This window comes from Streptomyces sp. NPDC017448 (assembly GCF_044330565.1).
GTDB lineage: Bacteria > Actinomycetota > Actinomycetes > Streptomycetales > Streptomycetaceae > Streptomyces.
The window spans coordinates 57,672-115,342 of sequence record NZ_JBIRLM010000021.1 but is presented as its reverse complement, the minus strand read 5'-3'; the positions used below and the strand labels follow the sequence as shown (position 1 = coordinate 115,342).

Genomic DNA, 57,671 nt, shown 5'->3' with positions numbered 1-57,671 from the left:
TCTCCCGCGGCGGTTCACCCAGTTCGGCGAGATCGCGAGGATCGTCAACGAACTGGGGACGCTCAACGACCGTATCAACGTGGCGAATCGAACCGCGGGTGGCAAGGACGACGTGTACGCGAAGGAGTACCACAAGTTCGTCGACTCGACGGGCAAGGGGCTCACGTACGGCCTCGAAGGGCTCTCCGAGCTGCTCGACATGGTCGGCATCAACGGCAACACGGCCTCGATCATCCTGAACGACGCCGAAGAAGACGCCAACCACCTCGCCGCCGGCTGAGCCGGCCGTACACCGAAGGCACGGCACCACACCATGGCCATCGAGGTCCCCGAAGGCTGGGCGACATTCCTCAAGACCCTGACCGGGATGCCCTTCCCGCAGGCGAACGAGGACTCCTTGCGTCTGGTCAGCGACGACTACCGGCTGATGGCCGAGAAGTTCCAGGAGGTCGAGGAACTCCTGCGGCAGGTCGTCAGCCGTGTCGACGAGGACTTCGAGGGTCAGACCGCGACGGAGTTCGTGGCGTACGCGCGGCAGTTCGTCGAGAGGACGAACGGCAACCAGAGCATCCTCGACCGGGCGTACGAGGACGCCATGAAGCTGTCGAAGAACGCCCACAAGACGGCCGCCGACATCGAGTACACCAAGTGGATGATCTTCGGCCAACTGGCGCTGCTGGTCGTGCAGATAGCCCTGGCACAGGCGTTGTTGTCCGTCACGGGGGGCCTCTCGGAGATCTGGGCGGCCGCGGCGATCGGCGCGTTCAAGGCCATGGCGCTGCTGATCCTCAAGTTCCTGGTGGCCCAGATCATCATGCAGACCATCACCGGTCTCGTCGGTGGTCTGCTGCTCGACAGCATCCTCCAGCTCACCCAGATGGGCCGCGGTGACCGTACGGAGTGGAACACGGACTTCACCAAGGACGCGGCGAAGTTCGCGGTGATCGGGGGCGTGCTCGGCGGGCCGTTCGCCCTGCTGGGCGGCGCGTTCGGCAAGCTGCTCGGCAACCTGGGCGGCAAGGGGCTGGGCAAGATCCTCGGCAACGACGCGGGGAACGTGCTGGCCAAGGGCCTGGCCGGCGGCGGCAAGGGTGTGGGAGCCGGAACAGGCAAGGGCGGCGGCGCGCTCGGCAAGGGCGCGGGAGCCGGAGCGGGCCGGGGCGCAGGCGGCGCGGGAGCCGGAGCCGGTAAAGGCGCGGGCAGCGCCGGAGCCGGAGCCGGCAAAGGCGCGGGCAGCGCCGGAGCCGGAGCCGGCAAAGGCGCAGGCGGCGCCGGAGCCGGAGCCGGCAAAGGCGCAGGCGGCGCCGGAGCCGGAGCCGGCAAAGGCGCAGGCGGCGCCGGAGCCGGAGCCGGCAAAGGCGCGGGCAGCGCCGGAGCCGGAGCCGGCAAAGGCGCGGGCGGCCTGGGCGAAGGAGTCGGTAAGGGCGTCAGCGGTGTCGGGGACGGTCTCGGCAAGGGCGTCAGCGGTGCGGGCGAAGGGGCTGCCGGAGCCGGTGGGCGGACCGGGGCGGGCGCCGCGGGCAACACGATCTCGGAGACGTCCGCCCGTGAGCTCGGCGAGCGGCTGGGCAACATCATGGGCCGCACCAACGAGTCCCTGAACCAGTTGGGCGCGGACGGCGTACGGGGCGCGGCCGCCGGAGCGGTCGGCCGGGAGGTCGTCAAGGACTTCGCGAACGCCTTCGAGAAGCATCTCGGGGGCGCGCTCGGCAACGAGACCGCCAAGAACCTGGGCCGTGAGTACGGTGAGGCGCTGGTCAAGAACTGGGCGGGCAAGGCCGACTGGCAGGGCCTCACCCACTCGCTGGACGATGCGCTCAAACCGTTCGTGAAGGACCTGGGCGAAACCGGCGTACGGGCGCTCTCCCACGACCTGCCCGGCTCGTTCGTCCGGACCGTCGGCGGGAACCTGGGCTTCCACGTCGGCAACTTCGTCGGCGAGATCGCCGGTGAATCGGCCCACGCGGTGGTCACCGAGGGCATGTACAACCTGATCTTCGGCCCGGAGAAAACATTCACGGTCAGCGGCTGGACGGCCGCCGCCGGCGCCTCCGGCGGCATCCTGGGCCGTGGCGTGGCCCGCGGCTTCCAGTCGATGCACCACCTGGTCCAGGGCCCTCCGGCCGCTCCGCCGCCGCGCCCCCCGACGTTCTCGTCCGACGCCCCCGCCCCGCCGGCCGTCACGCCCCGGCCCAGCACCGAGACCGGGCCGACGCCGCGTGACGGTTCCACCCCGACGGCCGACGCGGACAACCGCACGCTCACGGACTCCGGGTCGGAGACCGACAGCCTCTACTACCTGGACGTGGACGACCTCTCGGACAGCGGGACGCTGTACGGGGGCGACGACGACGGGACCGGGAGCACCGCCCCGTACGACGCGCCCCCGGCCTCCGCCCCCTCCTTCGCCACCAGCTCCGACGGCGCGGATCTCACCCGCACCGGCGACGTCACGCCCACCCCGGACCGGAGCGACACGCCGAACGGGAGCGACGGCCCGGACGGGAACGACGGCCCCCGCGGGAACGAATCCTCGAACCGGAGCGAGAGCCCGGACGCGGGCGGCCGGCCGAACACCACCGACAGTTCCGGCGCCGGCTCCGACGATCCGGCCACCGCCCCCGGGCCCCTGTCGCCCGAGCCTCCCGTCCCGCCGGACACGGTGTCCGAGCTGGACCTCCTCCTGAACAGCCTGCCGGACGTACCCGACGCCCCGCCGAGTCCGCAGCCGGACCCGGAGCTGGTACCGGACCAGGCCCCGGAGAACGTGGCGCAGGACCTCACGGACCTGGACTCGCTCCTGGCGGACCTCCCCCGCGTACCCGACACCCCGGCCGGGTCGGCGCCGGACCCGGACCACCTGCTCGCAGACCTCCCCGACGTACCCGACACCCCGCTGGGCCCGGTGCTGACGCCGGAGGAGCAGCGGTTGCTGGCGGACCTTCCCCCCGTACCGCAGAACAACCCCGCGCAGCCGTCCGGCGACGGGTCGGGCCCGTCCTCGTCCGGCAACCGGACCGATGGCTCCGCGTCGGGGAACCGGACCCCGAACGACCCCGACCAGCTCCTCCGGGAGCGCCTGGACCGGCTCAAGAACCAGCAGGACGCGGACCCGGACCCCACGGGCTCGGATCTGGCGGCCCGGCTGGCGAAGCTCCGCGAGGGCGGGCCCGACGACCTCGGCAGGCCCGCGCGGCTCGACGAGCTCCGCGAGCAGTACCGCGCGGCCCTGGACGAGGAGGGCACGGACGGACCGGACCGCGACGGGGCCGCGCTCCCGTACCACGCCACGGGGGGCGCCGCGACACCGCCGCGCCCCGTCCCGACCGTCTCGACGGCATCCAACTCCGGCAACGGGCCCGGCGGTTCACGTCCCCAGACCCCTGGGGAGACGAACCCGGGCGGGCTCGACACGCCGTTTCCCGAGGTCCCCCAGGGCCCCCCGGGCTCCCGGCCGGCCCCCGCGGACGGGATGGACCTCGTCCTCCCCGAGGTACCCCGGCAGGAACCCGGCGCGCGGCCCGGGACGGGGCGGACCGAGAGCGACGGGTCCGGCACGGTCACGGACGACCCGGCGGGCCCTCCCCGTACGGAGACGGCGGACGAGCTGCCCTTCCCCGACGGCTTCGACGACGGCGGCGATCTGGACGCGCTGCTGGCACGGCTGGACGACATCGACGTCCTCACGGACGACACGGTCGGCCGACTGGACCAACTGCCCACGGTGCCCGAAGGACTGACCTCCGCCGAGCAGCACAAGCTGGCCGCGGACGCGACGCGGGAGACCGATGCCCTGCTCGCCGACGCCCGGCGGGTGGGCGTCGACCAGGAGACACGGCAGCGGCTCCGCGAGCGCATCCAGGGCGACATCCGGGCGGGCAGGCACGGCGACGCGGCCGAGGGGCTGCGCGAGCTGAGCGACCTCGTCGCCCTGCACGGCCTCGGTGAGCGGCTCCAGCAGTTCCGCCGCCACATGGACGGCGGGTACGAGGGGCGCGCCGCCCAGTTGGGCATGCGCCGTACGGAGTGGCTGCGCCATGCCCTCGACATCGAGGAGGCGGCCCTCAACGGCGATCCGCGCCGTACGACCCGGCTGCTGGACGACTTCGAGCAGCGGCTCGGCGCCCTGGGGGCCGAGCTGAAGGACCGCGCCAACCACTCTCCCGAGGCGTTGGAGAAGCGGATCGCCGAGAGTCGGCGGGCCGACGCCGAGGACGCGGGCATGGACCGCAAGCGCATCCGTGCGTGGGAGGACCGTCTGGAACAGGCGGCGACGCCCGAGGAGCACCACCGGCTGCAGGTCGACTACGCCGCCGAGGTGGAGACGACGCGCCGGCTCACGACCCTGCGGGAGCTCGGCGCGTCCGAGGCGGAACTCGCTTCCTGGAAAAGCCGGTTGGAGGGTCCGGGACGCGGCAGCGATCTCGACGCCCAGTACGAACGCCGTACGGCCGCCCTCGGCGGCGAGGCCGCTCTGGCGGCGCTCCAGGGGAAGTTGGACGCCTTGCGTGAGGGCGGACCGCAGCAGCAGCCCTCGCAGCCGCCGCCCCCGCCGCAGGACGGGACCGGTGACGGCGCCCCCACCGTCAGCCGGACGGACGGTTCCGACCCCGGCTCCGACCCCGACCCGGCGCGCGAACTGGCCGACCTGGAGGCCCGGCTCGACCGGCTGGCCGAGGGCGGGGACCGTACAAGGATGTCCCGCGAGGAGCAGCGGGAGTGGGCGGACCGGCACGCGCAGGCCGAGGACGACGCCGCGCGGCAGGCGGTCGAGCGGGAACACGCGGACCGTCTGGCGCAGTTGGAGCGCGAGCGGCGGCTGAGCGTCGTCGCGGACGGCGGCCCCGAGGGGGCGCGGCGCGGTCCCGAACGCCAGGAGGCGTGGCAGAGCCGCCTCGACGAGGCGGCGGACGACCCGCGGGCCGTCGACCGGGTGCTCGACGACTACGACGCGGAGACGGAACAGCTGCGGCGCGAGGGCAAGGAGCGCCTGGAACAGGAGCTGCGCGCCCCGGACCGGCTGCGGGACCTCGACCGGCGCATCGACCGCTCGCTCGACCGGCTGCCCGAGGAGGTGCGCGCGAGGGCCGCGCGGGACGCCCGCACCCTGGTGGAACGGCTGCGGGACCTGACCGCTGCCCCCGAGGAGACCGCTGCCCCGAAGACGGACGACGCCGTACCGGAGAAGGACGCCGACACCCGGAACACCGGCCTGCCCCACCCGGCGCCCGCGCCGCCCCCGAAGAACGCCCCGGGCTCGTCCCCGTCCCCGTCCTCCCGCACGAACGTCGACGAGGGCGGCGACAGCAGCAGCACCGAGAAGACCCCGAACCCCGCCGGCTCCGAACGGAACCGGCGTACTCCGGCGTCCCCCGGCGAGCAGGTGATGGAGGCCCCCCGGCAGCGGAACGGCGCCGCGGCGGCGTCCGAGGACGGCGGCAGCACGCACACGCGGGACCGCGACGAGCTGCCCTCGCCGGACAGCCGCCGCATCCCCACGGAGACCGAGGAGGATGCGCTCACCTCCTCCGCGGCCGACCGGAACGACGACGCCCCTCACCTGTCCGACGACGCCGAGTCCGTCCTCTCCGCTCAGGAGGGCCCCCAGACCACCCAGAACACCCAGAGCTCCGAAGACGCAGGAATTCCCGACAGTTCCGAGGCGCCCGGGAACTCCGTGAAGGAGCGCGAGCAGGGCGGGGGTTCCCAGGACGGCGACGACTCGCGTGACGCGCCCTCCGGCGGCGGCCACCGGCCGGGTGGCTCGTCCGAGGAGCAGCTCCCGCCCTCGGCGCGGGACACGGCTCTCAACGCCCTCTCGGCGGACGAGTTCGAGCAGCGCATGTACCGCGCGCGGCGCGACCGGCCCGACCTGACGAGCGACGAGGCCCTGCGCGACGAGGTGTACCGCCGGATCAACGACCCCGGCGTGAAGGTGGAGAAGGTGGTGTCCCTCGCCGCCCCGCTGCTGACCGAGGGCGTGGAGCCGCCGTCGTCCGGGCGGGCCGGCACGTTCGTGACCTTCGACGACCACGCGATGCTGCCCGCCTCCCTGCGGGGCCACGGCCACGGCCACCTCACCGTGCGGGGCGTCGACCGGCTGCTCGACTCCCTCACGGTGCGCTGGCGTCTGCACCCCGAGGGGGCGGCCCAGCTGAGGCTGGTGCTCACCCAGAGCCCGCACACGCTGCTCGGCCCCCGGACGTTCGTCCTGCCGACCCTGGACGGCGGCCACCGGGAGGTCGCCCTCTCCCTGGACAGCTACGGGAACTGGCGCCGCTTCGCCGAGCCGACGCCGTTGGCCGTCCCGGACGACGAGACCCGGCCCGTGCCCGCGACGGACAAGGGCGGTTCCCCCACGGTCACGACCGCTCCGAAGACCGTCGCCGCCACCACGCCCAAGACCGACGCGCCCGAAACCACCGACGCGTCCCAGGCCGACGCGCCCAAGAACGACACCTCCACCACCACCGACGCGCCCAAGACCGACGCGTCCACGACCACCGACGCGCCCAAGACCGACGCCTCCAAGACCGCCGAGGCCGACACCACCGCCGACGCCCCCGTCAAGGTCGAGACCGAACTCCGCACCCGCCCCGGCACGACCGAGACCAAGACGCTCGGCACGTCCCGCGCCTTCGGGCTGGCCGTCCCGATCAGCGCCACCGGGACGCCCTTCGGCGCGCTCGGCTCCGTGACCCTCGGCGGACGGCGCATGGAGGCGTCCTACACCTACACGCAGGAGAACCGCGCCCAGACCAGCGTGACCACGGTCGGCAAGGACGGCAGCCACCTCCACGTGAGCGACCTGCACATCGTGGCCGCGTCCGTGCGCGTCTGGGACAAGAAGGGCCGTGAGCTGCCCGCGAACGGGCAGCAGCCCGGCACCGCCGGCCGGCAGCACTACCGCATCCAGGACGGGGTCGCCTGGCGCGTCCCCGACAGCGTCACCGACCCGGCGATCCCGGACCGGCTGCCCACCGCCTTCACCTTCGCTCCCGGCGCCCGGCCGCACCTGCTCGCGCCGCTGAGCGTCACCACCGGCACCCGGTTGCTGGACTGGGCGCTCAGGAACTTCCCCGAGGCGGTCCCCGGCAGCTTCCTCCGCCGCCAACTGGCCGACCTCTTCGGGGAGGAGAGCCTGCGCACCATGATCGCGCAGAGCTCCGGGGAGACCGTGGCCACGGCTCCGCTCTTCGCCGGTCCGGGCAGCCGGACGCTGGGCTCCGTCGAACTGCGGCTGGTCCCGGTCGACGCCACGCTGCTCCAGGCGTCCGACAAGACCGAGGTCAAGAAGGCCGACGCACAGCGCTCCACCGGCACCACGGAGAAGAAGAACACCCAGGGCGCCGGGGTCGGACTCACCGCCGGCCCCCAGTTCGGGCTGCTCCCGACCTCCAACGCCCTGAACCTCCAGATCGCGGGGGCCGCCGGCCTGACGACCCAGCGGGCCGAGAGCAGCTACAGCGGCAACACGGCCGAGTCCGTGCGCACCCTCAACAGCCGGGGCCACTCGGGGCTCTACGGTGTCCGCTTCCGGCTGGAGGTGCGCCGCCAGGGCGGTACGTGGGAGTCGCCCGCACCGGTCCGGCAGGGTGACCGGGCCGGGGGCGGCACCCCGGCCGAGGACGGCGCGTTCCTCACCGCCACCGTGCAGCTCCCCCGCGCCGACGCGCGCAGGCTGGCCGGCTGGGACGACGGCACCGCCCCCGTCCCGGACGCCGAGGCGCCGCCCGCGCCCGCGTACCTGACCCCGTCGAACCCGGCGACGTTCGGGCTGCACGCGGTCGTGGACCTCGCACCGGTCGGCGACGCGCAGGCGCCACCGCCCCACACGTCCCTCACGGACGCGCTGGTGGACCGCATCCAGGACGGCCTGCACCGGGCCTACCCCGACCTCGTGCTGCCGCCCGGGACCAACACCGCGACCAGCGGCTCCCGCACCGGGGGCGGCGACCGTACGTACAACAACGCGGTGCGCAACACCCACCTGCTGCGCCAGGCACTCGCCCGTACGGTGCTGGAGGGCTCCCTCGACCGCCTGACCAGCACCGGCCTGCGCATCCAGCTCGAACAGCTCGGCACCGTCAACAAGCGGTACGTCGTCGTCACCGTGCGGGCGCAGGCCACGGACCGCCGGTTCCTGGGCACCCACCACGATCTGGGGCTGGCCAACAACGTCCTCTCCACCCGCCGCGCGGACAGCGCGACCACCCGGACGCACGGCTGGTCGATCGGCTTCGACGCGGGGCTGACCGGGCTCGACCGCTTCGGCGGCTCCGGCAGCATCGGCTACCGGTACGGCAAGCAGACCGCGTACGGCATGACGTACGGGCCGACGCTGACCCCGGACGGCGGCATCACCAGCTCCGGATCGCAGCACCTGTGGTCGTACCACCTGGACTTCACCGCGGAGGCCACCAGCTTCACCCGCCCGCGCCAGACCGCCCGGACGATGTCCGGCGAGCTGCTCGGCACCCGGTGGTTCGTGAAGCAGGCCCCCGGCACCGTCGACCTGCTGCGTACCGAGGGGACCGGGCAGAGCGGGCAGACCGGCGCGACCGCCCGGCCCCCCGTCGCCGGGCGGGTCACCCTCGCCGTGCCCGCCTCGCTCTCCGTACCGTCCGCGCTGAGTGTCGACCGGCCGCGGACCGCCCCGACGAGCACGCCGATGACCCCGGCCACGGCCGAACTGCTCTCCTCCGGGAAGCCCGTCCCCACGACCGACTGGACGCCCCACCCGCTCCTCGACGGCCTGCACTCCGTGCAGAGCGTCACCTCGCCGGAGCTCGTGCAGCAGCACCTCAGGGAGCTGCTCGCCTCCGTCTCCGGCAACTCCTGGGTCTACGGGAACGACGGGACCCCCGCGTCCGGGGCGCTCGCCGAGGCGTTCGCGGTCGGCCGCAACGAAGCGGACTTCAGCGACGCGGCGCAGACCGGCAAACACGTCAGCGACCTGTTCGGGCGGACGGCCGTCACCGACATCACCGCCTCGGTCAGCGCCTGGCCCCAGCTGCGCCGGCCGCGCGTGGTCGCCGTCGTCGACTCCGGCGACCTGGCCCTGTCCGCCGTGGGGTCGGGGACCAGCGGGGCGGGGCACTCGGTCGCCAAGTCCAGCAGCCACACCGTCAGCCTTCTGGGCGCGTTCCGGGCCAAGCACACCGACACGTTCCAGACGGCGGGAACCTACGGGGCGACCTGGACGCCGTACCAGCGCACCAGCACCACGACCGAGGCCGCGACCTTCTCCGCGAACCCGGCCCACACGGTCCAGTACACCGGGCCGATGGCCCTGGTCAGCGCCGACGTGGCGTGGCACCTCGCGGCCCGTTCCCAGCCCTCCGGCCTGCTCCAGGGGCCGATGGAACTGGCCCGCGGACGGAAGCCCGAGGGGCGGATCGTGGAGGTCCCCGACGGCGTGCTCGTCTGGGTGCCGCTGGCGGAGGCCCGGAAGGCCGGGCTGTTCGACGACGGCCTCACCCCGCCGCCGTCCACGCAGCTGTACGCCCCCACCGGCGCGGCGGCGCACGGCATGCTCACGGTCGGCCGCATCGACATGGCCCCGGCGGTCAAGGCGTTCACCGACCAGCTGCTCACGACCCTGCCCCAGCACAAGAGCTGGCTCGGCCCGAAGAGTCTGCTCGCCGACCAACTCGGCGGACTGGCACGGCAGATGACCGCCCTGTCGCCGTCCGGTATGCGCGCTCTCCAGACGGGCATGGAGAACGGCGGCACCTCCCTGCGCCTGGCCCGGAACAAGATCGGCCCGTCCAAGGACGCCAGCCTCACGGTGACCCTGCGACGCACCGGCTTCACCCCCGGGCCGCTGCGCCACGACGTGAAGCCGACGATCACCCGGCCCACCTCCACGGCGGAGACCGTCACGGAGAAACTGGCACGCGGGTACGAGGCCGGGTACCGGCTCGCCGAAGTGCCCGGTGTCCAGAACGACCCGGTGGTCCGCAACGGCGGCTTCACCCTCGACGACAAGGCCGGGTCCTCCCGCTCGGCCTCCCTGGCGCACGCGGTCACCGACGCCGTCAGCGCCCAGGTGGCCTTCGAGGGGCCCGTGGTGACCGGCCGCACGGCGTTCGAGGCCACCTTCACCCTGGAGCTGCCCGACGGGACCGTGGTGACGCACACGCAGAGCGTCGGCGACGCCGAGGTGGTGCTGCCCCTGAGCCTCGCGCGACCGGGGACGACACCCGCGCCGACGGTCACCACCACGTCCGCCGGGGCGGGCGCGACCACCACGGCCCCCGGAACCACCGGAGCGAACGCGGCCGCCACGTCCGCCGGGGCGACGGTGTCGGCCGGGGCGCCCGCGCCGAACACCGCGCGACAGACCCCCCGCCCGATGCTGCTGCCGCCGGAACAGCCGGGGTCCACGGCGTTGCGCGACCTCGGCTCAGCGGCCAAGAAGCTGTTCGCCGCCGGTCCGGAGAGCGTCGTCGTGACCACGGTCGGCGGCATCACCGCCCTCCGGGACGCCGCCGCGTACGCCCTCGACACCGCGGTCAAGGGCCGCGGTACCAAGAGCGGCGACGCGACGCCCATGCCCACCGACGCCCGCGGCCGCTATGTGCGGAGGACGGCGTTGACCCGGCCGGGCACCGCGGCCGGGGAAGCGCTCAAGGGAGGCATCAGCACCGACGTGCTGAGCGCCTACCTCCCGCAGATGATCCGCGACCACCTGACCGTCACGCTGCACGACACCGCCTCCGCGGTCGGCGGGACGGACGCCGTCCTCACCCTCTCCGCCGCCATCGACCTGTCGCAGGCCGCACTGCTGGCGGTGGACGCGCAGGCCGGGCTCGGCGGCAGCCGGCGGACCTCGGAGAACGACACCTACACGGGCGACACCACCGACAGCCACGCGCCCGCCATGACCGTGGGCCCGGGCTACCAGTCGCAGCCCCTGGTCCAGTCCACGGCCACCATGCCGGGCTGGACGGACTCCGACGCGTCGGGCAGCGCCGCCGACCGCCGGACCTCCGCGCTGACCACGCTGAAGCCGTTCGCCGGCGGCGCGGTGCTCGTCCAGGCCCCCCTGCACGTGGTCCAGACGGCGAAGGCGTCGCACCGGATCGCGGACCTGCCGGTCGTCCCGGCGCCGCTCCGGCCGGGCTCCCGGCCGCCGGCCACCGTCGAGCACACGGTGCCGGGCGGGGTGACGATGTGGGTGTCGTTCGACGTCGCGAAGGAGCACGGGCTGCTGCCCCCCGAGGTCGAGGCGGCGGCGGGCGTCGTCAAGGAGCAGACCGAGAAGTACGTCGAAGCGGCCAAGGAGGCGGGGGCGGCCGAACGGCGCCTGCGCGCCCTCGGCAGCGAGGTCACCGCCCTCCGGTCCCACCTCCGCGACCTGCTCGGGACGCAGCCGCTCCCCGGAACGGAGGTGGCCGCCGCGCGGGAACGGCTCGCCACGGCCCGCACCCGGTACGCCGAGGCCCAGCGGGACCTGGCCAACCACCGCCGCGACCTCGCCACCGCCGAACAGCACCTCGCCGGGGCGTCCGAAGCCTCGTGGAAGGCCGTCGGGCACTACACGCCCACCGGCCCCCGGCCCACCGGCGCACCGCCGGTCCCCTGGACCGCACCGGAGACGACCGCGAGCACGGCGACAGCCCCGGGCGCCACCGCCGAGGAGCCCCCCGCCACGGTCCCCGGCTACCCGCCGCTCTCCGAGCTCCTCGCCGGCACCACGTCCCACGCGGGCCCCTCCAGCGCCCCCGCCACCTCGCAGGACGTCCACGCCCGTACGGAATTCTGGCTCGGCGAGACCGGCCCGCTGCCGGACGGGGAGGCCGTACGCCGGGAACAGGCCAAGGCCGCCGCCTGGGCGGAGCACCTGCGGGCGGCGGACGCGGCCCACCGGACGTCGCTGGAGGCCGTACGGGCCGCCCGGCAGGAGCTGGACGCCGCCCTGCTGCGGGAGGCCCGCAGCGGGAAGACGGCGGCTCGGGACGCCTTCCCCGGGCAGTTCGACGCGGTCGAGGCCGACGTGCGCACCGCCCGCGCCGCCTACGACAAGGCGGTGGCACGGCTGACCGCCCACTACCGCGAACTCGGTCTCGTCCGCGCCGCCTTCGACTCCGTGGACGCGGCCGTGCGCCCCCTCCTCGCGCCGCGGCCCGAGGGCAGCACCCCTCTCGTCGTCACCCCCTGGCACCCGGCCCCGGAACCCGAGGGGTACGTCCGACCGGCCGATACGTCCGCCCCCGACCCGTACACCTCCCAGGGCGAGGACGCCGAGGGCCGCCCGGTCACCCTGACGGACCCGGACGGCCGCGTCCTCCAGCTCCTGGAACCGCCCTCCACCGGCCCCGCGCACCTCGACCGCGGCACGAGCTTCCACCGCTCCCTCCTCGACGCGGTCCAGCGCGCCCATCCGGGGCTCCTCGCCGAGAAGGGGCTCCACGCGCCGGGCAGGGACCTCATCGCGGCCGACGTCCAGCACCTGAAGCAGCGCCTGGCCGACCGGCTGACCGCCGACCGCGACGAACTCGCGCCGTTCCTCGCCATCGACCCCCAGGAACGTTTCACCGCGCGGGAGTTGGCCGACGCGGGCATCGTGCTCACCCCGGCGGAGGCCGCCGAGCACGCCGCCTCGCGCCACCGCCTCCCGGACGCCGTGGCCTCGCGGTTGACCACCGACCAGCGTCTGGCGCTGGCCCGTACGACCCTGCTGCGCTCCGGGGACCAGGAGATCGGCGACCGCAAGGACGCGGGGTGGAACCACTCCGCGGGCGACCTGGCCGCCCTGCTCGCGGCCCGCGTGCTCGGCGTACCGGTCACCGTGGTCGCGTCGGACCTGAACCACCTGACGTTCCTCCCGCCCGACGCCGACACGGCCGGCGGCGCGGGGCCGGGCGTGGTGCTGCACCACGCGGACGACCGCTACCGGCTCGCCGTGCCCTCCGTGACGGACGACCTGCTGCTCAACTCCGACACGGAGGAGACCCGGCAGACGTCCTCCGAGATCACCGAGCACCCGGTCCAGCCGGTCCAGCCGGTCCCGACGCAGAGCACCTCGACCGCGCCGCTCCTCCAGCATCGCGGGGAAGGCGCGACCTACTACATCGGGACCGGCACCGGCCCGGCCACCGCGGTGCCCAAGTCGCTCAACTTCATCTGGCTGGGCGGCGAACTGACGCAGGCCGCCCGCGCCAACATCAGCGAATGGGCGGACAAGGCGCGGGGACCGCAGTGGAAGCTGAAGGTCTGGACGGACGACGACGGCCTGCGGAACAACGAGGCGTTCCTGCGGGAGATGGAGACCGCGGGCGCCCTGGAGCACGGCCACGTCGGCAGCCTGTTCCCCGGCGACAAGGGCAGCGGCCTGTTCAAGCGCAAGAAGGCGACGGACGGGGAGCTGTTCCCCCCCAAGGTGAAGAAGCTGTTCGACACCGCGCTGGAGGAGAGCAGCTACGCGATGGCCTCCGACGTCGCCCGCTACGCCCTCCTCTACCAGCACGGCGGGGTCTACCTCGACGTCGACCTGAGTCCGGGTGAGGTGGTGCTGCGTCCCGAGGGCGTGCGGATGCCGCAGGGCGAGGACACCCTGCCGATGTTCGGCCCTCTGCTCCAGAACATGGGCAGCGTGCGCAGGACTCTCAACCTCCCGGAGGGGGCACCCGCCCCTTCCCGGGAGCAGGTGCACCAGGCCGCCGAGACCGCTTACGCGCAGGGGGAGTTCGGGAACCACTTCATCGTCGCGCACCCCCGTAGCCGCTTCATGAAACAGGTTCTCGACAACCTGCCGGACGTCAACCACAGCGACAAGGCGACCAGGGGCTATCTCCTGGCGGCCATGCGGTCGAAGGACGCGGCCAGCAGAACCGGTCCGGCCTACCTGGAGCGGCAGTTCGAGGAACACGCCAAGAACTTCCCGCCCGCGATTCCGGGGACCACGGCCGAGCGGGCCTTGGTACGGCCGCGCAACAACTACCGGGTCCAGTTGGCGGACTGGGCGGACTGGACGCGACTGGATTGGGTGACCCCCGAGAGCGAGAACCAGGAACCCCCCCGAACGGCATCCGCCCCGGCCGGGCAGAAAACGCTGGCCAAGCGGATGGGCGACTCCGTCAAGTCGCTGAAGGGGTCGATCCGATGGGGCGGCGGCAGGTCCGGTTCGGGTTCGGCGCCGCTGTCGAACGACGGAACACTGCTGTCCGGCTTGGACCCGGTGGTCGAGGGGTTCGAGCAGACCGGCCGCGCGCCGAAGGACGAGTTCGTCGGCAAGGACGGCCGAACGGTCTCCTACGAGGAGATCCGCCGGAGCCTGCGGACCATCAGGGACGCCGAGGACAAGGTCATCGGGTACGCGTCGCACAGTGACCAGGACTGGGCCCCGCGGCAGGACTTCTACGCGAACTACCGGTCCGGCCAGACGTCCTACCGGGCCTACGAGGCGGTGGGCAAGAGCGGGTTCGCTCCCGTGGCCGAGGACAAGGCCGCCCCCCGCACCGTCCCCTGGCAGGCCGGCGACGCGAACGCCGGGCAGCGCCCGATCTTCTTCGACGCCCACGGCGCCGAAGACGGTGTCCTGCTCCACATCGACGGCGACCTCCCCCTGAAGGTGGACGGCGCCCAGTTCGCCCGGTTCATGGAGACGCTGACCGACCCCGACCGGCCGCCGGCCCCGGTGGTGCTCGTGGCCTGCGACACCGGCCTCGTCCGCCCCAAGGACGGCGGGAGCGTCATCATGGACGCCGCCCGGGCGGTCCCCGGACGCCGCTGGTACGCCCCCGACGTCGAGGTCGGCCATGTGAGCAAGCCGTCCGGAGCCGTGGGCGACGCCACCGGCGTACTGGCCCTGCTCCAGGACCGGGCGACCGGACGCCAGGGCCGGTGGGTGACCGCGAGCGAACCCGACGCACTGGACGCCCTGCTCAGCCAGGAGGGCGAGGACGGCGACGCGGTCACCGACGGCGGGACGAAGCCCGCGCACGGTGCCGACCCGGTGCGGAGTTCGGACGAGCTGCTGGTGAACGTCCCGGACACGGTCACGGACACGGCCACGCGGCAGGCCGCCGAATCCTCCAGGACGGCGGACGAAGAGGTCACGGCGAAAGCAAAAGACGCCTTCCACCGGCAGAGCACAGAGCTGTGGGACCGGATCGAGGGCGTCAAACCGCTGGCCGGTGACGAGGAATTCCGTCAGGGCGTGACCGCCTGGCTGAAAACCGTCGAATCGGACGTGGACCTGGCTCTGACCGGACGCCCGGACAGGAACGAAGTCAACAAATCCGCCGTCGCCGCGATCATGAAGGGCTTCCAGTCCGAAAAGGTCATGGGCCACCAAGTGAACTACCTGTGGTTCACCCGGCAGCAGGAGGCGGTGGGTTTCGAGGGCGCCCTGCCGGCGCGCGCCGCGGCATCGGCCGCACACGGCCAGATCTGGTCGAAGATGGGCGCGGCCGAAGCGATCAGCGCAGCCAGCGTCGCAACCGGCGTGGCCCTCGAATCGTCGGTGCAGGGCTACATCTTCGACGGTCTCGGATTCGGGCTTCCCCGCTGGGACGACTCCCCGACCATGGCCGAACTCTGGCGCGAGTTGTCCCGCACCTACGCCCAGGGCCTCACCAACCGGGTCACCGCCCATGTGCTCGACGGAATCCACCACAGCAGCGTCCTCACCACCACGGAGTGGCCCGAGGCCAAGAAGCGCATCGAGAGCGGCGAAATCGACGGCCTGGACGTCGTCATCTACACAGCCGCTCCCGGCAAGGAACTCAATGAACTGACATATGAGCAGACCGTCACGGTGCGGACTCAGGAAGACTTCGACCGGCTTCCCCGCGTGCCCGACACCGACGAATGGCGAGAACGGCAGCGGCAGGTCGACTCGGAGCAGAAGGACGTACTGAAGAAGTTCTACCAACGCGAGCTCCAGCTCAACCTCCTCAGCTCCTACGCGAAGAAGGCCTTCGGTGTGCAGGACGGTGAGGACCGAACCCTCCTCCGCCCCCCGCGCACACGGACAAACAGCACGACCGACGGCGAGGCGAAGGACGGCAACGGCTCCCACGTGTGGCAGAGCTCGGACGAGTTGTTGAGGAACACCGAGCCCACGCAGACCACGCCCGTCGATCCTCCCCGGCTGGCGGTGGGCGGCCACCAGGGCGAAGCGTCGTCGATCCCGAAGCATCTGAACTTCATCTGGCTGGGTGGCGCGATGACGGCCGACGCCCGTCAGAACCTGCGGAACTGGGCGGAGAAGGCCGAGAACTCCGCCTGGGACATGCGCATCTGGACGGACGACGAGGGACGCGCTGCGAACAACGACTTTCTTACGGAACTCGCCGCGCGGGGAGTGTCGAGCCCCCCGGTGGACACCGTGTTCGGCCCGAAGCGATTTTTCCGGTACACGGACCCGGTGCTGTCGCGGGCCGGGAATCTGTACGAAAGGGGCCAGGAGCTCCGGAGCTTCGCGCTGGCCTCGGACGCCGCCCGCTACGCCATCCTCTACCAGCAGGGGGGCGTCTACCTCGACGTGGACGTGGCGCCCGGAAACTTCGTGCTGCCGGCCGACGGCGTGCAGATGCCCTCGGGCGACAACCTCCCCATGTTCGGGCCCCGGCTGCGCGACGCGACCAGTGTGCTCGGCGTGAACCCGCCGCCGGATGCGGTGCTCACTCCCGAGGCCGTCCGCGACATGGCCGTGGCGATGTACGACAGGGGCGAGCTGGGCAACCAGTTGATCGCGGCCCATCCGAACAACCCCTTCCTCGGTTACCTGCTGACGGAGCTCGTCAAGCTGAGTTCCCTGTCGAAGCTTGAACGGGACCAGAAGCTGATCGAGATCGGCAAGCGGGACGTGGCGCACATCACGGGTCCGACGTTCATCGACACCCGGCTCAACGACTACAACCGTGCGTGGATGAGGAGGAACGAAACGGCCAGTTACGGGGAGACGAGAGGCGCCGCCCGGTTCAGGCCCACGGAAGCGGCACGGGACGTCTGGATCGACCTGGCCTGGGTGACCCCGGAGAGCCAGAACCAGGAGACCGCCTCGATCCACGGGGCAGAGCGACCGGCGGAGGGGACGCTCTCCCGTACGGGCACCGCGCGGGAGAAGCTGAAGAAGTTCGGCGGCAGCCTCGCCGGCACGTTCCGGAGCAGCCACCGGGACGGCGGCGACGACACCGCCGGCTCGTCCTCCGGAACCCGGAAGTTCTTCTCCAACAGCCGGTCCGACTCCTCGGCCGGAGAGGGCCCCCTCCTGCACTCGGCCACCTCCCTGCTGGCCTCCCCGCCCGCCGGCGCGACGCCGGACGCCGTGCTCACGGGCGAGGACGGACGCCGGGTCTCCTACAGCCAGGTGTACGAGGGCCTCACGGTGATCCGCGGCGCCGACGGCCGGACCCTGGGCTACGCCTCCCACTCCGTCCAGGACTGGGCGCCCCGGCGGGACTTCTACGCCGCGTACCGGCCGGACGAGGCCCTGTTCGCGCACTACCGGACCACCGAGGACGGGGACTTCGCCCTCGACACCGACAGTGCGACGGACTCCCCCGCCGGGAAGGTCCCCTGGCACACCGGCGTACCGGCGCGGGACGCGCAGGAGCCGGTCACCCCGTTGTTCTTCGACGCCCACGGCACGGAGGACGGCGTCGAGCTCCATCTGGCGGGCGCCAAGCCGCTGGTCGTCGACGGCGCGCAGTTGGCGCGCTTCATCGAGACGCTCAGAGACCCGGCACGGCCCCCGGCCCCCGTCGTCCTGGTCGCGTGCGAGACGGCGAAGATCCGCAGCGGCGACGGCAGCAGCGTGGCGCTGGACGCCGCCCGCGCCCTGTCCGGACGCCTCTGGTACGCGCCCGACACCGAAGTGGGCCACGCCACGCCGGCCAGCGGCTCCGACAGCGCCTCGGGCGTGCTGGGCCTCCTCGCGGACCCGGTCGCCCGGCGCCGCGGCGCATGGGTCGCGGCGGGCGAAGGGGTGGAGACCGACGCCGTCGCTCCCCCCGCCCCTCGGACGGAGGCGGAGCAACCCCCCGTCTCGCTCGCTGACCTGATCTTCGAGACGCTCAACTCGGCCTCGCCCAGCAGCGTGGAGCAGACGGTCGCCGTCCACCTGGCCCCGGGCGACGCGGAGACCGAGCACGCGGAGCCCGCGCCACCCGCGCAGGACCAGGCGGCAACCGTTCAGCCGGCTCTCGGACGACCGCTGAACATCACCTTCAAGGAGGGCGACGGAGAGGGCGCGCCCCTGCGGGAGCTGGGCGCCGACGACGAGCAGGGGGTGCGCGCGTACGTCGGTACCTCCCACATCAAGGGGGACTACGACGCGATGCGACTCATGCTGCGCCGGTTGGAGGCGTTGACCCCTCCGCCGTCCTACCTGGAGGACCTGCGGGCGAGCGTCGACGACTTGTTGGAGTCCTGCGAGCCCGCTCCCCCCGTTCCGACGCAGCTGCACTTCGTCTGGCTCGGCAAGGACCTTCCCGCGGATGCGCTGAAGAACATCACCGCGTGGACCGCCAGGGCCCGCAAGGCCAACTGGACGGTGAACCTGTGGACGGACTCCCGGACGAAGCTGAGCGCCACGACGCAGGTGAGCATCAGGTTCACGAAGGGACTCACCCGGATGCAGCTCGATCCCGTCGTCCATGAGGACTTCAAGAAAGCCTTCACGATCGCCACCGACCCCACGGGCGGGACCCAGGCGTACGCGTTCGCCTCCGACCTGGCGCGGTACAGCGTCCTGAAGCAGTACGGCGGGGTGTACGCCGACGTGGACCTGGGCCCCGGGACGTTCGAGTTCTCGGCCGCGGAGCCCCTGCGGCTCCGGCAGAACGACGTGCCGGTGCTCGGCCCGCTCCTCCGTGACCTGAGCGGACTGAACGGGATTCTCCAGGGGATCGCGGAGCGGGCAGGCGTTCCCCATGTGCCGGTGACCGGGCAGCCGACCACGGAACAGGTGCGCCGCGCGGTCGACTTCCTGCTCGACACCGGCGGTTACGGCAACCACTTCATCGTCGCGCAGGTGGACGCGCCCTTCATCGACCGGATCATCCAGAAGATCGCCGCCACGCTCCCCATGTTCGAGGACGCCGAGGAGATGAAGCAGGCGGGTGCGGCGGCCACGGGGCCGTTCCTCCTGCTCCAGGTGCTCAATGAGCACCTGGAGCAGGAGTTCGGGGTGAAGGACCCGGCACGCGGCGAGTTCGGCCACTTCCAGGGCCAGGGGAGGCACTTCCACGAGAACCTGGACTGGCTGACGCCCGAGAGCGAACACCAGGAGACCGAGCGCTCGTGACGGCACGTCATATCGCTCGGCGGAGGCAACCGAACCCTCCCCGCGACGATCCAAGAGGACGAGAAGAGCCCATGGCAGGAGAAGAGGGACGACCTGTGAAGCAACAGCGGTCCAGCGAGGAGAGTGAGTCCGGTGACAGCCGGGGCGCTCCCTCGGGCGGCACGGCTCCCGGCAGCGCGCAGGGCGCGGTTCCGGGGAGCATAGGCACCCCGTCCGCGCGGACGGCGACCCAGGGCGGGGCCACCACGGTCGCCGGGGACGGCGGCGGCGCGCGGACGCCGACCTCGTCCGCGTCCGGTCCCGGGGAGGCCGACGAGCCGGCGGCCCAGGCTCCGGCGGTGGTGCACGCGGCCGGGGTCTCCATCGGCAGGAACACCTCCGGGCCCGATGGGCGGCCGGAGGGCGAGGAGACGGTGGCGGCCCGCGACGAGGCGGTCCCGGCCCCCGCCACGGCGTCCGCGGCGGCCACCGGCGCGGCGGCCTCGGCAGGCGCCGCGGAGGAGGCGGTTCGGACGAGCACGTCACCGGCTGCCGAGGCCCCGGAGACGGCGGCCGAGAAGGCGGCGGCCAAGGCGGCAGCCCCCGAGCGGGCGGCTCCCACGGCTCCGCCCGCCACGGCCGCGGCCTCCGCGGAGAGCGCCGCCGAGCCGGCCGCCGCCACCGCGTCCACGGCCGCCGCCGCGACCACCACCACCGCCACTGCCACGAGCCCGCCCGACAGCGCCGCGGCGGCGGAGGGCGGCGCACCGGAGCGCCCCGGCCGGGTGTCGCGTCCCATGGTGGTGGCCGCCGCTTTCGCCGGTGCGCTGCTCCTCGGGGCCCCGTTCGTCGTGGCGGCCGCCCAGAAGGACGACGCCGAGCCCACGCGCCGGGCGGCGGCCGCCGCGTGGAAGCAGGACGGCCAGGAGGGCGGGTACGTGCCGGGCACCGACCCCGCCGGCCCCGACGGCGTACGGGTTCCCGGCGCCCCTCGGAAGGACGTTCCGCCGGTCCGGGGTGACAAGGGCCCCGCCAACCACGTGGGCGCGGACACGGGCGACAAGCCGCGGCGGGCGGACGGGTCCGCCGGTCCGAAGGCCGAGAAGGGGGGCGGCGGCAAGGGCGCCACGGGCGCCGGGACGACGAAGGGCGCCACGGACGCGGCCGGCTCGACGGAGAAGAGCAGTTCCGGTGCGAAGGCTCCGGCGACTGCGGGCCCGGACAGCCCCGCCAAGACGCCCGCGACCAACCCCACACCCCAGGCGCAGCCCAAGACGGCGTCCACCGTCGTGTACAGCGGGGTGTCCGGCCCCGAGTGCCCCACCCAGCGCTTCCAGCGGGACGGCTACTACAGCGACGGCAAGGAGGGCTGGGCCACCCACAGCGGTGGTTTCGGCGGTTACGGCTGCGAGGGCAAGTACCTCTCCATGCCCATGTCCGGCAGTTCCTCCAAGGACTCGGGCGGCTCGGCGACCTGGCTGTTCGACCTGCCCGACTCCGCCAGGAAGTGCAGCATCTCCGTCCACGTGCCCGGCAGTTCGGACATCGTGCGGGTCGGCGGCGACCCGAGCTACTACACGGTGTACGACCGGTTCCTGCCCCGGAGCGGCAACCTGGTGGGCTCCTTCTACCTCAACCAGCAGGACCGCCGGGGCACCTGGTACAACGTGCCGGGCACGTTCCCCATCGAGGCCAAGAAGCTCTCCGTCCGCATCCACGACCGGGGCCGGGACAGCAACTACGAGCACCACGCGATATCGGCGATCAAGGCGACCTGCACGGGCTGAGCAGCAGGCGCGGACAGCGCGGAGCCGCCGGCCCCGCACGCGGCCCCCTCCGGGCCGGGTGCGGGGCCGGGGCGCGTCCGGAAGCGGATCAGGGTGTGCGGGGAGGCGTGGAGGGGGCGCGTGAGGCGCGCGGGGAACGGTGGCACGGAGGCGACCGATATGCCCCGGCCGGGGATGTCACTTCTTTCCGGGAGCCAAACCTCGGGCAGGAGTTCGAACCTGCCCGGTCGGGGGTGCGGAAAAGGCGAAACCTTCCGCCCGACGGGACGTTCGGCAGGGCGTGGGAACGGGCAAATCGATCGGGGAGGCCGACGGCGGAATCTCCACCCGAGAGCGCTCCCGGCCGCTGTGCCGCCCGGCGCGGCGGCCGCGGTCTCCGGATCGCCGCCCATGCGCCGGCCCCGCCCGGACGCACGCCGAAGCACCCGCGTGATCTACGCACCACCAGGGAAAGGAGCGCCGCGATGGCGACGCCGTTGTCCGCCGACAAGCTGCTCAAAGCCCTCCGCGACGAAGGACTCCACGTCGTCGAGCACCGGAGCTGGCGCACCAACAACCGCAACCACAAAGGGCCGTGGGGCCCGACGCACGGTGTCATGATCCATCACACCGTCTCCTCGGGCACCGCGTCCTCCGTCGAGCTCTGCTACAACGGCCACTCGGCCCTGCCCGGCCCGCTCTGCCACGGCGTCATCGCCAAGGACGGGACCGTCCACCTCGTGGGGAACGGGCGGGCCAACCACGCCGGGCTCGGCGACGACGACGTCCTGCGCGCCGTCGTCGCGGAGAAGGCGCTGCCCCCGGACAACGAGGCCAACACCGACGGCAACCGGCACTTCTACGGCTTCGAGTGCATCAACCTCGGTGACGGCAAGGACCCTTGGCCGTCGGCCCAGTTGCTGGCGATCGAGCGGGCCGCGGCCGCCGTCTGCCGGGCGCACGGCTGGTCGGAGCGGTCGGTGATCGGCCATCTGGAGTGGCAGCCGGGCAAGGTCGATCCGCGCGGGTTCACCATGAACGCGATGCGCGGCCGGGTCGCCAAGCGGCTGGGCGGTGCGCCGGACGGCCCCGCCGATCCGCCGCCGAGACCGAAGTACGAGCCGTTCCCGGGGGCCGCGTTCTTCGCGGTCGGCCGCCGGAGCGCGATCGTCACGGCGATGGGCAAGCGGCTGGTGGCCGAGGGCTGCGGCCGGTACACGGTGGGGCCGGGGCCCGCCTGGTCCGAGTCCGACCGGAAGTCGTACGCCGCCTGGCAGCGCAAGCTGGGCTACACGGGCGGGGACGCGGACGGCATCCCCGGGAAGAGCAGTTGGGACCGGCTCAAGGTGCCCAACGTGTGAGCGGCCCCGGACCGGCCCTTCCGGACCGGCCTCCGCCCCGCCCGGAAGGGGGCCGGCCCGCTCCGCAGGACGGCCCCGCCCCCGGCCGGGCCCCGGGCCGCGCCGGGCTTCTCGCCGGACGGGCGGCGGGAAAGCAACGCCCGCCCGGCGGACGGTGGTTGGGCGACAGGCCCTAGGGTGGTCCACGATGCCGGCGGCCCGAACCGGGCGGCCGGGTGGCGGGGTCCGGGCGGAGGCGGAGGGGCGGGGCGATGACGACCGGAGTGGAGACGGTGGGGCCGGAGGAGCTGCTCCGGTACGCCGGGGGAGTCCGCGACGTGTACGCGCGGGCCTTCGCGGAACCGCCCTGGAACGAGGACCCGTCGGCGGCCGACGGGTACGTCCGGCGGCTGGCGCGGGACGTGCTGCGGCCCGGGTTCACGGCGGCGGTGTCGATGTCCGGTGGGGCGGTCACCGGTTTCGCCACGGCCTGGATCACCCCGGCGGCCTTCCCTGCCGACCGTTCCTACGGGCAGGTCGCCGAAGCCCTGGGGCCCGAGCGGACGCGGGCGTGGCTGTGCGGGGCGCTGGAGGTGAACGAGCTCGCGGTCGCGCCGGAGGCGCACGGGGCGGGGGTCGGTGCGTCCCTGCTGGAGGCGGTGGCCGGGCGCGCCCCGGGGGGCCGTTGCTGGCTGCTGACCTCCGTACGGGCGGAGGCGGCACTGCGGTTGTACGAGCGGACCGGCTGGCGGCGGGTGGACGTGTCCGTGCCCGGCAAGGCCGCTCTCGTGGTGCTGCTCGGCCCCGGCCACCCGGGCGGGGCCGGGGTGGAGGCGGGAACGGGCGGCCGGTAGCTCCACCGCCCCTCGCCCGGATCTCTACAGCGCGACGGCCAGCAGGGCGCATGCCACCAGCGAGAACGCGGTGCGCACCTGGTGCAGGGTGTTCCAGCGGGGCTCGAAGGCGGCACGGGCCGCGCTGTCGTCGCCGCCCTCGGAGGCGGCGAGGGCGTTGTTGAGCGGGATGTTGCCGATCACGGTGATCAGATGTCCCACGATCACGCAGATCAGGGCCGCCAGGACGGCGGGGCCGGTCACCTCGTCGTGCTCGCCCAGGCCGGTGAGGAACGCGGCGGCGGGCAGGACGACGACGCCGAGGAACAGGACCAGGAAGGCCGGGCCGGGGACCTTCTCGTTGAAACGGCGCATGGCGGCGGTGAACTGCTGGTCCGTCAACTCCGCGAGGCCGGGCATGATCGCGATCAGGAAGGTCAGCATGAAGCCCGCGTAGAGGCCGTTGACGATCGTGGCGAGCACCAGGAAGAGAGAGGTCATGGCGGACATCATGGCCTGGAACCGCCGTTCGCAGGGCCCTATTTCGACCGACTGTGCGAACCGGCCGGGCCGCCCGGGCCCGGCCGCCCGGGCCGGGGCCAGACGGCCGGGACGTCCGACCCGGGTGTGAGCGGCCGGGACCTCGGCCCCGGGTGCGCCCGCACCGGGCCTCGGGCCCCGGGCCCCGGTGCGGGCGGGTGGCCCGTCTCAGCCGATCTCGCCCTCGTCCGGTTCCGGTCCGTCACCCCGTCCGGCGCCGCCCTTGAGGCGGTCCGCCTGGCCGATGGCCGTGGCCAGCTTCCGTACGGAGCCGTCCTCGGTCGCCTCCGCCAGATCGGCCGCCCGGGAGGCGAGTTCGCCCAGTCCGGGTGCGCCGGGCAGGTCGCCGCCCCGCAGGTGGTCGGCGAAGTAGGCGGCAACGGCTGCCACTTGGAGCCGGTCACCGGCCCCGCCCCACAACGGCTCTTCGAGCGACCCGGTCCGTACGGTCCCCGTCTCCTCGCGCGCTTCGCGGGTCTCGGGGTCGAGCCACCGCACGGTCGCCTCGGCCACCCTGCCGGACGCGCCCTCGCGCAGCCGTACGGCGTACAGAGCGGTCACCGTGTGGCCGGGGCCGACCTCCCCGCCGTCGACGCCGTCGTCGCGGAAGTCGTCGTCGGCGACCTTGCGGTTCTCGTAGCCGACCAGCCGGAACTGCTTCACCGTCTTCCGGTCGAACGCCACCTGGGCCTTGGCGTCGCGGGCCCGGATCTCCAGGTGGGCGGGGAGCTGGTCGACGAAGACCTTGCGGGCCTGCTCCTCGTCCCCGATGTACGTGGTGTTCCCGTCGCCCTTGTTGGTGAGCTGCTCCATGAACGCGTCGCCGTACTCGCTGCCGACGCCGACGCCGAAGAGGGTGATGCCGTGCTCGCGGCGGGCGGAGTCGATCTTCTCCAGGATGCTCTCGGCCTCGGTGTCGCCGGTGTTGGCGAGGGCGTCGGAGAGGAGCACCACCCGGTTGGTCGCGCCCTCGCGGTGGCCCTCGACCGCTTCCTCGTAGCCGAGGGTGATCCCTGCCCCGACGTTGGTGGACTGGGCGGGGCGCAGCTCCTCCACCACGTCCTTGATCCGGTTCCGGTTGCCCTGGAGGCGGGTCATCGGCAGCCGGGTCTCGGCCTCGTCGCTGAAGGTGACCAGGGAGAGGGAGTCGTCGTCGCGCAGTTCGTCGGTGAGGATCTCCAGGGAGCTGCGGACCAGGTCGAGGCGGCCGGGCTCGGCCATGGACCCCGAGACGTCGATGACGAAGGTGAGGGCGGCGGGCGGGCGTTCGGCGGCCTTCGGGGCGGCCTCGGTGGCCAGGCCGACACGGATCAGCGACCAGTCGGAGGCTCCGCTTCCGCCGCCCCCGGCCTTCCCGCCGCCCATCCGCGCCCCGTCGACGTTCACCGTGAAGCCGGAGCCCTTCGGCCGTTCGTACCCCTGGCGGAAGCTGTTGACGAACTCCTCGGGGCGGATCTCCCCGGGGGCGGGCAGCCGGCCGTCGCCCAGGGTGCGGCGGGCGTAGCCGTAGCTGGCGGTGTCCACGTCCAGGGCGAAGGTCGAGAGGTAGTCGGGCGCCTCGGGCTTCGCCTCGGCGGCGCCGTCGGCCCCTCCGCCCCCCGGCGCGGCCGGCCGGCCCGTCCCGGGCGGCACGGCGTCCGGCGCGGGCTGCCCGCCGCCGGACGGCCCCTGCCCCTGGCGCTTGCCCGAGCTGACGTCCCGGGTGCCGTCCGAGCCGCTGCCCCCGGCGCTGCACGCGGTGAGCGCCACGGCTCCCGCCAGCAGGAGCGCCACGGCCCCCGCCCGCCTCGCGTCCCGCTTCCCGTGTCGTCGGTCGGTCTGGTGCATGCGTAACCCCCCACGTCGTCACGATGTCCTCGACATCTGTGAATGTGACGTACGGGGCCGCCCGCCGGAGTCGGCGAAAGCGTTGCGGAAGCGTCTCGATGCGGCAACAGCGGGCGGCCGGGGGCGGCACGGCACCGGTCGGCGGACGGCAAACCCCGGAACATCAGGTTCAGGACACGATGTCCTTACGACTGAACCCGCGGAAGGCCAGCGCGAACAGCACCAGGGCGTACGACACTGAGACGGCCGCACCCTTGATCATGCCGCCCCACTCCAGGTGCGGCTGGAGCGCGTCGGCCCAGGCGAACTGCCAGTGCGCGGGCAGGAAGTCGCGCCAGGAGCCGAGCGCGGTCACCGCGTCGAGCACATTGCCGACGATGGTGAGGAAGACCGCCCCGCCGACCGCGCCGAGCGGCGCGTCCGTCCTGGTGGAGAGCGAGAACGCCAGCCCGGCGGTGACCAGTTGGGAGACGAAGATGAACGCCACGACGATCGCCAGGCGCGGCACGGCGTCCCCGGCGGCCAGCTCTCCACCGGTGGGCAGTTTCAGCGGGCCCCACCCGTAGGCGGCCGTGCCCGCCGCCAGCGCGACGACGGGCAGCAGCACCATCGCGGCCAGGCTGAAGCCCAGCGCGACGACGAGCTTCGACCACAGCAGCCGGACGCGCGGCACCGGCGCGGCGAGGAGGTAGCGCAGCGAGGACCAGCTCGCCTCGGAGGCGACGGTGTCCCCGCAGAACAGGGCCACCGGGATCACCAGCAGGAACCCGGCCGAGACGAACAGCGAGGTGGCCGCGAAGTTGGCGGCGGACTCGGTGGCCACGTCCATGAGGTTGATCCGCCCGCCGCCCCGGCCGCCGCCGTCCTCGCCGTCCGGCGTGCCGCCGATCGCGAAGGCGATGATCAGGATGAAGGGCAGGGCGGCGAGCACCCCGCCCATGAGCAGGGTGCGCCGCCTGCGCAGTTGGCGCATGGCCTCGACCCTGAGCGGGAGCGTGCGCCCGGCGCGGTAACCGGGGGCCTCGGGGTGTTCGGCCGCCACCCGGGCCTCGGGGGGCTGGACGGGGGCGCTCATGCTGCTCCTTGGGAGATCAGGGTGAGGAAGGCGTCCTCCAGGCGGCGGTGCGGGCCGACGCCGGTGACCGGGACGTCGAGCCGCACCAGGTCGGCCACCAGCCGCGCGGTGGTGGCCCCGTCCAGGCGGACGAGGAGCCCGCGCCCGTCGTCGGTGCGGACGGCGGAGCCGATGCCGGGCAGGGCGGCGACCTTCTCCGCCAGCGGCTCGGACACCTCCTCCGCCGTGGTCACCAGGATCATGTCGCCGGAGCCGGTGATCTCGGCGACCGGGCCGGCCTGGACGAGCCGGCCCCGGTCCATGACGACCAGGTGGGTGCAGGACTGCTCCACCTCGGACAGGAGGTGGCTGGAGACGATCACGGTCCGGCCGCCGGCCGCGTACCGGATCATCACGTCCCGCATCTCGCGGATCTGCGGCGGGTCGAGCCCGTTGGTCGGCTCGTCGAGGATCAGCAGGTCCGGCAGGCCGAGCATGGCCTGGGCGATGGCGAGCCGCTGCCGCATGCCCTGGGAGTACGTCCGCACCGCGCGGGCGAGCGCGTCCCCGAGCCCGGCGATCTCCAGGGCCTCGTCGATGTGGGCGTCCTCGGCGGGGCGGCCGGTGGCCTGCCAGTACAGGTCGAGGTTGGCGCGCCCGGAGAGGTGCGGGAGGAAGCCGGCGCCCTCCACGAACGCCCCGACCCGGGAGAGCACCGGCGCACCGGGCCTGATGGCCTGTCCGAAGACCCGGATCTCGCCCGCGTCGGGGCTGATGAGCCCCATGAGCATCCGCAACGTGGTCGTCTTGCCCGCGCCGTTGGGGCCGAGGAGCCCGAGGACCTGGCCCCGCTCGACGCGGAAGGAGAGCTCGCGCACCGCGTACCGGTCCACCGACTTGGCGTACTTCTTCGAGAGCCCGGTGATCTGGAGCGGTACGTCGGTGAGTCCGGGGTCCGGTGCGGGCGTCGCGGTGCGGCGGCGGGCGGTGAGCAGGAGTACGGCCGCGATGACGAGGGCGGCGGCCGGAAGGCCCCAGGTCCACCACGGGAGCGCGGCGGCCGCGGTCTTCACGGCGGGCGCGGTGGGGACGGTGAGCGGCCCGTCGGCGGTGACGGTGTACGTGGCGGGCTCGGCCGGGGAGGCGTAGCCGAGGTCGGTGGCGGAGAACACCAGCCGCATGCGGTGTCCGGCGTCGAACTCGTGGTCCACGGCGGGCAGCGCCAGTTCGATCGGCCTGCCCTGCCGGTCGGGGGTGATCCGGTGGGGGGCGACGAGCTGGTGGGGCAGCACCTGCTGCCTGCCGTCCGGCGCCACGTCGTACACCTTGCCGAAGAGCACCGCGTCCCGGTCGCCGTCCGCCGTGACGTTCACCTTCACGGTGGGCGTGCCGGTGACGCGTACGGAGGTGGGCAGCGGGGCGGACTCGAAGCGGGCGGACTGGCCGGGGAAGTCGAGCGAGAGCCCGACGCCGAGGGAGGAGAGCCGGGCGAGGCCGCCGCCGACGCCGGGCACGGCGGAGATGGCGGGCGGCGCGGCTCCGGCCGGGTTGCGGAAGGTCTGGGTGCCGCCGCCGACGGCGATGGGCCGGCCGCCGCCGCGCAGCCCCGGGTAGGCGGTGCCGGAGGCCCCGCGCAGGAGGGCGGCCCCGTCGGTGGAGTCGACGCCTCCGGTACGGCTGACGCGGAAGGCGGGCCCGGTGCCGGCGCCGGTGTCCTCCTTGAGATACCGGTCGAACCAGGCGTTGACCCGGCTCTGGATCCGCCCGGTCTCGCTGTCGCCGCCGTCGTGGCCGCCCGCGATCCAGTCGACGGAGACCGGTGCGCCGTTGGCGCTGATGGCCTTCTGCATGGCGTCGGCGTGGCCGAGCGGGAAGAGGGAGTCGGACTGGCCCTGGAGGAGCAGCGCGGGGACCGTGATGCGGTCGGCGACGGCGGACGGGGAGCGTTCGGTGAGCAGCTCCACCGCCGCCGCGTCGGGCTTGCCGCTGACGGCGACCCGTTCGTACATCGCGCAGAGCCGCTTCTCGAACCGCTCGCAGCCGCCGCCCGTGGTGATGAAGATCCCGGCCCAGAGCTTCTTGAACACCCCGTCCGGAAAGAGGGCGTCGGCGAGGTTCCAGTAGGTGATGGCGGGCGCGACGGCGTCGACCCGCCGGTCGTGCCCGGCGGCGAGCAGGGAGACGGCCCCGCCGTAGGAGGCGCCGGTGAGGCCGACGCGGGGGTCGCCCTCCTCGTCGAGCTGGACCTCGGGGCGCTCCGCGAGCCAGTCGATGAGCCGGGAGACGTCCTTGACCTCGTGGTCGGGGTCGTTGAGGGTGATCTTCCCGCCGGACCTGCCGAAGCCGCGCGCCGACCAGGTCAGCACCGCGTACCCGTCCGCCGCCAGCTTCTCCGCCTGGGCCCGTACGTCGTTCTTGCTGCCGCCGAAGCCGTGCCCGATGAGCACGGCGGGCCGCTTGCCGGAGCCCCCGGTGTGGAAGTACGAGGTGTCGATGGGCACCCCGTCCATGCGCAGCGCCCGGTCCTCGCGCCGCACGGTGGGCGCTCCGTCGTCGGCGACGGCGGCCCAGGCGCCGCCGCCCACGAGCACGGCGAGCGCGGCGCCGACCGCGGCCCACCGGCCAGGTGTACGGGGCAGCAGCCGCCGCCGTCGAACAGTAGGGGTCTCCATCCCTCGACCCTAAACGGAGGACGCGAGCCGACCGGGGGCCGCCGGGGTGAGGTGCGGGGCCTCCCTGAGAGGTACGGTGCGCCTCCCCCGTACTCCGGACGCGGTACAGAATGCCCGCAGGACCTTTGCCCCGGGAGGCCATTGTGGACATCCGCCGCGCCACGACCGTCACGGAACTGCTGGCCGCCGGCCACCTCTACGACGCACCGCCCCGTGAGGAGTGGGCCGCCCGCTTTCTCGCGGCGGACGGTCACGTGATGCTGATCGCGTACGTGGACGGCACACCCGCGGGCTTCGTCTCGGGCATCGAGATGCTGCACCCGGACAAGGGCGCGGAGATGTGCCTGTACGAACTCGCGGTGGACGAACCGTTCCGCCGCCGGGGCATCGGCAGGGCCCTGACGCTGGCGCTGGTGGACCTCGCCCGGGAGCGGGAGTGCTACGACCAGTGGGTCGGCGTGGAGGAGGACAACGAGGCGGCGCTCGCGACGTACCGGTCGGCGGGGGCGGGGGACGACGGGCGGTTCGCGATGCTGGTGTGGGAGTTCGGGGACGGCGCCCGGTAGAAGGGGTGCTCCCCGGAGTCAACCCCGACGTTCGTCGGGGGCCGCACCTGCCCTTCGGCTCCCGCGCCGGGCCGCGTCGTCTCCGTACGTTCGCCGCATGGCACAGCACACACATCAACACCACTGGCCGGCCCGGTTGTTCGGGTCGGCCGCACTCCTGGGGGCGGCGGCGGCCGGGATCGGACTGCTGTGGCCCGGCGGTCTGGGGCGGCCCGGTCCGGTCGAGGTCACGGAGGGGGCGTCCGTCTCCGCCTACCGCTCGCTGACGGAGGCCGTCGACGACGCACCGGGGTGGCTGGGCCACCTCCTGGAGCTGTGTTCGGAGGCCACGCTGATCGCCCTGGGCCTGCTCCTGCTCGGGGTCTGCTGGGGGGCGCTGCGCCGGAGGGAGGCGGGCGCGGTGGCGGGGGCCGTGCTGATCGGCGTCGGGACGGTGGTGGCGTACGCGGTCAGCGAGGCGTTGAAGCCGGTCGTGGACGAGGAACGGCCGTGCCGGGCGGTGGACGGGGCCGAGGCGGTCGCCGCCTGCCCGGAGCCGGGCGACTGGTCGTTCCCGAGCAACCACGCCACCCTGGCCGCCGCCCTCGCCGTGGGGCTGGCGGTGCGGCGGCCCCGGCTGGCCGCCGTCACGCTGCCGGTCGCGGTGGCGGCGGCGCTGCTGCGGGTCCTGGTGGGGGTCCACTACCCGCACGACGTGGTCGCGGGCGCCCTGCTCGGCGGGGCGGTCGCCGCGGCGGTGCTCCTGGCGCTGGGCCGTCCCGCCGCGCTGCTGGTCTCAGCGCTGCTCGGGCGGTGGTGGGGGCAGGATGCCGGCCTCGTGGGCGACGACGGCGGCCGCCGCCCGGTTGTCGACGCCGAGGCGGGCCAGGACGGAGCTGACGTACGCCTTGACCGTTCCTTCCACCAGGTGCAGCCGCCGGGCGATCTGCCCGTTGGACAGTCCGCCGCCCAGGTACGAGAGCACTTCGCGTTCCCTGGGCGTCAGCCCGGCGACCCGCTCCCGGGCGGCGTCCCGTCGGCCGGCCCGCTCCCCGGCCCCGGTGGCGGCGAGGTGCGCGACCACCCGGGCGGCGACCTTCGGTGACAGATAGGCGGCGCCTTCGGCCACGGCGCGCACCCCGGCGAGGAGTTCCTCGGGTTCACCGGACTTGATCAGGAATCCGGCGGCCCCCGCGCCGAGCGCCCGCAGGATGGAGTCGTCCTCACCGAACGTGGTCAGCATGACGACGCCGGTGGCGGGCAGGGAACGCCTGATCTCGGCGGCGGCGTCGATGCCGTCGGTCCTCGGCATCCGCACGTCGAGGACGGCCACGTGCGGACGGTGGGCCCGGACCAGCTCGACGGCCTCGTGCCCGTCGGCCGCCTCGGCGACGACCTCGATGCCGGGGTCGGTGGCGAGCACCGCCCGTACACCGGCGCGGATCATGGGCTCGTCGTCGGCGACGAGCACCCGGACGGGGTCCGGCCGCGCGGGAGCGGGGGCGGCGGCTCCGACCGGCGCGCGACCGTCGGGCGCCGGGGCCCGGGACGGGTCGGCACCGGACGCGGGGGCGGCGGTCATCGGGGGCTCACGGCGTCAGGGCGTCGCGGGAGGCCAGCCTGCCGTCCCGGAAGCAGAGCCGGTACACGTCCCCGGACCGGTCGTCGAAACGGTCGGCCGTCATCGCGTAGAACTCGCACGCCACCCCTCGTTCCTCCGGCCCGGACCCCGCCGGGCGCTCCGGCGCCTGCCGGTCCGGCAGCACCTTTCGTACCTCCGACCGATCCTGCCCCACGCGCAGGCGAGCGTAGTCGCGCGGGTCGAGGACGGACCGGGAGGCGGCCACCGTCTCCCACGTCCCCACCCCGGCGAGCAGGACCGCGCCCACCACCGACGGCACCGCCACGGCGGTGAGCAGGGCGCGCCGGACACGCCTCCGGGCCCGCCGGTACCCGGTGGGCGCACGTCCCGGCGCATGTCCCGGCGCACCGCCCGGCGCGCCGTCGTCGGGGCCCGTCCGGGGGAACGGCTGCCGCGGCTGGGCGGGGGCGTGGTGGGGCAGCCGGGCGGTGAGGGTGAAGCCGCCGTCCGGGCAGCCGTGGTCGAGGGTGCCGCCGACGAGGCGGACGCGCTCGTCCAGCCCGATGAGTCCACGGCCGCCCCGCACGGGCAGCGGGCCGGGGGCGTGCGAGGAGGGCGACCCGGTCCGCGCCCCCGCTCCGGCGGAGGCGGGTGCGGGGGCGGCCCCGTTGCGGACCGTCACCCGCGTCTCGGTCGCCGTGTGCGCGAGCTCGACGTTCACCGGCGCGCCCGGCGCGTGCTTGGCTGCGTTGGTCAGCCCTTCCTGGACCACCCGGTGTGCGGCGCGCGCGACGGCGGGCGGCGGCTCCACCGGCTCACCGTCCACGGACAGTTCGACGGGGAGCCCGGAGGCGGCGGCGTCAGCGACGAGCCGGGCGATGTCGCCGTCCTCCGGCCCCCGGGGCGACCCCTCGCTCTCCTCGCGGAGCACGCCGATCACCTCTCCCAGGCGCTCCACCGCCGCCGCGGCCCTGCCCCGGATGTCCTGGGCGGCCCGGCGGTGCCCTTCGTCCAGGCCGGGAGCCAGTTGCAGCGCGCCGGCCGACAGGGCGATCAGGCTCAGGTCGTGGCCCAGCACGTCGTGCATGTCCCGGGCGATCCGGGCCCGCTCCAGCAGTCTCGCCTGCTCGGCGACCAACCGGCGCTCCCGCTCCATCTGTTCGGCCCGCTCCCAGCCGGCCTGGACCAGTTCCCGGTACTGGCGGGAGAACCGCCCCACGAACCAGGGCACCAGCACGGCGAGGACGACGACCGCGACGAACTGCGGGGCGAGCGCGAGCAGGGACGGCACGACGACCACTGCCACCGCCCCGGCGACGAGCGCCCCGGCCAGACAGAGGACGAGGGTCCGGGCGCGCCCCGGGCCCCGCCCTGCGGCGAACGCGGCGATCGCGGCCGGCAGACCCCACCACCACCCCACCAGGCTCAGCGCGCCGAACGCGGCCGTGGCGGGCACCAGGAGACCTCCCGGGTCCGCCCAGCGCGGGCCGGTCCCCCGGCCGGCGGCTGCGGACGTCCTCTGGGGAAGGGAGAGCTTGTTCACCCGGGAGAGGCTACGGAGGCCCAGGTCCCGGCGGCACTGCCGAAAGTCACCTCTCCGCGGCCGAGGGGGCGGCTGCCACCGGCCGGGGCGCGGGAAGGTCGAGCGGCGTCTCCACGGGCAGCAGGGCGGCGGCGCGCTCCCGCTCCCCGGCCCGGACCGCCGCGTGTACCTCGCGGGCCAGCGGTGTCACGTCGCGGATGGCCACCGTCCACTCGTCGGCGTACCGGCGGGCGGCCTCGCCGCTCAGTCCGAGCTGGAGGGAGCGGTACGGGAGCGGGTTCAGGTCGAGGTCGCGTTCGGGATCCCACTGGACGCGGGCGGGCGCGGCACGCAGGCTCTGCTTCCAGGACTTCTCGTCGGGGTGCACATCGCGTACGTAGTGGGAGAGTTCGGCGTGCGCGAGGGCCCAGGTCAGCCCGGCGCGGTCGATCTCGACGGCGAGGACGACCTCCTGGCCCTCCTTCGCGCCCCAGCCGCAGCGGTACATCATCCACAGGAAGCTGGGCTTGATCCACGTCATCCGGTCCCGTTTCCACTCCTCGGGAAACCGCCCGTCGCGCGCGGCGGGCAGCCCGATGGCGGGCCGGTACGCCTGGTAGACGGTGACGGTCGCTTCGGTGTGCTGGGCGCGGATCTCGTAACGGGGCGGGTGGACCGGGCGGGTGGGGTCGTTCATGCGTCACAGGATGCGGGAGGCGTCCGCGCCGGGGCACCCGCTTTTCCCCGGGGCGCGGAGGCCGGCCCCCGCCCGCGGCTTCGGCGGACGGGGGCCGGGCGGGTCGGGCTCAGTGGTTGCGCGGGAAGCCCAGGTCCACGCCGGCCGGGGCGTCCGCCGGGTCGGGCCAGCGGGTGGTAACGACCTTGCCGCGGGTGTAGAAGTGCACGCCGTCGTTGCCGTAGATGTGGTGGTCGCCGAAGAGGGAGTCCTTCCACCCGCCGAAGGAGTGGTAGCCCACCGGGACCGGGATCGGGACGTTGACGCCGACCATGCCGGCCTCGACCTCCAGCTGGAAGCGGCGGGCCGCGCCGCCGTCGCGGGTGAAGATCGCGGTGCCGTTGCCGAACGGGGAGGCGTTCATGAGGGCCACGCCCTCCTCGTACGTGTCCACGCGGAGCACGCACAGCACCGGGCCGAAGATCTCGTCCCTGTACGCGTCGGAGTCGGTGGAGACCTTGTCCAGGAGGGAGAGGCCGATCCAGTGGCCGTCCTCGAAGCCCTCGACGGTGTACCCGGTGCCGTCGAGGACGACCTCCGCGCCCTGGGCGGCGGCGCCCGTGACGTAGGAGGCGACCTTGTCGCGGTGGGCGGCCGTGATCAGCGGACCCATCTCCGAGGCCGGGTCGTCGCCGGGGCCGATCGTGATCTTCTCGGCGCGCTCGCGGATCTTCGCGACCAGTTCGTCGCCGATCGCGCCGACCGCGACGACCGCCGAGATCGCCATGCAGCGCTCGCCGGCGGAGCCGTACGCCGCCGAGACCGCCGCGTCGGCGGCCGCGTCCAGGTCGGCGTCCGGAAGGACCAGCATGTGGTTCTTCGCGCCGCCGAGCGCCTGGACGCGCTTGCCGTTGGCGGAGGCCGTGGCGTGGATGTAGCGGGCGATGGGGGTGGAGCCGACGAAGGAGACGGCGGCCACGTCGGGGTGGGCGAGGAGGGCGTCCACCGCGACCTTGTCGCCGTGGACGACGTTGAGCACCCCGTCCGGAAGACCCGCCTCCGACGCCAGCTCGGCCAGCAGGTTGGCGGCCGAGGGGTCCTTCTCGCTGGGCTTGAGCACGAACGTGTTGCCGCACGCGATGGCCAGCGGGAACATCCACATCGGGACCATGGCCGGGAAGTTGAACGGGGTGATGCCCGCGACGACGCCGAGCGGCTGGCGGATCGAGGAGACGTCGACCCGGCTGGAGACCTGGGTGGACAGCTCTCCCTTGAGCTGGGTGGTGATCCCGCAGGCCAGCTCGACGATCTCCAGACCGCGCGCGACCTCGCCGAGCGCGTCCGAGTGCACCTTGCCGTGCTCGGCGGTGATCAGCGCGGCGATGTCGTCGCGGCGGGCGTCCAGCAGCGCGCGGTAGCGGAAGAGGACGGCGGTGCGCTGGGCGAGCGAGGACGTGCCCCAGGTCGCGTACGCGTCCTTCGCCGCCGCGACCGCCGCGTCGACCTCCTCCGCGGAGGCGAGCGCGACCCGGGTGGTGACCGCGCCGGTGGCCGGGTCCGTGACGGGACCGTACTGGCCCGACGCGCCCTCCGCCGTCTTCCCGCCGATCCAGTGGTTGACGGTCTTCGTCATGACGTGCTCCTTCAGACTTCGGTCGGGCGGGGGCTCAGAGGTGGCGGCGGCGGGAGGCGGCCTGCCGGTCGTACTCCTGACGGGCGCGGACCGCCGCCGGCCGGCTCGCGGTCTCGGCTACCGGGACATCCCACCACGCCTGTGCCGGAGGGGGGCCCGACACTGTGTCGGGCGTTTCGGTCTCGACGTAGACACAAGTGGGGCCCTCGGCGTCGCGCGCCTCGGAGAGCGCCGTGCGCAGGTCGTCGACGGTCGTGGCGCGCAGGACCCGCATGCCGAGGGAGGCCGCGTTGGCGGCCAGGTCCACGGGGAGCGGCGGGCCGGTGAAGCCGCCGTCCGCGTCGCGGTGGCGGTAGGCGGTGCCGAAGCGTTCGGCGCCGACCGCCTCGGAGAGCCCGCCGATGGAGGCGTAGCCGTGGTTCTGGAGGATCAGCAGCTTCAGCGGCAGCCCCTCCTGGACGGCGGTGACGATCTCGGTGGGGTTCATCAGGTACGTGCCGTCGCCGACGAGGGCCCAGACCGGGCGGTGCGGCGTCTGGGCCCGGGTGGCGAGGAGGACGCCGATCGCCGCCGGGATCTCGTAGCCCATGCAGGAGTAGCCGTACTCCACGTGGTACTGGTCGCGGGAGCGGGTCCGCCAGAGTCTGTGCAGGTCGCCGGGGAGGGAGCCGGCGGCGTTGATCAGGATGTCGTCCTCGGAGACGAGGGCGTCCAGGACGCCGAGGACCTGGGTCTGGGTGGGGCGCGCGGTGGGGGCGGGGGCGGCGAAGGACGCCTCGACCCGTTCCTCCCACGCCTCCTTCGCCCCGGTGTACTCCGTCTCGTACGCCGGATCGACCCGGTAGCCGCGTCCGGCGAGCGCCGCCGTCAGCGCCTCCAGGCCCGTGCGGGCGTCGGCCACCAGGGGGAGGGCGGCCAGCTTGTGGGCGTCGAAGGCGGCGATGTTGAGGTGGAGGAAGCGGACGGCGGGGTCCGCGAAAAGGGTGCCGGAGGCGGTGGTGAAGTCGGAGAAGCGGGTGCCGACGCCGATCACCAGGTCGGCGGTGCGGGCCAGTTCGTCGGCGGTGGCGGTGCCGGTGTGGCCGATGCCGCCGACGTCGGCCGGGTGGTCGTGGCGGAGCGCGCCCTTGCCGGCCTGGGTGGAGGCGACGGGGATGCGGGTCGCGGCGGTGAACGCGGCGAGCGTCTCCTCGGCGGCGCTGTGCCGGACCCCGCCGCCCGCGACGATCAGGGGGCGGCGGGCGGAGCGGACCGCCCGGACGGCCGCCTCCAGTTCGGCGGGGTCGGGGGCGGGCCTGCGGACGTGCCAGTCGCGCTCCGCGAAGAACTCCTGCGGCCAGTCGTACGCCTCCGCCTGGACGTCCTGGGGCAGGGCGAGCGTGACGGCCCCGGTCTCGACGGGGTCGGCGAGGACGCGCATGGCCTGCAGCGCCGCCGGGATCAGCGCCTCGGGCCGGGTGATCCGGTCGAAGTAGCGCGAGACCGGGCGCAGGCAGTCGTTGACCGACACGTCGCCCGCGTACGGCACTTCGAGCTGTTGCAGTACGGGGTCGGCGGGCCGGGTCGCGAAGGTGTCGCCGGGCAGGAGGAGGACGGGCAGCCGGTTGACGGTGGCGAGGGCGGCCCCGGTGACGAGGTTGGTGGCACCCGGGCCGATGGACGTGGTCACGGCGTGCGCGGAGAGCCGGCCCGACTGGCGGGCGTACCCCACGGCCGCGTGCACCATGGCCTGTTCGTTGCGGCCCTGGAGGAACGGCATGCGGTGGCCGGGGCCGGGTCCCGCCCCGCGTGGGGGCCCCGCCTCCAGGAGCGCCTGGCCGAGGCCCGCGACGTTGCCGTGGCCGAAGACGCCCCACGTGGCGCTGATGAGCCGCTGCCTGCGGCCGTCGCGCTCGGTGTACTGCCGGGCCAGGAAGGCGACCAGGGCCTGGGCGGTGGTCAGCCTGCGGGTCGGGCCGGGGGAAGCGGCGGGGCGGTGAGCGGGACGCGTCGGGCTCAAGGCGTTACCTCCGGGCGGGGCGACGGATGCGCCGTGTGGAGGGGGAGTCTGGCGTCGATCGGCTCGCCCGGCCAGGTGTCGCGGATCCAGCGGTGGTCGGGATGGTCGCGGATCAGCCAGGCGCGCTCCTCCCCCGGTCCGGCCATCACGTTCAGGTAGTACAGCGTGCGGCCGGGCGGGGCGATGGACGGGCCGTGCCAGCCGTCGGGGATGAGGACGACGTCCCCGTCGCGCACTTCGGCGAGCACGTCCGTACCGCCCTCGCGCGACGGGGAGACCCGGTGGTAGCCGACCCCGCCGTCCGCCACTTCGAAGTAGTAGATCTCCTCCAGTTCGCACTCCTCGCCCGGCACGTCCTCGTCGTGTTTGTGGGGCGGGTAGGAGGACCAGTTGCCGCCGGGGGTGAGGACCTCGACGGCGATCAGCCGGTCGCAGTCGAAGGTGTCGGCGGCGGCGAAGTTGTTCACCTGGCGCGAGCAGGTTCCGGCGCCGCGCAGCTCGACGGGTACCTCCGGCGCGGGGCCGTAGCGAGCGGGGAGTCGTCGCTCGCACTTCGCTCCTGCCAGGGCGAAGCGGCCTCCCGCGCCGGAGGCGATCTGTGCCCGGGCGTCGCGCGGTACGTAGGCGAAGTCGGTGACCCCGCTGAACACGCTCTCCCTGCCCAGCAGTTCAAAGGTGTCGCCTGCCGTACGCACCGTACAGCCACCGGCCAACGGCAGGACGATCCATTCACTACCGCCGGTGACGAGCGTGTGAACACCGCCCGCCTCCAGCTCCAGCACCCGCAGCGCCGAGCGTTCCCAGCCGGCCCGTCCGGGGTCGATGTCGACGGCGTACGCCCCGCGCGCGGCGCTGCCGGAGGGCAGGTGGTGACGGCCGGCGGAGGGGGCGCCGCCGCTCTCGTGCCCGTGCTCGTACCCGCGCCCGGCCTCGTGCCCGTGCCTGTGCCCGGGGTGGGGTTGGCGCTCATGGTGGTGGGTGTCCATGTTCCCTGCCTACCCTTCCTTTCCCGGCCGCAGCAGCGACACGGCGGTGTCCACCGCGTGCGCCACGTCCCCGTCGGCCGGGTAGAGCAAGGTGCGCCCGGCCACGAGCCCCCGCACGGTGGGCAGCCGCAGCGCGTCGCGCCACCTCCCGTACGCGGCGTCCTGGTCGTCGCCGACCTCGCCGCCGAGCAGGACGGCGGGCAGCGTGGACGCCTCCATCACCCGGCCCATCGCCTCGGGTTCGTCGGTGACGGGGACCTTCAGCCAGGTGTACGCGGACGTCCCGGCGAGACCGGAGGCGATGGCGATGGAGGTCGCCACCGCACCGGGGGCCAGGTCGTTGCGGAGGCGGCCGTCGACGCGGCGGCAGAGGAACGGTTCGACGAAGACGGGCAGCCGGTGCGCGGCCATCGCGTCGATGGTCCGGGCGGCGGCGTGCAGGGTGTCCAGCGACCCGGGGTCGTCGTGGTCGATGCGGAGCAGCAGCTTCCCCGCGTCGAACCCGTGGCGGACCAGGTCGTCGGGGCGGTGGCCGGTGAACCGGTCGTCGAGCTCGAACGCGGCGCCGGCCAGCCCGCCCCGGTTCATCGAGCCCATCACGACCTTGTCCTCCAGCGCCCCGAGGAGGAGCAGGTCGTCCAGGACGTCGGCGGAGGCGAGCACGCCGTCGACCCCGGGGCGGGAGAGGGCGAGGCGGAGCCGCTCCAGCAGTTCGAAGCGGTTGGCCATGGCGAGGGACCGGTCCCCCACGGCGAGCGCCCCGCGGGCGGGGTGGTCGGCCGCGACGATCATCAGCCGGTCCCCCGGGCGCCGGACCAGCCGCCGCCGCTTCCGTCGCGCGGCCGCCTCGGCCACGGCTTCGGGCCGCTCCGCGCGCAGTTCGACCAGCGCGGAGAGGGAGGACGCGATCGGCGTCATGAACCCGCTCCGGGGCGGTCCGGGCCGACGGGAGGGGTCGGCGGGGCGGCGGGGCCGGCGGGGGCTGCCCGGTCGGCGGGGTCCGCCGCGTCGCCGAGGGCTGCCCGGCCGCCGGGGGCGGCCCGGCGGGCGGTGGCTTCCCGGTCGCCGGGGGCTGCCCGGTCGGCCGCGGCGGGCGGACGGGACGGGTCGGCGGGGTCCGGGGCGACGGCACCCGCCGTGAGCGCCTTCTCCACCTCCTCCGGGAACGGCATCGCGGAGGAGCAGGCGAGCCGGGAGGCGACGATGGCGCCGGCCGCGTTCGCGTACCGCACGAGGCGGTCGAGGGGCCACCCGGCGAGCAGCCCGTGGCAGAGGGCGCCCCCGAACGCGTCTCCCGCACCGAGGCCGTTGACCACCTCGACCGGCAGCGGCGGGCAGTCGGCGGTGGCGCCGTCGCGGTGGACGGCGAGCACGCCCCGGGGGCCCTGTTTGACGACGGCGAGCTCCACTCCGGCGGCCAGCAGGGCGCGGGCCGCGGCGTACGGTTCGCGTTCCCCGGTCGCGACGGCGCACTCGTCGATGTTGCCGACGGCGACCGTGGCGTGGGCCAGCGCCTCGCGGTACCGCGCGGGCGCCTCGGCACTGTCGTCGCCCCCCTCCCAGAACATGGGCCGCCAGTCGAGGTCGAAGACGGTCGCGGTACGCCCCGGGCCCGCCGTACGCCCCCTGCTCGCCGGGCGGTCGTTCCGCGCGGCGAGGGCGGCGAGCGTGGCGGTACGGCTCGGCTCGGCGGAGAGCCCGGTGCCCGTCATCCAGAAGATCCGGGCGTCGCGCACCGCGTCCAGCTCCAGGTCCGGGGTGCGGATCTCCAGGTCGGGGGCCTTGGGCTGCCGGTAGAAGTACAGCGGGAAGTCGTCCGGCGGGAAGATCTCGCAGAAGGTGACCGGCGTCGGGTACTCCGCCACGGCCGTCACCCACCGGGGGTCAACGCCGAACCGTTCCAGTTCCCGGCGGAGGTAGGCGCCGAAGGCGTCCTCACCGGTCCGGGTGATGACGGCCGTGCGCCGCCCCAGCCGGGAGGCCGCGACCGCGACGTTGGCCGGGGAACCGCCGAGGAACTTGCCGAACGCCTCGACCCGGGCGAGCGGCACCCCGACCTCCAGCGGGTAGAGGTCCACCCCGATCCGCCCCATGGTGATCACGTCGTACGGCTCAGGCATGCGCGTCCCTTCGACCCGTCGACGGCCGGCTGGTCCCAGGTCTAACCCCCTCCGGGAACCCTGTCAATATGTTGTCCGGACATACGGACGTGCCCTTGACACCCTTCCGCGCGGGCCGTGAGGCTGGGCGTTATGACCCCCTCCGCCCAGCCCTCGGCCCGTATCCGTATCGGCTCGGCCCCCGACTCCTGGGGAGTGTGGTTCCCCGACGACCCGCGGCAGGTGCCCTGGCACCGCTTCCTCGACGAGGTCGCGGAGGCCGGGTACGCCTGGATCGAGCTGGGCCCGTACGGCTATCTGCCCACCGACCCGGCCCGGTTGACGGACGAGACCCGCAGCCGGGGGCTCAGGGTCTCCGCCGGAACCGTCTTCACCGGACTGCACCGCGGCCCGGCCGTCTGGGACCGGACGTGGGCGCATGTCGCGGACATCGCCGGGCTGACCCGGGCCATGGGCGCCGAGCACCTGGTCGTCATCCCGTCCTTCTGGCGCGACGACAAGACGGGCGAGGTGCTGGAGGACCGCACCCTCACCGCCGCGCAGTGGCGTGATCTGACCACGCAGACGGAACGGCTGGCACGGGAGGTGCGGGAACGGTTCGGGCTGCGCATCGTCGTCCACCCGCACGCCGACACCCACATCGACACCGAGGAGAACGTCCACCGCTTCCTCGACGCCACCGACCCGGACCTCGTCTCGCTCTGCCTGGACACCGGGCACTACGCCTACTGCGGCGGCGACGGCGTCCGGCTCATCGAGACGTACGGGGAGCGCATCGGCTACCTCCACCTCAAGCAGGTCGACCCGGAGGTCCTGGCGGAGGTGGTGGCGGACGGGGTGCCCTTCGGCCCGGCGGTGGCGCGGGGAGTGATGTGCGAGCCGCCCGGCGGGATCCCCGCCCTGGAGCCGGTCCTGGACGCGGCCCGCGCCCTGGACGTCGACCTGTTCGCGATCGTGGAGCAGGACATGTACCCGTGCCCCCCGGACCGGCCGCTTCCCATCGCCCGCCGGACCCGGGCGTTCCTCCGCTCCTGCGGACGCCCCGGCTCGCCCCTCTGACCCCGGGCCGCGGACGCGGGAACGGATCGGACTCCCCCGCGCCGGGCGGCCGTCAGACCCCCGTGCGGCCGTCGACCCGTTCGCGGATCAGGTCGGCGTGGCCGCAGTGCCGGGCGTACTCACCGATCATGTGGAGGTAGATCCAGCGCAGCGTGACCTGCGCGCCGCCCATGAACGGGCTGGTGTCGTCGAGCGCCCGCGCCGCGCAGTTCTCCCGGGCGGCGGCCACCTCCGCCTCCCACCGCGCGACCGCCTGCTCGTAGGTGGCGTCCTCGGCGGCCTCCCAGCCCCCTTCGCGCCCCTGGCCCGCGTCCCCGCTCCCCGGCGGGGGCGGGAAGAACGACGGGACGTCCTCCTGCGCGAGCACCCGGCGGAACCAGTTCCGCTCGACCTCCGCCAGGTGCTGGAGCAAGCCGAGGAGGGTGATCGGCGAGGGCGCGGCGGACGCCTCGCGCAACCCCTCCTCGGACAGCTCCGCGCACTTCTGCGCGAGGGTGGCGCGGTAGAAGTCGAGCCAGCCCGCCAGGGTGGTGCGCTCGTCGGCGTCCAGCGGGGGCATGGGGCGTTCGGCAGTGCTCATGCCCTCCACCGTGGCACCCGGGTCCGACACCGCCCGCGCCTCACCTCGCTCCGCCCAGGACCGCCCCGCGCAACACCGGTCCCCTCTCACCCTTTCTGTCACAGGAGTAACCGTTTGGACACAGATATCTCCGTTACGCGGGCTTTCCGTCACGGCTGGTCGACAGCCCCGCCCCACCCGCCGCGCGGGGGCGCCGGCCCGTACTCGGCCTGAGTGATCATCAGCCATCAGCACGACAGGCGCAGAGAGGTGTCACTGATGACGGACAGAACGCTGTGGTCCTACAAGGACATTGCCGCGCACATCCAGGTCCAGCCGGACACCGTCCGCTCCTACCGCAAGCACGGGCTCCTGCCTCCGCCCGACGAGGTGCGGAACGGCAGACCGTACTGGTACGGAGACACCATTCGCGCCTGGGTCGCCTCCCGCCCCCGCAACCGGGGCCGCTGAGGCCCCGGTTGTGCAAACCGGCCCGTCACCCCCGGGCGGTCCGCACGGTCCCGCGGCCCGCGGGTGAAACGAACGAGCCCCTCACCTCTGGGAGGCCCTGCGGAAGAGGCCCGCCCAGAGGAAGGGCTCGCCGAAGAGCGGGGAGGCGGGGTCCTCGTCGTTCATCCGGCGGAGGTCGATCTCGGTCAGGTCCGAGAAGATGCCGCGCAACGCCTCGTCGGTGTAGGCGAGTCCGCCCTGCAGGCCGCCCCTCCGGTACAGCTCGGCGTCCGGCAGTTCCGACCCCATGCCGCCCTCCCCGGCGGCGAAGCAGGTGAGGACGAAGTGGCCGCCGGGGGCGAGGCAGCGCTCCACCAGGGCGAGGTAGCTGACGCGCCGGTGGGGCGGCAGGTGGTGGAAGCAGCCGGAGTCGTTGATCAGGTCGTAGGGCCCGTCGAGGGCGGCCCCGGGCGCGGTCAGCGCGAACGCGTCGCCCCGGTGGAACCGGACCTCACCGGCCCCGGCAGGCGCCTTGCCGGCCCGTTCACGGGCCCAGCCGATCGCCGCCGGGGAGAGGTCGACCGCGTCGACGTCGAAGCCGAGCGCGGCCAGGTGCAGTGCGTTGCGGCCGGGCCCGCAGCCGAGGTCGAGTGCGCGCCCCGGGGCGATCGGCCCCCGCCGGACATACGCGTCGAGGCTCTCGTCCGGCTTCTCCACGAAGAACGGAACAGCCTTGGACCGGTCCGCGTAGAAGCCGTCCCACCAGGCCGCCCCGCCTTCCGTCCAACGGTCCGCCTCCGGCGCGAACAGCCCGTCCATCAGCGCCAGTACATCGTCGGTCGTGCGTACGTTCCGGTCCATCCGGCCCCCCCCCCTTTTCCGATGGGGCAATTCTACGGAGGCGGACCAGGAAAGCCCAGGTCAGACCCCTTGCGGCGAAGCCGTCGCCGCCCCTCTGCCGCCTCCCGGGCCGAGGGGCGGCGGGGCCCCTCCACGCCGTCCGTTCCGGGGCGCACGACCTTCCCGGGGCCCTCCACGGGGCCTTCTCCAACCTCCCCCGGCACTGTTTCCGAACGGGTTTCCCCGCCTCTCCGCCCACCCGCGCGGCCCCCGGTCCGGGTTCTCGGAGTCCCCCCCGGCCGAGCCCCCGGGGCCTGTACCCCCCGCGACGCCCGGCCCGGCGCGACGGTTGGTCAGCGTCCCGCCGGGGCGGCGAACTCCGGGTCCGCACCGGAGCCGGACTCCGCCGTGCGCCGCCCGCCCCCGGAGGCTTCCCGCCCGGCCGGGCCCTCCTCCGGCGCCGAGGACCCCGCAGTGCCCGGGGAGTTCACCGCAGGCGGCGCCGACTCCCCTTCGCTGAGGCCGAACGTGCGGTGGAAGGCCCGCAGGGGCGCGGGGGCCCACCAGGTGGAGGGGCCCATCAGCTTCATCACCGCGGGGACCAGCAGCCCGCGCACCACCATGGCGTCCATCAGGACGGCGAGGGCGATACCGAGCCCCAGCATCTTGGTGTTGGTGACCCGCGAGGTGCCGATGGCCACCATCACGACCGCGAGGATCACGGCGGCCGCGGTGATCAGCCCACCCGTGTGGCGGAGCCCGAAGGTGACGGAGTGCTCGTGGTCGCCGGTGCGGTCGTACTCCTCCTTCATCCGGGATATGAGGAAGACGCCGTAGTCCATGGAGAGCCCGAAGGCGACGCAGAACATCAGGACCGGCAGCGTCGTCTCGATGTCGCCCGTACTGGTGAAGGCGAGCAGCCCGGAGAGATTGCCGTCCTGGAAGACCCAGACCACCGCTCCGAACATCGCGGTCAGGCTGAGGGCGTTGAGCGCGACCGCCTGGAGCGGGATGAGCAGGCTGCCGGTGAGCAGGAAGACCAGGAGCAGGGTCACGAGGACGACGATCGCCAGCGCCCAGGGCAGTCGGTCGGCTATGGCGTCCTTGGAGTCGACGAGGACCGCCGCCGCGCCCGTCACCGAGGTGTCGAGGGGAGAGGCGGAGGGCAGGGCCCTCAAATCCCGTACGAGCTGCTGGGCCGTCTCGCCGACGGCTTCGCCCTCGGGCTGCACGTTGTAGTAGGCGGTGGCGCCCTCGGCGACCGGGCCTTCCACCCGCAGGACGCCGGGGAGCCCCTCGATTCGGTTCTTCAGCTCCGCGTACTCGGCGGGGGTTCCCCTCCCCTCGGCCAGCACCTCCAGGCCGCCGCCGGGGCTGCCGGGGAAGCCGTCGCGGATGTGCTCCTGGACGACCCGGGACTGCGCGTCGGCCGGCAGCTGGCGGTCGTCCGCCGTACCGAACGTGACGCCCAGGAAGGGCAACCCGAGGAGCAGCAGCCCCGCGGTGGTGACGACGGCGAAGACGGGCGCGCGGCGCATCACCAGCGCGGCCAGCCACGCCCAGCCCCGGCCCGGCGAGGGCTTTCCGCCGGATGCGGGGGCCGCCCCGGAGCCCCCGGACGCCGCAGCCGCCGCGACCGCCTCCGGGCGGCCCGTCCCAACCGGCGCGCCCTTCTGACGGCGGCGGAACAGCCGGCGCAGGTCCAGGGAGTTGATCCGGTGGCCGAGCAGCACGAGGGCGGCGGGCAGCAGGATCAACGCGGCAGCGGCGGCGAGGAGGACCACCGCGATCCCGGCGTAGGCGAAGGAGCGCAGGAAGTACTGCGGGAAGACGAGCATGGCCGACAGGGACACCGCCACGGTCAGCGCCGAGAACAGCACCGTGCGCCCGGCGGTCCGCAGGGTCGTGCCCACGGCAGTCCGGGGGTCCGCCCCGCCGGCCAGCTCCTCGCGGAAGCGGCGGACGATGAACAGGGCGTAGTCGATGGCGAGTCCGAGGCCGAGGGCCGTGGTGAGGTTCATCGCGAAGACCGAGACGTCCGTCAGCTCCGTCAGCCCCCGCAGGACGGCGTTGGTACCGAGGATGGCGACGATGCCGACGCCGAGCGGCAGCATCGCGGCGACGGCGCTGCCGAAGACCATGACCAGCAGGACGAGCGTCACCGGCAGGGCGATCAGCTCGGCCCGCAGCAGGTCCTCCTGGATGATCGTCTGCATCTCGTGCTGCACGGCGACGGGCCCGCCGAGCGAGACCGTCACCGGCCCCCGCTCCCCCGCCAACGCCGGGGCCACCCGATCGAGGGTCTCTCCGGCGGTCTTCTCGTCGCCTTCGATCCGGGCGGCGATGATCGCCTCGTGCCCGTCCTCGGAGCGCAGGGCGGGCGATCCGGTCGCCCAGTAGGACCCGACGCCCGCGACCCCCGGTTCGGCGTCCAGCCGCTTCGTGAGGCGGGCCGCCTCGGCGGCCACTTCGGGGTCGTCGACGGAAGCGGAGCCGCTGTCCACCAGCAGCAGCAGGTTGGGCCGGGAGGCGGGGAACTCCCGCGCCAGCACGTCGCTCGCGTAGGTCGACTCGGCGTCGGGGGCTTGCCAGCCGCCGCTGCCCATGCGGTCCGCCACCCCGCTTCCGGCGAACACGGCGAGCACGGTGATCACCAGGGCGGCCAGCAGCGCGAGGCGCGGCCGGGCGGTGACGAACCGGGTCCAGCCGCCGACCGGCGACGGCGCGGAGCGGTTGACTTCGGGCATGGTGCGGTGTCCCCTTCACCGAGACCCGGGCGGCTCAGGGCAGCATGGGTCGGTCGTTGCCGTTTATCGTGGCAAACACGAGTAGTCGCTCGCGTTCCTCCAGAATGCGAGTGGTCACTCGCGTTTGTCAATCGCGTCATGAGAGCTGGGGATTGACCGTGCCGGAGGCCAGAGCCGACAAGAGCACCGCGAAGGACGGAGCGGGCGGCGCGCCCACCGCGGAGGCCGCTGGGGAGGCCGCCGGGGGAGCCCCCGCCGAGGCCGGGGGCGGAACCGCGGGCTCCGCCCGCCCGCGACGCCGCCAGGCCCGGGGCGAGGCCCGCATCGCCCAACTGCTCCGAGCCGCCGCCAGCGTCTTCTGCGCCAACGGCTACACCGCCTCCAGCACCAACGCCATCGCCCGCGAGGCCGGGGTGTCGCCGGGCACGCTCTACCAGTTCTTCCCCAACAAGGAGGCCATCGCCGTCGAACTCGGCGACCGGCTCCTCGACCGCTGGCGGGAGACCTACGGCGCGGCCTTCGAGCAGAGCCGGGTCGAGCAGCCCCTCGACCGCATGCTGGACGCCGTCCTCGATCCGCTGATCGCCTTCAACTGCGAGAACCCGGCGTTCTCGGTCCTGATGCACGGCTCGGAGATCCCGGGGCGGATCACCGAGGAGCACGACACGCTGCACGCCACGATGCTGACGCGGGTGGAGTCGGTGCTCGCGGCCCACCTTCCGGACGCGCCCGCCGCCCAGGTCCACCGCACCGCCGACATGATCTTCATGATCTTCAAGGCCGGGCTGGATCTGATCATGGCCCACGAGGGCGAGGAGCGCGCCGCCTACATCCGGGAGCTGAAGGCCGCGCTGTTCCGCTATCTGGCCCCCCTGGTCGGGGACGATTCACCCGGCCCCGCCCCGCACGCGCCGTAGCGCTTCCCGCGCCATCGCACACGCCCACGGCCCCACCATGCCGCATTCATACCCCCTAGGGGTATAGTATCGAGAAGACGGGACGCCCCAGGACCCTGTGCGGCCCCCGCGTCCCGCCGTGCCGCCGAAACATGTTCGCGAAGAGGAGAAACGCCATGACCGCCGAGGCCGAGACCCCCCAGTCCACCGGTTCCTGCTGCTCGCCCACCGGCTCCTGCCACGACGGCGCGGCCGACGCGCAGAGCGGCCGGGCCGATGCCGTCACCACCGTGTACCAGGTCAAGGGCATGACCTGCGGCCACTGCGAGGGCGCCGTGTCGGAGGAGATCTCCGAGATCGCCGGCGTCACCTCGGTCACCGCCGCCGCCTCCACCGGCCTCGTCACCGTCACCTCCAAGGCCCCGCTGGACGAGGACGCCGTGCGTGCCGCCGTGGACGAGGCCGGGTACGAGCTGATCGGCCCGGCCGCCTGAGACGGTCCGCAGCCGTACCGCCCCGCCGCTCCGTCCGCCGTCGGGCCTTGCCCACCAGCCGATACTGGTGGGCAAGGCCCGATCCGCGTTGTTCCAGGAGTTCCGGACACGGCCGGCACAGCAGAGTCGGACGTGACCAACTCCTGGCCCAGTGGGAGCTCCACCTCCCCGCCGCCCTCGCCACGGCAGATCCGGGGCCGGTGATGAGCACCGGGACGGATGCGGCGATCGAGGCGAGCGACCTCACCTCGGTTCGTGGAGATCTCAAGGTGACGGCTGACGCAATCCGACTGTCCCGGCGTACCCTTGCCGCCATCAGGGGCGGCCCCTTCCGGGCCTTCGGGCGCAACGTCGCGGCCTTGCCCCTGGCTGCAAGTGGCCTGCTCAACCCTATGATCGCGGGAGCCGCCATGGCGTTTTCGTCCGTGTTCGCCGTCGCGAACAGCCTCTGGTTGCGCGCCTTCACGTAACTTCCACAACGAGACTTAGATCACACTGTTTTCAGGGTAACCATCCAGTGGGTTCGCGAGTCTTAGAGTGCGACTGCCAAGGATGTCTTGGGGGACGTCCGACGGAGTGTCTTGGGGGACGCTCCCGATGGCATGCATGCGTTGGCCGGGGTACGTGCACCGGGGAGCTTTGAGCGGCCCTCCCGTGCGTACGTTCCCCGGCAGATCGCGGCACAACAGAACAACGGGGGCCTCGGCCCCCGGCAGACGCCCGGCCGGATCCCGTGGGGGGAATCCGCTCCGGGATATGGGAAGCGCCCCGTCCGTCGACCCGTGGGGGGATCGACGGCGGGGCGCTTCTCGCTTCTTCCGGCCGCCCCGCCCGCGGGCGGGACCCCCGGGCGGGCCGGCCGCCACAGCCCCCGAAACGCCGAATCGCCCCGGATACCGCTCTCTGTGCGAAGCGCGGTACGCGGGGCGAAGACAGGCGGCCGGAGAGGCCGGGCACTACGGGCGGCGCGGGAACCGACGGCGCCGGCTCCCGCGGTACGGGGTCCGGGTCAGCGACCCTCGACGGGGACGAAGTCGCGCAGGACCTCGCCGGTGTAGATCTGGCGCGGACGGCCGATGCGGGAACCCGGCTCCTTGATCATCTCGTGCCACTGGGCGATCCAGCCGGGAAGGCGGCCGAGCGCGAAGAGCACGGTGAACATCTCGGTCGGGAAGCCCATGGCCCGGTAGATCAGACCGGTGTAGAAGTCCACGTTGGGGTAGAGGTTGCGCGAGACGAAGTAGTCGTCGGAGAGCGCGTGCTCCTCCAGCTTGAGCGCGATGTCGAGCAGCTCGTCGGACTTGCCGAGCGCGGACAGCACGTCGTGCGCGGCAGCCTTGATGATCTTGGCGCGCGGGTCGAAGGACTTGTACACCCGGTGGCCGAAGCCCATCAGGCGGACGCCGTCCTCCTTGTTCTTCACCTTGCGGATGAAGGAGTCGACGTCGCCGCCGTTGGCCTGGATGCCTTCCAGCATCTCCAGCACCGACTGGTTGGCACCGCCGTGCAGCGGGCCCCACAGGGCGGAGATGCCGGCGGAGATCGAGGCGAACATGTTCGCCTGCGAGGAGCCGACCAGGCGCACGGTGGAGGTCGAGCAGTTCTGCTCGTGGTCCGCGTGCAGGATGAGCAGCTTGTCCAGCGCCGAGACGACGACCGGGTCCAGCTCGTACTCCTGGGCGGGGACCGAGAAGGTCATGCGCAGGAAGTTCTCGACGTACCCGAGGTCGTTGCGCGGGTAGACGAAGGGGTGGCCGATCGACTTCTTGTAGGCGTACGCGGCGATCGTCGGGAGCTTCGCCAGGAGGCGGATCGTCGACAGGTGGCGCTGCTGCTCGTCGAACGGGTTGTGGCTGTCCTGGTAGAACGTGGACAGCGCGCTGACGACCGAGGACAGCATGGCCATCGGGTGGGCGTCGCGCGGGAAGCCGTCGAAGAACCGCTTGACGTCCTCGTGCAGCAGCGTGTGCTGGGTGATCTCGTTCTTGAAGGCGGCCAGCTCGTCGACCTTCGGCAGGTCGCCGTTGATCAGCGTGTACGCGACTTCGAGGAACGACGAGCGCTCGGCGAGCTGCTCGATCGGGTAGCCGCGGTAGCGCAGGATGCCCTGCTCACCGTCGAGGTACGTGATGGCGGATTTATAGGCGGCGGTGTTGCCGTATCCGCTGTCCAGCGTCACCAGGCCGGTATTGGCCCGGAGCTTCCCGATGTCGAAGCCCTTGTCGCCGACGGTGCTGTCGATCACCGGGTAGGTGTACTCGTCATCGCCGTACCGCAGTACTACAGCGTTGTTCGTCTGCTCGCTCACGTCATCCCTCACCGACGTAGTGCCTCTTCTTCGAGGTGCCCTGACTGTCTCCACCCTCCCCCATTCGGCTCAGGAGAGTGCACTCGGGGTCGTCCATTGGACCTACTGGCGGCACTGAGTGCCGCCAACTTACTCATCCTGCCCCCTCGCCTGCGGTTCCGGAAGACCTCCGTGATGTTTCCCACCGTTTTGATCGATCATTTTTGCCCAGGGGTCACGCGAAGTCTTCTCCTGAGCCGCCCCGAAGCCGGAAATCCAGCGCCGTACAGCGCCTACCTGCGGAAACCGTGCGGACCGCCTGGCCGATCGCCTTACGGGACCCGACGAGGACGACGAGCTTTTTGGCGCGCGTCACGGCCGTGTAGAGCAGGTTCCGCTGGAGCATCATCCAGGCCCCGGTGGTGACGGGGACGACGACGGCCGGGTACTCGCTGCCCTGGGAACGGTGGATGGTCATGGCGTACGCGTGGGCCAGCTCGTCCAGCTCGTCGAAGTCGTAGCCGATCTCCTCGTCCTCGTCGGTGTGGACGGTGAGCTTCTGTTCGTCCAGGTCGAGGGCGGTGACGACGCCGACGGTGCCGTTGAAGACGCCGTTCTCGCCCTTGTCGTAGTTGTTGCGGATCTGGGTGACCTTGTCGCCGACCCGGAAGACCCGGCCGCCGAACCGCTTCTCGGGGAGGTCGGGACGGCCCGGAGTGACGACCTGCTGGAGCAGTTCGTTCAGGCGGCCCGCCCCGGCCGGGCCCCGGTGCATGGGGGCGAGGACCTGCACGTCGCGGCGGGCGTCGAGGCCGAACTTGGCCGGAATGCGGCGGGCCGCCACATCGACGGCGAGCTTGCCCGCCTCCTCCGTCTCGTCCTCCACGAAGAGGAAGAAGTCGCTCAGCCCATCGGTGACCGGCGGTTTCCCGTCGTTGATCCGGTGGGCGTTCGTCACGACGCCGGACTGCTGGGCCTGGCGGAAGATCCGGGTGAGCCGGACGGCGGGGACGGGCCCGCCCTCCGCGAGCAGATCCCTCAGCACCTCCCCCGCGCCGACCGAGGGCAGTTGGTCGACATCGCCCACGAGCAGCAGATGGGCACCGGGTGCCACCGCCTTCACCAGCTTGTTGGCGAGGAGCAGGTCGAGCATCGACGCCTCGTCGACGACGACCAGATCGGCGTCGAGCGGGCGTTCCCGGTCGTACGCCGCGTCGCCGCCCGGCTTCAGCTCCAGCAGCCGGTGCACGGTGGACGCCTCGGCCCCGGTCAGCTCGGCGAGCCGCTTGGCGGCCCGCCCGGTGGGCGCGGCCAGCACGACCTTGGCCTTCTTCGCCCGCGCCAGCTCCACGATGGACCGGACCGTGAACGACTTGCCGCAGCCGGGCCCGCCGGTCAGCACGGCCACCTTCCGGCTGAGCGCGAGCCGTACGGCCTCCTCCTGCTCGGGTGCGAGGTCGGCCCCCGTGCGGGCGGCGAGCCAGGCCAGGGCCTTGGTCCAGTCCACGTCCCGGAAGGCCGGCATGCGGTCCTCGCCGGTGTGCAGCAGCCGCCTGACCTGCCCGGCGAGGGACAGTTCGGCCCGGTGGAAGGGGACCAGGTAGACCGCGGTGACCGGCTCGCCGCCCTCGGGGGACGGCACCTTCTCCCGTACGACGCCCTCGGGGTCGGCGGCCAGCTCGGCCAGGCACTCGATGACCAGTCCGGTGTCGACCTGGAGCAGTTTGACGCCGTCCGCGATCAGCCGCTCCTCGGGGAGGTAGCAGTGGCCCTGGTCGGAGGATTGGGACAGGGCGTACTGGAGGCCGGCCCTGACCCGTTCGGGGCTGTCGTGCGGGATGCCGACCGCCTGGGCGATGCGGTCGGCGGTGAGGAAGCCGATGCCCCAGACGTCGGCGGCCAGCCGGTAGGGCTGGTTCCGCACGACGGAGATCGAGGCGTCCCCGTACTTCTTGTAGATGCGGACGGCGATGGAGGTGGAGACGCCGACGCCCTGGAGGAAGACCATGACCTCCTTGATCGCCTTCTGCTCCTCCCAGGCGGCGGCGATCATCTTCGTGCGCTTGGGGCCGAGGCCGGGGACCTCGACGAGCCGCTTCGGTTCGTTCTCGATGATGTCGAGGGTCTCGACGCCGAAGTGGGTGGTGATCCGGTCGGCCATCACCGGCCCGATGCCCTTGATGAGCCCGGAGCCGAGGTAGCGCCGGATGCCCTGGACGGTGGCGGGCAGCACGGTGGTGTAGTTCTCCACGGTGAACTGCTTGCCGTACTGGGAGTGCGAGCTCCAACGGCCCTCCATCCGCAGCGACTCGCCCACCTGTGCGCCGAGCAGTGCGCCGACCACGGTGAGGAGGTCGCCGGCTCCGCGTCCGGTGTCGACGCGCGCGACCGTGTACCCGTTCTCCTCGTTGGCGTAGGTGATCCGCTCCAGGACCCCTTCGAGGACGGCCATGTTGGACATGACCCGACGCTACCGGGTGGCGCTGACAGCGGTGTCCGGGGCGGACGGGCCGACCGGGCGCCTCCGGGGGCATAGGGCCCGGCGGCCGGGGCGGGCGTCAGACGACGGGGAAGGCCGGGCCGCCGTTCTCGTACTCGTTCGCCAACAGCGTCTCCATGGTGGTGCGCAGGGTGCCGAGGAAGTCCTCGAACCGCTGGATCTCCTGCGGTGAGTACGCCGCCATCGCCTCGGCCATCCGCTCGGAGTAGGGGCCGAAGAACGCGATGGCCTTCGGCCGGATGCCGGGGCTGCTGCGCAGGGTCACCACCCGGCGGTCGGAGCTCTCGCGGGTGCGGACGATGTGCCCGGCCTGTTCGAGGCGCTTGAGGAGGATGGCGGTCGCGCCGGAGGAGAGCGAGACGCGTTCGCTGAGCCTGGCCGGAGAGAGGGGCGCGCCCTGGTCCTCCGCGTAGAGGATCTCGACGAGGGCGGCGGCGTCGGTGGAGTGCAGACCGAGCCAGGCGGCGAAACGGCGGGTGAACTCGGTGTAGTTGGCCCCGAAGGCGCGCAGGCCGTCCATCACGTGGCCGACCCGTACGGCCTCGCTGTCGGCGGCCGTGCGAGCGGAGCCCGCACCGCCCTCTTCGCCGTTGCCGCCCTCGCCGTCGGACCGGTGCCCGTTCGTCATTCGTGCCGCCCACTCTCTTCCCCGTCGCGCGGCGGGCCCCCGGCCGCGTCGCCCTCCACCTGCTTTGACAACCTACCCCGACCCATTTACCTTTGCGGCAAAGCAATCTACCTTTGCTGCAAAGCCACTTTGGGAGTCGAAGCAGCATGCTGACCGGACCCGCGGAATCCCCTCCCACCGCCCGCCAATGGCTGGGCCTCGTCGCCGTGGCGCTGGGTGTGGCGCTGATCGTCGTCGATCTGACGATCGTCAACGTGATCCTCGCGCCGATCATCGAAGACCTCTCCATCGGCTCCTCGGAGGCCCAGTGGATCCAGGAGTCGTACGCGATCACGTTCGCGGCGCTGCTGCTGGTCGCCGGACGCCTCAGCGATCTGTACGGAGCACGCCGGATCTTCCTGCTCGGCCTCGCCGTGTTCGGCGCGACGAGCCTGCTGGCCGCTCTGGCCCCCGGCGGGGGCCTGCTGATCCTCGCCCGGTTCGTCCAGGGCCTCGGCGGGGCCATGATGCTGCCCACCTCGCTGGCCCTGCTGAACGCCACCTTCACCGGACGGGCGCGCGGCCAGGCGTTCGCCGTGTGGGGCTCGACCATCGGGGCGGCGGCGGCCGTGGGCCCGTTGGCGGGCGGCCGGCTCGCGGACATCTCCTGGCGCTGGGCCTTCGGCATCAACCTCCCGCTGGTCGTCCTCGTCGTGGCGGGTGTGCTCCGGTACCTGGACGCGTCGCCCCGGGTGCGGGGCCGTATCGACGGCGTCGGCGCGGTGCTGTCGGCGGCGGGGCTGGGGCTGCTCTCCTTCGTCCTGATCGAAGGGCGCACCTACGGCTGGCTGATGACGACGGAGCCCCTGGAGCTCGGCGGCTTCTCGTGGACCGGCGGACTCTCGCCGGTGTTCGTGGCGCTGCTGCTGTCCGTGGCGGCGCTGGGCGCGTTCTGGCGCAGGCAGACCGTGCTGGGCCGGGCGGGCCGCGAACCGCTGATGGATGTGGGGTTGTTCTCCGTCCGGTCGTTCCGCAACGGCAACGTCGTCACGCTGATGGTCGGCCTCGGGGAGTTCGGCATCATCGCGGTGCTCCCGCTCTGGCTCCAGTTCGCCCTGGGCTACAGCGCGTTCGAGGCGGGCCTCGCCCTGGTCGCCCTGGCCGTCGGCAGTTTCGCCGCCTCCGGGGCGAGCTTCCCGATGGCCGCCACCGTCTCCGCCCTCGCCCAGGTGAGGATCGGCCTGGCACTGGAGGCCGCCGGCCTGGCGCTGCTGGCCCTGATCGCGTCCACGGACAGTGCCTGGTGGCTCATCGCCGGCGCGCTGTTCGTGTACGGGGTCGGCGTCGGCTTCGCCACGGCGCAGGTCACCAACATCGTCCTGGTGGACGTACCGGAACGGAGCGGCGGCCAGGCTTCGGGCATCCAGAGCGCGGCCCGCGAGCTGGGGTCGGCCCTCGGAATCGCCCTCCTGACCACGCTGTTCTTCACCACCCTGGCCTCCGGGACGGTCGACCGACTCACCCGTGCCGGCGCCGCGAGGGACGAAGCGGAACGGATCGGCGGGGTGGTGACGGACAGCGCCGGTTCGGTGATCGGCGCCCTCGCCCAGGACCCGCGTACGGCGTCGGCGGCGGAGGCGGCCCGCGAGGCGATGGCGGTCGGGGTGCAGGTCTCCGGGTACGTCTGCGCGGGGCTGCTGCTCCTGGCGCTGGTGGCGACGCTGTTCATGTCGCCGAAGACGGAGGGGAAAGGGAGGGGGAGCGTTCCGGCGGAACCCGGTCCATCGGAGGACCCGTCGAGTTCCCCCGCGGACGTGCACCCCGCGTGAAGAACTCGGTCGTCCGCGCCGGTCCCCCGCCCCCATGATGACCGCATGCCTCTGAACGACACCCTGGCCCGCGTGGACGCGGACCTCGCCGCCGGGCGGATACCGGTGGCCAGGCAGCGTCTGCGCGGGCTGGTCTCCTCCTACCCGCACGAGCCGGAGCCCCGTCGCCGGCTGGCCGCCGTCTACCGCCTGTACGGCGACGCGGCGGAGGCCGGCCGCTGGACGTACCTGGAGGAGGACCGCTCCCCGGAGGAGACGGCGGCCTTCGAGGAGCGGTACGCCAACGCCGTACGCCGGATGCGGGCCATGGCCTGGCGGGGCACGGAGGCGGACGCGCCGACGCCGTTCGCCGCCGGGCAGTTGGCCGCCGTACGGGAGGGCGCCTCGGACACCCTGGGGCGGGCGGTCACCTGGGACGGGCTGGCGGAGGTGAAGGGGGACGCGCGGGAGATCGGCCCGCTGGCCGACGCCCTGACGGGCATCGGGTGCCTGCTCCTCGCCGGAGTCCTCGGCGGGATCTGGCTCTACGGGCTGGTCTCGCTGTTCCGCTGAGACCCGGGGGGGGAGGGGGCGCGGGGGGTACGGCCGCCGACCGGGCCCCTTCCCCCTTGACGGGGAGCCGAAGCCCCCCGTGCTGACGTCCCCTGCCGTGCGCGCCGCAGGGCCTGCGGGGACCGACCGTTCGGGCGCATCAACCGGGGAGCCGGCTCGGCGCTTCTCCCGGGGCTCCCGATCCGCGTACGGCGTCGGCGGCGGAGGCAGCCCGCGAGGCGGTGGCGGCCGTTCGGCGTCGAGCGGGGCCGGGGCGGGGGTGTCCGTGGCTGCTGTGACGATGGAGGCATGAACACCTACCAGGACTGGTCCCTGATCCCCTCGCCCGCCCGGATCGTGTCGGGTGTCGCCTTCACCTCGGCGCTGTACGCCGCGGTGGACCTCGCGCCCGGGTACGCCCCCGGGCCGGAAGCGGTGGCGTACGACGACGGCGGGGGCAGCACCCTGGCGCTGGGGCTGGACGGGGCGGGCCCCGTACTCGTGGTGGACGACCACGACGAGCGCGACGCCCCGATGAGCCGCGAGCAGGTCGTGTCCGCCCTGGGGCTGACGGGGCTGCCGGGCCACCTCTCCCCCGCCGACGACCGGACGTTCTGCGGGGCGGCCCGCTGGGACGGCCGGTCCTGGTCGCCCGCCTTCGGCGTGCCGGGCCAGGTGGTCGGCAATCTGGTGGACGACCTCCACCTCCTGGGCGAGGCCGACCAGATCCTGGGCGACGTGGCGGGGGGCGAGGCCGAACGCCCGGCCCTGGCCGCCCTCCTGGGGGCCGTCCGGAAGGGTTCCTGGAGCCGGGACACCATGGCGGCGGCCCTGCGCCTCACCCCGTACGAGGAGGACGAGGAGCTGGAGGCGGAGCCCGACGTGGACGCCGCGACGGAGGCGCTGGAGGTGTACCGGCCGGTGCTGCTGCGGCTCCTCTGAGCCCCGGCCCTCCGGCGGCCCACCCGAAACCCCCGGTCCGTCGTGCCACCCTCTTCCGTCCGCCCCGGGCCGCACCGCGGTGCCGGGTGGAGCGACGGCAAGAGGCTCAGCGAACCGAGGGCCGGCCCATGGAAGGTCCTCCTCCGGTTTGGGTGCCTCCGCGCCCGGACCGAGTCGGGTTCCTCCGCGCCCGGTCCGAGTCGGTCCGGTCCCGCCCGGTCCGGCAGGAGGGCTTCGGGGCTCGGTCCCGCGGCGCGCCGCGACGCGCGCGCTCCGGCGCGGGGCGCCCGCTCAGCCCATGCTCGCGGCGACCTCGCTGCGCAGTTGCGGCAGCTTGTCGTGCAGCACCCCCGGGCAGAGCGTGTCGCCGAAGTCCTTGTGACCGTAGATGCGGCTCGGCGCGATGCCGTACTGGTGGCAGGCGTACGCGCACAGCGCCACCAGGACCTCCCACTGGGCCCTCGGCGGCTGTGCGCCGTCGTGGTACGCGCCCTCGTTGGCGATCCCGAGGCCCGCCCCGTTCTGGCCGGAGGTGTGCGCGCCCATGACGAAGTCCCGGCCGCCCCGCAGCGTGCCGAGGCTCTGGTGGCGGCCCTCGGTGATCCAGCCGCCCCGGCTGACGAGGAAGTGGTAACCGGTGTCGCTCCACCCGTTCTTGTCCATGTGCAGGTCCTGCACCCAGTGGGCGTGGCGGTGGGCCTGGGCGCGGGAGACGTCCGAGGTGTTGGCGCTGACCGTGTGGTGCACGACGATCATCGTCGGCCGCTTGCCCACCAGCGCGATCGGCCCCTGCGGCGCACGGGCCTTCCACTGGGCCGTGCCGTCGATGTCCGGTTCGACGACGTCCCGGGAGCGGCCGAGGGCGTGGGCCGCGCCGGGGAGGGCGGCGGCGGCCAGACCGCCGGCCCCGGCGAGGAGGAGGCGGCGGCGGGACGGCGGGGGAAGGTTCACGGCTGACTCCTGGCGTGGGGCGGCGGACGCGGGGGCGTGGCGGGGGGCGCTCGATGGGGACGGTGCGGCCGGGTGAGCCGGGGGCGGGCCGGCTCACCCGGCCGCCGTGCGGAGGTGAGCCGCTAGGCGGTGTTGTTGGCGAGGGCCTGGAGCCGGGTCATGCTGCCGTTGAACTTGTTGCGGTCCACGTCGCCGGAGACCCCGGAGACCCGCCCGGTGGCCGTGTACTGCCAGATCGTCCAGGTGGGGAAGCCGCTGGGGATGTTCGGGCTGGCGGTGCCCCAATGCGCCACCCAGAGCGGGGATTTGGTGGACATACCGGTCCAGTTGCCGGTGCAGGTGTTCCACCAGGAGGCCGTCGTGTAGATGACGACGTCCCGCGTGGTGCGGGCCTTGTACGTGTTGTAGAAGTCGTTGATCCAGGTGCGCATCTGCGTCGTGGAGAGGCCGTAGCACATGGCTCCGTACGGGTTGTGCTCGATGTCCAGCACACCGGGGAGGGTCTTGCCGTCCCTGGACCAGCCGCCGCCGTTGCTCGCGAAGTAGCCTGCCTGCGTCGCGCCGTTGGAGATGTCGGGGCGGGCGAAGTGGTACGCGCCCCGGATCAGGCCGGCGTTGTAGGAGCCGGTGTAGTTCGCGCTGAA

General features: G+C 73.4%; 34 protein-coding genes and 2 pseudogenes (2 of these 36 cut by a window edge). 15 read left to right on the top strand and 21 right to left on the bottom strand.

Annotated elements, in window-relative coordinates:
• The 5 genes from ACH4K1_RS27675 to ACH4K1_RS27655 all read left to right on the top strand — a co-directional run.
• On the top strand, positions 1–280 hold the 3' portion of the coding sequence (locus ACH4K1_RS27675; RefSeq protein WP_073766189.1) for a hypothetical protein. Its footprint begins 32 nt before the window's first position; 280 of the gene's 312 nt are visible here — the last part of the coding sequence; its start codon lies beyond the left edge, outside the window; its stop codon occupies positions 278–280.
• Between the two features lie 33 nt (positions 281–313).
• Complete coding sequence (locus ACH4K1_RS27670; RefSeq protein ID WP_398092291.1) at positions 314–19,261, top strand: glycosyltransferase; 18,948 nt, start codon at positions 314–316, stop codon at positions 19,259–19,261.
• A gap of 71 nt (positions 19,262–19,332) precedes the next feature.
• Positions 19,333–21,027 (top strand): hypothetical protein, encoded by a 1,695-nt coding sequence (locus tag ACH4K1_RS27665; RefSeq protein WP_398092290.1) that lies wholly within the window; start codon positions 19,333–19,335, stop codon positions 21,025–21,027.
• A 464-nt stretch (positions 21,028–21,491) separates the two neighbouring features.
• Positions 21,492–22,367: a peptidoglycan-binding protein gene (locus tag ACH4K1_RS27660; RefSeq protein ID WP_398092289.1), complete on the top strand. Its 876-nt coding sequence runs from the start codon at positions 21,492–21,494 to the stop codon at positions 22,365–22,367.
• 251 nt (positions 22,368–22,618) lie between these two features.
• On the top strand, positions 22,619–23,200 hold the full coding sequence (locus tag ACH4K1_RS27655) for a GNAT family N-acetyltransferase (protein WP_398092288.1): 582 nt from the start codon (positions 22,619–22,621) through the stop codon (positions 23,198–23,200).
• A 24-nt stretch (positions 23,201–23,224) separates the two neighbouring features.
• Here the strand turns inward: ACH4K1_RS27655 and ACH4K1_RS27650 are convergent, their stop codons facing one another.
• The 4 genes from ACH4K1_RS27650 to ACH4K1_RS27635 form a co-directional block, all read right to left on the bottom strand.
• Positions 23,225–23,692, bottom strand: coding sequence for a DUF1772 domain-containing protein (locus tag ACH4K1_RS27650; protein ID WP_398092287.1), 468 nt, complete (start codon positions 23,690–23,692; stop codon positions 23,225–23,227).
• 195 nt (positions 23,693–23,887) lie between these two features.
• On the bottom strand, positions 23,888–25,546 hold the full coding sequence (locus ACH4K1_RS27645; protein ID WP_398092286.1) for a von Willebrand factor type A domain-containing protein: 1,659 nt from the start codon (positions 25,544–25,546) through the stop codon (positions 23,888–23,890).
• Between the two features lie 169 nt (positions 25,547–25,715).
• The gene (locus tag ACH4K1_RS27640) at positions 25,716–26,621 is read right to left on the bottom strand and encodes an ABC transporter permease (RefSeq protein WP_398092285.1); all 906 of its coding nucleotides are present in this window, start codon (positions 26,619–26,621) and stop codon (positions 25,716–25,718) included.
• Positions 26,618–29,272 carry an alpha/beta fold hydrolase gene (locus tag ACH4K1_RS27635; RefSeq protein WP_398092284.1) on the bottom strand — a complete coding sequence of 885 codons (2,655 nt, stop codon included), beginning with the start codon at positions 29,270–29,272 and terminating at the stop codon, positions 26,618–26,620. Before ACH4K1_RS27635 ends, ACH4K1_RS27640 begins: the two co-directional genes overlap by 4 nt.
• Positions 29,273–29,415: 143 nt before the next feature.
• Here ACH4K1_RS27635 and ACH4K1_RS27630 point away from each other — a divergent pair, with 143 nt between their 5' ends.
• Entirely contained in the window at positions 29,416–29,838 is a 423-nt protein-coding gene (locus ACH4K1_RS27630; RefSeq protein ID WP_398092283.1) for a GNAT family N-acetyltransferase, read from the top strand.
• A 252-nt stretch (positions 29,839–30,090) separates the two neighbouring features.
• On the opposite strand, the gene ACH4K1_RS27625 is transcribed toward ACH4K1_RS27630, so the two are convergent.
• Positions 30,091–30,399, bottom strand: coding sequence for a hypothetical protein (locus ACH4K1_RS27625; RefSeq protein ID WP_398092308.1), 309 nt, complete (start codon positions 30,397–30,399; stop codon positions 30,091–30,093).
• Between ACH4K1_RS27625 and ACH4K1_RS27620 the strand changes: the two are divergent.
• Positions 30,299–30,523 (top strand): annotated as a pseudogene (locus tag ACH4K1_RS27620) (phosphatase PAP2 family protein); the annotation flags it as partial. The gene ACH4K1_RS27625 and the pseudogene ACH4K1_RS27620 overlap by 101 nt on opposite strands.
• A gap of 90 nt (positions 30,524–30,613) precedes the next feature.
• On the opposite strand, the gene ACH4K1_RS27615 reads toward ACH4K1_RS27620, so the two are convergent.
• The 8 genes from ACH4K1_RS27615 to iolC all read right to left on the bottom strand — a co-directional run bounded on the left by ACH4K1_RS27615 (position 30,614) and on the right by iolC (position 40,335).
• Complete coding sequence (locus ACH4K1_RS27615; RefSeq protein WP_398092306.1) at positions 30,614–31,264, bottom strand: response regulator; 651 nt, start codon at positions 31,262–31,264, stop codon at positions 30,614–30,616.
• 142 nt (positions 31,265–31,406) lie between these two features.
• Complete coding sequence (locus tag ACH4K1_RS27610; protein ID WP_398092305.1) at positions 31,407–32,855, bottom strand: sensor histidine kinase; 1,449 nt, start codon at positions 32,853–32,855, stop codon at positions 31,407–31,409.
• Positions 32,856–32,988: 133 nt separating this feature from the next.
• On the bottom strand, positions 32,989–33,618 hold the full coding sequence (locus ACH4K1_RS27605; protein ID WP_398092282.1) for a DUF4291 domain-containing protein: 630 nt from the start codon (positions 33,616–33,618) through the stop codon (positions 32,989–32,991).
• A gap of 109 nt (positions 33,619–33,727) precedes the next feature.
• Positions 33,728–35,230 carry a CoA-acylating methylmalonate-semialdehyde dehydrogenase gene (gene mmsA / locus ACH4K1_RS27600; RefSeq protein ID WP_398092281.1) on the bottom strand — a complete coding sequence of 501 codons (1,503 nt, stop codon included), beginning with the start codon at positions 35,228–35,230 and terminating at the stop codon, positions 33,728–33,730.
• 34 nt (positions 35,231–35,264) lie between these two features.
• Positions 35,265–37,229, bottom strand: coding sequence for a 3D-(3,5/4)-trihydroxycyclohexane-1,2-dione acylhydrolase (decyclizing) (gene iolD, locus ACH4K1_RS27595; protein WP_398092280.1), 1,965 nt, complete (start codon positions 37,227–37,229; stop codon positions 35,265–35,267).
• Positions 37,226–38,215, bottom strand: coding sequence for a 5-deoxy-glucuronate isomerase (iolB, locus tag ACH4K1_RS27590; RefSeq protein WP_398092279.1), 990 nt, complete (start codon positions 38,213–38,215; stop codon positions 37,226–37,228). Before iolB ends, iolD begins: the two co-directional genes overlap by 4 nt.
• 9 nt (positions 38,216–38,224) lie before the next feature.
• A complete protein-coding gene (locus tag ACH4K1_RS27585; protein ID WP_398092278.1) occupies positions 38,225–39,133 on the bottom strand; it encodes a deoxyribose-phosphate aldolase in 909 nt (302 codons plus the stop codon).
• Complete coding sequence (gene iolC, locus ACH4K1_RS27580; RefSeq protein WP_398092277.1) at positions 39,130–40,335, bottom strand: 5-dehydro-2-deoxygluconokinase; 1,206 nt, start codon at positions 40,333–40,335, stop codon at positions 39,130–39,132. Before iolC ends, ACH4K1_RS27585 begins: the two co-directional genes overlap by 4 nt.
• 132 nt (positions 40,336–40,467) lie before the next feature.
• Here iolC and ACH4K1_RS27575 point away from each other — a divergent pair, with 132 nt between their 5' ends.
• A complete protein-coding gene (locus ACH4K1_RS27575; protein WP_398092276.1) occupies positions 40,468–41,394 on the top strand; it encodes a sugar phosphate isomerase/epimerase family protein in 927 nt (308 codons plus the stop codon).
• 52 nt (positions 41,395–41,446) lie between these two features.
• Here ACH4K1_RS27575 and ACH4K1_RS27570 read toward each other — a convergent pair whose 3' ends face one another.
• Complete coding sequence (locus ACH4K1_RS27570) at positions 41,447–41,974, bottom strand: DinB family protein (protein WP_398092275.1); 528 nt, start codon at positions 41,972–41,974, stop codon at positions 41,447–41,449.
• A gap of 258 nt (positions 41,975–42,232) precedes the next feature.
• Between ACH4K1_RS27570 and ACH4K1_RS27565 the strand changes: the two genes are divergently transcribed.
• Positions 42,233–42,424 (top strand): AlpA family transcriptional regulator, encoded by a 192-nt coding sequence (locus ACH4K1_RS27565; RefSeq protein WP_228991277.1) that lies wholly within the window; start codon positions 42,233–42,235, stop codon positions 42,422–42,424.
• An 81-nt stretch (positions 42,425–42,505) separates the two neighbouring features.
• On the opposite strand, the gene ACH4K1_RS27560 is transcribed toward ACH4K1_RS27565, so the two are convergent.
• Positions 42,506–43,264, bottom strand: a complete 759-nt coding sequence (locus tag ACH4K1_RS27560) for a class I SAM-dependent methyltransferase (RefSeq protein WP_398092274.1) — start codon at positions 43,262–43,264, stop codon at positions 42,506–42,508.
• 332 nt (positions 43,265–43,596) lie between these two features.
• A complete protein-coding gene (locus tag ACH4K1_RS27555) occupies positions 43,597–45,990 on the bottom strand; it encodes an MMPL family transporter (protein WP_398092273.1) in 2,394 nt (797 codons plus the stop codon).
• A gap of 158 nt (positions 45,991–46,148) precedes the next feature.
• On the opposite strand from ACH4K1_RS27555, the gene ACH4K1_RS27550 reads away from it, so the two are divergent.
• The 3 genes and pseudogenes from ACH4K1_RS27550 to ACH4K1_RS27540 all read left to right on the top strand — a co-directional run.
• The gene (locus ACH4K1_RS27550; RefSeq protein ID WP_398092272.1) at positions 46,149–46,907 is read left to right on the top strand and encodes a TetR family transcriptional regulator; all 759 of its coding nucleotides are present in this window, start codon (positions 46,149–46,151) and stop codon (positions 46,905–46,907) included.
• A gap of 155 nt (positions 46,908–47,062) precedes the next feature.
• Positions 47,063–47,380, top strand: coding sequence for a heavy-metal-associated domain-containing protein (locus tag ACH4K1_RS27545; protein ID WP_398092271.1), 318 nt, complete (start codon positions 47,063–47,065; stop codon positions 47,378–47,380).
• A gap of 170 nt (positions 47,381–47,550) precedes the next feature.
• Positions 47,551–47,850 (top strand): annotated as a pseudogene (locus ACH4K1_RS27540) (heavy metal translocating P-type ATPase); the annotation flags it as partial.
• A 539-nt stretch (positions 47,851–48,389) separates the two neighbouring features.
• Here the strand turns inward: ACH4K1_RS27540 and ACH4K1_RS27535 are convergent.
• The 3 genes from ACH4K1_RS27535 to ACH4K1_RS27525 form a co-directional block, all read right to left on the bottom strand.
• Positions 48,390–49,688, bottom strand: a complete 1,299-nt coding sequence (locus ACH4K1_RS27535) for a citrate synthase (protein WP_030121245.1) — start codon at positions 49,686–49,688, stop codon at positions 48,390–48,392.
• Between the two features lie 214 nt (positions 49,689–49,902).
• On the bottom strand, positions 49,903–52,128 hold the full coding sequence (locus tag ACH4K1_RS27530) for an ATP-dependent RecD-like DNA helicase (RefSeq protein WP_398092270.1): 2,226 nt from the start codon (positions 52,126–52,128) through the stop codon (positions 49,903–49,905).
• Between the two features lie 97 nt (positions 52,129–52,225).
• On the bottom strand, positions 52,226–52,795 hold the full coding sequence (locus ACH4K1_RS27525; RefSeq protein WP_398092269.1) for a MarR family winged helix-turn-helix transcriptional regulator: 570 nt from the start codon (positions 52,793–52,795) through the stop codon (positions 52,226–52,228).
• A 146-nt stretch (positions 52,796–52,941) separates the two neighbouring features.
• On the opposite strand from ACH4K1_RS27525, the gene ACH4K1_RS27520 reads away from it, so the two are divergent.
• The 3 genes from ACH4K1_RS27520 (at position 52,942) to ACH4K1_RS27510 (ending at position 56,076) form a co-directional block, all read left to right on the top strand.
• Positions 52,942–54,603 carry an MFS transporter gene (locus ACH4K1_RS27520; protein WP_398092268.1) on the top strand — a complete coding sequence of 554 codons (1,662 nt, stop codon included), beginning with the start codon at positions 52,942–52,944 and terminating at the stop codon, positions 54,601–54,603.
• Between the two features lie 45 nt (positions 54,604–54,648).
• Positions 54,649–55,155: a DUF6584 family protein gene (locus ACH4K1_RS27515; RefSeq protein ID WP_398092267.1), complete on the top strand. Its 507-nt coding sequence runs from the start codon at positions 54,649–54,651 to the stop codon at positions 55,153–55,155.
• Between the two features lie 288 nt (positions 55,156–55,443).
• Positions 55,444–56,076 (top strand): hypothetical protein, encoded by a 633-nt coding sequence (locus ACH4K1_RS27510; RefSeq protein WP_398092266.1) that lies wholly within the window; start codon positions 55,444–55,446, stop codon positions 56,074–56,076.
• Between the two features lie 291 nt (positions 56,077–56,367).
• On the opposite strand, the gene ACH4K1_RS27505 is transcribed toward ACH4K1_RS27510, so the two are convergent.
• Together ACH4K1_RS27505 and ACH4K1_RS27500 are read right to left on the bottom strand one after the other, a co-directional pair.
• Positions 56,368–57,027: a peptidoglycan recognition family protein gene (locus ACH4K1_RS27505; protein ID WP_398092265.1), complete on the bottom strand. Its 660-nt coding sequence runs from the start codon at positions 57,025–57,027 to the stop codon at positions 56,368–56,370.
• A 122-nt stretch (positions 57,028–57,149) separates the two neighbouring features.
• Positions 57,150–57,671: the 3' portion of a lysozyme gene (locus ACH4K1_RS27500; protein WP_398092264.1), read on the bottom strand. 363 nt of this gene lie beyond the right edge of the window; the window shows 522 of its 885 coding nt (coding positions 364–885); its start codon lies beyond the right edge, outside the window — the gene reads right to left on this strand; the stop codon is at positions 57,150–57,152.

Excerpts from the sequence above, each read along its gene's own strand:
- ACH4K1_RS27555 (WP_398092273.1), bottom strand. The coding sequence starts at position 45,990 with ATGCCCGAAGTCAACCGCTCCGCGCCGTCGCCGGTCGGCGGCTGGACC.
- ACH4K1_RS27560 (WP_398092274.1), bottom strand. The coding sequence starts at position 43,264 with ATGGACCGGAACGTACGCACGACCGACGATGTACTGGCGCTGATGGAC.
- ACH4K1_RS27515 (WP_398092267.1), top strand. The coding sequence starts at position 54,649 with ATGCCTCTGAACGACACCCTGGCCCGCGTGGACGCGGACCTCGCCGCC.
- ACH4K1_RS27635 (WP_398092284.1), bottom strand. The coding sequence starts at position 29,272 with ATGGAGACCCCTACTGTTCGACGGCGGCGGCTGCTGCCCCGTACACCT.
- ACH4K1_RS27545 (WP_398092271.1), top strand. The coding sequence starts at position 47,063 with ATGACCGCCGAGGCCGAGACCCCCCAGTCCACCGGTTCCTGCTGCTCG.
- ACH4K1_RS27670 (WP_398092291.1), top strand. The coding sequence starts at position 314 with ATGGCCATCGAGGTCCCCGAAGGCTGGGCGACATTCCTCAAGACCCTG.
- ACH4K1_RS27665 (WP_398092290.1), top strand. The coding sequence starts at position 19,333 with ATGGCAGGAGAAGAGGGACGACCTGTGAAGCAACAGCGGTCCAGCGAG.
- ACH4K1_RS27585 (WP_398092278.1), bottom strand. The coding sequence starts at position 39,133 with ATGACGCCGATCGCGTCCTCCCTCTCCGCGCTGGTCGAACTGCGCGCG.
- ACH4K1_RS27530 (WP_398092270.1), bottom strand. The coding sequence starts at position 52,128 with ATGTCCAACATGGCCGTCCTCGAAGGGGTCCTGGAGCGGATCACCTAC.
- ACH4K1_RS27640 (WP_398092285.1), bottom strand. The coding sequence starts at position 26,621 with ATGAGCGCCCCCGTCCAGCCCCCCGAGGCCCGGGTGGCGGCCGAACAC.
- ACH4K1_RS27575 (WP_398092276.1), top strand. The coding sequence starts at position 40,468 with ATGACCCCCTCCGCCCAGCCCTCGGCCCGTATCCGTATCGGCTCGGCC.
- ACH4K1_RS27660 (WP_398092289.1), top strand. The coding sequence starts at position 21,492 with ATGGCGACGCCGTTGTCCGCCGACAAGCTGCTCAAAGCCCTCCGCGAC.
- ACH4K1_RS27525 (WP_398092269.1), bottom strand. The coding sequence starts at position 52,795 with ATGACGAACGGGCACCGGTCCGACGGCGAGGGCGGCAACGGCGAAGAG.
- ACH4K1_RS27655 (WP_398092288.1), top strand. The coding sequence starts at position 22,619 with ATGACGACCGGAGTGGAGACGGTGGGGCCGGAGGAGCTGCTCCGGTAC.
- ACH4K1_RS27570 (WP_398092275.1), bottom strand. The coding sequence starts at position 41,974 with ATGAGCACTGCCGAACGCCCCATGCCCCCGCTGGACGCCGACGAGCGC.
- ACH4K1_RS27520 (WP_398092268.1), top strand. The coding sequence starts at position 52,942 with ATGCTGACCGGACCCGCGGAATCCCCTCCCACCGCCCGCCAATGGCTG.
- ACH4K1_RS27510 (WP_398092266.1), top strand. The coding sequence starts at position 55,444 with ATGAACACCTACCAGGACTGGTCCCTGATCCCCTCGCCCGCCCGGATC.
- iolC (WP_398092277.1), bottom strand. The coding sequence starts at position 40,335 with ATGCCTGAGCCGTACGACGTGATCACCATGGGGCGGATCGGGGTGGAC.
- ACH4K1_RS27605 (WP_398092282.1), bottom strand. The coding sequence starts at position 33,618 with ATGAACGACCCCACCCGCCCGGTCCACCCGCCCCGTTACGAGATCCGC.
- ACH4K1_RS27615 (WP_398092306.1), bottom strand. The coding sequence starts at position 31,264 with ATGATCCGCGCCGGTGTACGGGCGGTGCTCGCCACCGACCCCGGCATC.
- mmsA (WP_398092281.1), bottom strand. The coding sequence starts at position 35,230 with ATGACGAAGACCGTCAACCACTGGATCGGCGGGAAGACGGCGGAGGGC.
- iolB (WP_398092279.1), bottom strand. The coding sequence starts at position 38,215 with ATGGACACCCACCACCATGAGCGCCAACCCCACCCCGGGCACAGGCAC.
- ACH4K1_RS27650 (WP_398092287.1), bottom strand. The coding sequence starts at position 23,692 with ATGATGTCCGCCATGACCTCTCTCTTCCTGGTGCTCGCCACGATCGTC.
- ACH4K1_RS27645 (WP_398092286.1), bottom strand. The coding sequence starts at position 25,546 with ATGCACCAGACCGACCGACGACACGGGAAGCGGGACGCGAGGCGGGCG.
- ACH4K1_RS27565 (WP_228991277.1), top strand. The coding sequence starts at position 42,233 with ATGACGGACAGAACGCTGTGGTCCTACAAGGACATTGCCGCGCACATC.